This window comes from Marinomonas ushuaiensis DSM 15871, from assembly GCF_000521805.1.
GTDB classification, from domain to species: domain Bacteria; phylum Pseudomonadota; class Gammaproteobacteria; order Pseudomonadales; family Marinomonadaceae; genus Marinomonas; species Marinomonas ushuaiensis.
Genome location: NZ_JAMB01000001.1, coordinates 57,672 through 115,342, shown reverse-complemented (window position 1 = coordinate 115,342; position 57,671 = coordinate 57,672). Strand labels below are relative to the sequence as shown.

Sequence of the window (57,671 nt, the reverse complement as noted above, 5' to 3'; positions counted from 1 at the left end):
TCAACTTTAAACCAACGAGATCAGATTGCTCTAATGGGCCCATAACGGCCAACCGTTTTCCAAAACCATATTTAACAACATCATCTACCGTTTTTGCGTCACAAATTCCAGCGGCTACAATCGCAATTGCCTCACGCTTAAGCGCATGCTGTAGTCTATTTCCAATAAAACCTGGTACATCTTTTCTAACGTGAACCGCATGATGACCTGCGTCAGTTAGCAATGCCATCATATACTCAACAGTGGCGTCAGAGGTTTTTTGGGCTTGAATAATTTCTACCAATTTTACTAAATGTGGTGGGTTCCAGAAATGCGAACCCACTATTCGTTCAGGATTACTGGCTTTTGAGGCTATTTCAGTAATTGGTAGCGCAGATGTGTTAGAGGCAATGATCGTATCTGACGAGACAATTGACTCAAGTTCAGCAACGATGAATTGCTTTATTTCCAGATTTTCAATAGCTGCTTCAATCACAACTTCTGCATTACTCACGGCTTCTGCCATATTATTATGGGAAGAAACCCTTATCACAGCACTACGGTCATGACCAAATAAAGTCGCTAATGCGTCAAGCCGTTCCTCCAAACTTGCCAAACTCTCAGGCGATCTATCAAAAACACTAACTAGATGGCCAGCACGGGCTAGAACATAGGCAATGCCATGCCCCATAAGGCCCGCGCCAATAATTGATATATTTTTTGGATTATCCATTATCCTGCTGTAAAGCCTCCATCAACATACATGATTTGCCCCGTGCAAAAATTAGATGCAGGTGACAACAAATAAAGCGCCATTCCCATTAAATCTTCAGCTTCACCCAAACGCTTAAGAGGAATGCGTGATAGGGAGCGTTCTTTCGTTGCACGTCCTACAGGATCATCACTCCACATCCAAGCAGTAAGCTTTGATCTAAATACTGTTGGCGCAATAGAATTAACAGTAATACCATACTGACCCCATTCGGTCGCAAGAACACGTGTTAGTGCATCCGAACCTCCTTTCGATGTGCAATACGCGGTATAACCAGAAATGTTCCCATGTCTTCCGCGAACAGACGACATCATCAACATTTTGCCTTTGACCTTATTTTTAATCCAATAAGAACCGACAGCTTTTGCCATAAACCAAGCGCCACGAACATTCGCATCCATAACCGCTTGCCAGTCTTCATAATCCATATCTTGAATGAAGCCCGCTTTGTTATAACCTGATGCAATACAGAGCTGATCAATTCGACCATATGTTTCAAGCGCAAATTCGCGAATGGCTTCAGCATCTTCAAGTGAGTCTGGACGGCGCTTCATGATAACCGCTTCCCCTCCTACATCCTCTACTTCAGCAAGAACAGATTGTAGTTCGTCGGATGAGCCAGAAACTAGAACCAATTTAGTGCCCATAGCGCCAAGCGTTAGAGCTGTTGCACGTCCAAAGGCACCAGATGCCCCTGTTATAATTGCTACTTTGTCTTTAACATTGAATAGAGACATCGGGTCACGAAGCGTTGAGGTAATATCACTCATATCAAGCTCCTGTTGGAATGCGGAATTTTTGATCGGGATCTATGACAGCCATTATGCGGACACCACAGCCGTCGCCTTCAGGCCAGCGCCAAGGGAAGGCCATAAATGTACAGCGATGCCCTGTGACAAGATCTAACTCTCCACCCACATTTTCAATAGCAGGAATGCCACCATCAACCATCAAAATTTTGTGAGCTGATTCCCAGTTAGGAAAGTCTTCTTTTACATCTCTCCCTGTATATTCTTTATATTCTTCGATCAGGTGTGGGTGTGTTGGCCCTAAGCCATGATCGACAAGCTTAGTTGCCATAGGATGATCATTGGCTTGGACATCAACACCAACCATTTTTACACCTTTGTCGACGAGCCATTGAGCACCATCAGCATATAAACCTGGTGAGTAAGCAAAGTATTCATCGGTATCCGCCATTTTTTTGTGCATACCAGTATTGATCATTACAATATCGCCACGTTGAATCTTAGGTCTTACGTCTTCTAAGTCTTTTGCAGTGATAACTTCCCATTTTCCCTTAGGAATGGATACGGCGACTCCTGTTCCAAAAAAAGAGCTAAGCGGATAACCCGTAATTGTTGGTGTATTACCTGTCACATGTATCGGCGCATCCATATGAGTTCCTCGATGCATGATGCCTTCAAATTCGTTGACATAAACACCATCCTTAGCATGAAATTTTTTAACGCCAACATTAATACCTGGAGTTGAAGGCCATTCAGGCATACCATGACCCCAGCGGTGACTGAGACTATAATAACGAAGACCGTTTTTTGTATTTAATTCTGCCATAATATTTCCCTCAGCTTATGCTGCTCCGTTTTCAATTCTGTAGTTACCGTCAGGGTTTGTGATCGCAACGAGTCTAACTGGGCAGGCATCGCCTTCTTTCCAGTTCCATGGCAACGCATGAAGCAAGGCTTCTTTACCAAGCATGTCATTTACATCGCCACCAACGTTTTCAATAGTTGGAATACCTGCACCTAATAAAACTTTATGAGCACCATTCCAAACACCATGTTCTTTTTTAGGATCTAATCCTGTTTCATCCTGATATTTGGCTGTCAGACGATTCATAATTGGCCCACCACGATGTGGTCCAAGTGATGTTGCTAGAGGGTGATCAATCTGAGGGGTGTCTATAGCGACAAGAGCCACTTTTTTCGAGACTAACCATTGAGCTGCTTCTATTGAAAGGCCTGGAGCGTCACCGAAGTACTCGAGACTATCTGAGTACTCCTTATGCCAACCAGTGACGAGAACAACAAGATCGCCCTCTTTAATCGATGGTGTTGCCGCTTCAAGATCTGCCACATTTATAAGTTCCCACTTACCTTTTGGAACAGACACAATAACGCCATTACCAAATAGATTTTCCATGGCAATATCACCGACCCCGACACCTCCTTGAATCATATGGATTGGTGCATTCACATGAGTCCCCGAGTGCATCACCATACGCATGCGGTGAGTCATTACTCCATGTTGTGCATGCTTGACGCTTCGATACATAACAACATCATCAAAACCAGGCATAGATGGTGCACCATGCCCCCAGATATGACTTAATTCGTGATAAACAAGGCCGCTTAGAGCCTCAAAATGACTATTCATGGTTTATTCCTACTCCATTTAGAGAAATGTATAGAGGTATATTGCTTCTCAATAGCGAGTTGGGCCAATATAATAAAAAGCTTTTCCCATAACTTTTTGTTATGTTCAAGGAGAAGGGGAGTCTATTTTTAAGTGAAATTATGTTTAAAATAGGAGTTTTGATGGTAAATTCGCTTGTATTATCAAGATAAAATGTAGTGGTATAACTTTTATCTAAAATGAAGAATTCGCTAATCCAATAAGAAGGAGCTATATATTGCAATCACGTTTACTTCAAAGTTTTTTAGTCGTCGCTGAAAAAAAAAGTATTACTGAGGCCTCAAATACTTTGCATGTAAGCCAGCCAGCACTTACAAAAAGCATTCAAAAATTGGAGGATGATTTAGGTGTTAAACTCTTTGAACGCCTTTCTGTAGGCGTTCAATTAACCAAATTCGGGGTGATTTTGCAGAGGCATGCAAAAATAATGGATAATGAATATCGTCATGCTGTTTCAAGTATTGGAGAATTGCGTGATGGCCGTTCAAGAGCATTAAGGATTGGTGCTGGACCTGTATGGCTAGTAAGTATATTGCCACCCGTTATTGCTCAATTTCAACGAGAGCACCCAGATGTGAAAATTTCTCTCATAGGTGGGGTAATAGATACATTATTACCCGCGCTTATCAATGGCGAACTTGACCTGATTTGTGTATCTCTTGATTTCCCAAATCGATCAGAGATCATAAAAGAGCCTCTTTTTGATGTATGCCATGTTTTAATCGCAAGTCCTGAGCATCCTTTAACCAAGCAGCCATTTGCTGAAACCGAGAGTATTCACAAGTATCCTTGGATGGTTTTAAAAAGTGACTACATTGGCACTGAACGCATTTCATCCTTTTTTGCGACTAATGGTTTAAAACCTCCTCAGATAGCACTTGAAACAACATCAATTTATAGCTTGTTAGAAGGGCTAAAGGGGGGGGATTATATTGCTCATATACCAAAACAAATGTTGCCACTTGCTCAATCTATGGGATTACAAGAAATCAAGCTGAAGCAAGTTATTTGGGAAACAGCGGCAGGTTTAGTGCAAAGGTCTTCAAACCGTAATAGCTCTCAAATGAATGAATTAATCTCACTTATACGTAATTTACCATTATAGCTATTTGAAACGAAAAGCATATCACCTCAGACTTGATAGATTATGCAGTGAAAGCAGTAAGAGGCGAACTAACCCCCATTAACCTAGGTGCAATATATTTATTATTTTAAATAATATTACTCGTGATTCATTTTTATATGGATTCTAGCATCAATAGCGCGTTTGGCAGCCATGATAAAACCGACTTAACGATTGCTAAATTGTTTCTGATATTTAAGCGGTGTAATTCCCAATATTTGCGAGAAAACATTGGTCATGGCGCTCTGGCTTGAGAAACCGCACATTTCTGCCACTTGGATAGGTGGAAAGCCGTCTCGAAGTAGATCTTGAGCACGTTCTAAACGCTTGCGCATTAAATATTGATGGGGCGTCATTCCAGTTCTATCTTTAAAGCGTTCATGAAATTGGCTGACGCTTAAAAAGCAAAAATTAGCCAGTTGATCAATATGAACACGGCGAGAAAGATTGAGCTCTATAAACTGATCGAGTTTGTCTATATCCAGATGATTGCCACGACTACGAACGTCTTTGTTGTTCATTTGATGACGAATAGCACTGAGCAGGGTATTACCGCAGGCACGTGCCAGTATAGAGTCGTTTGGGTATTGCTGAAGTTCACCAGATAAGGCTGACGCCAATATCTGTAAACGAGGGTTCAGCTGAAAATAAGCGGCTTGATCAAATAAGCGCGACACCACTTCATATTCTTCATCCGTGATGCTTTTTTGTGGCGGAATCGGCAGGTTTACCACCATGATCTGATTGTCTCCCAAGCCTGCGAAGGCATGACTGTTTGCTGAAGGGAGAATGCACCCTTCACCAATATGAAGCTGCTTGCCTTTGCCTTGAATTTCGAAGTCCGTATTGCCATCAAGCACAACGACCAATTGATGGTAATCGTGATCATGGGCATGAGCTTCTGTTGGCAAGCTGAAAACGTCAGAATCAGGCTGAGTCAAAAAGAGACCTTTTGTACAGATTAAATAGAAAGTATAGCGGGTTATAACATTAGCGATAAAAATAAACACGACGTTTCAAATGAAAGCATCGTGTTTACTGTATTATTGCTTGGAATTAGTGCACTTTAATATCGTATCAGCCGACACGAACGACTAAATTACCCAAAGCGCCTGACTTCAATACGTCTTCATGGGCTTGTGCTAGTTCAGTTAAATCGTAGCAATGACGAATGACTGGTTTCAAGACACCTTTTTCAAAAAGAGGGCGTAACGATTTTGCGATCAAAGCCAGTTCGTTTGGTTTAATGTTCGCAAGCGCAACACCAACGATAGATGCATCGCGAGCCATTAGGTCGCGAGGGTTAATCTCTACTGTGCCACGGTTACCAATGACGGCGACGCAGCCACCAAAAGCCAAGGCTTTTAAATCTTGGTCTAAGTTATGGTTTGCCAACATTTCGATGATCACATCAAAGCCGTTTTCCAAAGATTGGAATGGCGCAAGATGGTCATCTTCGTTATGCATGATGACGGTTTCGACACCTTGTTCACGTAGTAAGTCTGCACCGGCTTGAGTTCCTGCACTGGCAACCACATCCATTCCAGCAGACAAAGCTAACTGAATTGTCGCGATACCAACGGCACCCGTTGCGCCATGAACCAACACTTTATTACCTGTTTTAGCATTCGCACGGCCAAACAAAGCGCGATGCGCTGTGGTGTAAGGAATGCCTAAACATGCGCCTTCTTCAAAAGATAAAGCGTCCGCTAATGGGTAAGTGTGAGTTGTCGCACAAACTGCAAACTCAGCCGATGAACCTGTTAGGTTGCGGCTAAAATACACACGTTGGCCTACTTCGAAGCCAGTCACTTGATCACCTAATTCAACAATGGTTCCTGCACCGTCCAAACCTGGAGTATGAGGGAAAGTCGTCGAGTAGTTGTTTGTGCCTGAACGGAGATAAGTATCCACAGGGTTTACACCAGCAGCGCCAACTTGAACCAGAATTTGATCCGCATTGAAGTTCGGCTTACTTGTTTCTGTCAACGTCAACGCGCTAGCAGGTCCGTAGTCTTTCATTTGCATTGCTTTCATATTCTGATTCTCACTGTAGATATTTATATTTTTTGTATCATGAGCGGTTCAATTTTTTAGTTTGAGTAAACTTGCTCTGGTAACCAAGTTGCCAACTCTGGCCAAATTGCCAACATTAACAATACGAATAATTGGATGATAATAAAAGGTAATACGCCTTTATAAATAGACTGTGTTTTGATTTCTGGTGGCGCAACACCACGAAGATAAAACAAGGCAAAACCAAATGGTGGCGTTAAGAAAGACGTCTGTAAGTTAATTGCCATCATGATGCCAAGCCACACAGGATCTAAGCCCATCGCCAATAAGACTGGTGCAACAATCGGTACCACAACGAAAGTGATTTCAATGAAGTCCAAGATGAAGCCAAGGAAGAACATTAACAACATAACCACAATCATCGCGCCGACGACACCGCCAGGTAGTTGAGAGAAGAAATCATGAATTAACTCTTCACCACCAAAACCACGGAATACTAATGAGAACAAAGAGGCGCCGATCAAAATCATAAACACCATGCAGGTGACTTTGGTCGTTGAGTACATAGCGTCTTTTAATGTAGGAAGGTTTAATTTTCCACTAGCCCAAGCCAATAACGCCGCACCTAACGCACCAACACCTGCTGCTTCCGTTGGTGTCGCAATACCGCTCAAGATAGAACCAAGAACCGCAAAGATAAGTACAAGAGGAGGAATAAGACCTTTTAGTAATAGGATGATTAAAGGTTCTGTTGAGCCATTACGTAATTCTTCACGCGGCACTGCAGGAGCTTTATGTGGCTGTAACCAAGCAACAAGAACAACATAGAGGATATAAAGACTCACAAGGATTAAACCCGGAATCAAGGCGCCAACAAATAAATCACCAACAGAAATGGTTTTAGGCGAAAAGATACCCATATCCAGTTGGGCTTTTTGGAAGGCATTGGACATCACATCGCCCAATAGAACCAAGGCAATCGATGGTGGAATAATTTGTCCTAATGTTCCTGTGGCACAAATTGTCCCAGTCGCTAAAGCAGGGTCGTAGCCACGACGTAACATGGTTGGCAATGAAATCATCCCCATTGTCACAACGGTCGCACCAACAATACCGGTACTTGCCGCCAGTAGCATGCCTACTAAAATAACCGAAATACCTAAACCACCACGCAATGTACCGAATAACATTGCCATGGATTCAAGCAGTTTTTCTGCGAGCTTTGATTTTTCTAAAAGCACACCCATGAGAACAAACAAAGGGACTGCGATCAGGGTTTCATTACGGACGATACCGAATAAGCGATTAGGCAATGCTTCTAAAAATACACTATCAAACGTACCAAAAAGAGAGCCAACACCTGCGAAAATTAACGCGGTGCCACCCAGAGAAAACGCAACAGGGTAACCAAATAACAAGCAAGCGCACACGCCAGCAAAAAGCCATAAGGGGATAAATTCAACCATTAGTTCATTCCTTTCGCGGTTCGAGCTGCGTTAACAACGCCAATGTTTTTTATGATGTCTGCTGAGCCTTGAATAATAAGAGTCACCATCATGAGAGGAATAAGTGTTTTGAGCAGATAGATAAAAGGTAAGCCACCCGGCTCTTGAGACGTTTCTAATACTCTCCAAGATGCGCCTACATACTCTAAACTAAGGTAAGCCGTATAAAGTGTAAAAGGTAACAAAAAGAAGATGCCGCCAATGATATTTACCCACGCTTTTTTAGTCGCTGAAAATTCTCGGTAAAAAACATCGACGCGAACATGCTCATCGTCTTTAAAAGTGTAAGCTGCACCGAGCATGAATACTAAAGCATGAAAATAAAGTATCGATTCTTGTAATGCGATAGAGCCAAAATCAAAGCCATAACGCAACACTACGACGAGACAGGTCAATATCATCATCATTAACGTAAGCCAAGCAACACATCTCCCCGTGTAATGAGAGATCGCCTCAGCCCCACAGACCAATTTGTTAAACATTAAAAATACCCACAGTGTTTTTTCATTATAGTTTTTTTCGGTATTTCTCTTACTGCCGCCTAAACAGACACCTAATTGGTGAAATAAAGAGCAAAAAACCGGAACGCTAGTTTATGGGATATCGACACGCATGTGAATGTTTCAAAGCCGTAGAAACGAGTGGTTGGTGTGTTTTTTAGAAGAAATGATAGAAAAACAGATTTTTCATGGCGCACTTTTTATTATCTCTATCTGAATGAGCTTTTTGTTTAATTGGTATTAAAATTGCTTTGTTAAGTGAATACTTAACAAAAAGTTAAGGTTTTATGGTGTGGTGCTAGGATGATCGATAGTGTGTCTTTTTTACTAAATGGAGAAATGGTGCAAGTAGAGGCAGATACACAAACTCCTCTGCTATACATATTGCGTAATGATTTTCAGCTTAATGGTCCTAAGTTTGGTTGTGGGTTGGGAGAGTGTGGCGCTTGTTCAGTTTTGATTGATGATCGTGTTGCTCGTTGCTGTGCTATTCCTCTAATCGCAGTAGAAGGGAGGAAAGTACAAACCTTGGAAGGACTAGGATCAATTGAATCACCTAGTGTCGTACAGAAGGCTTTTATTGATGAGCAAGCATCACAGTGCGGTTACTGTACAAATGGCATGATAATTACTACGACGGCATTTTTACATAAATGTTCAGCTAAGCCGTCAACACAGCAAATTAAAGAAGCGTTAAGAGCCAATTTGTGTCGGTGTGGTACTCATATAGAAATTATTAAAGCAGTAGAGGTGGCGGCAGAAGCGTTATTTTTTGACGCGTCTAACCCGCTTGAAGAAGGAAAGTAGCATGTTGAATACCTCCAATAGTTTGTCTCAAACAAGAGCAGAATTTTTAGCTAAAAACCAAGGTTTGTTTGTTGTTAAAGAAAGTAACCCACCACTTAGTCCTGCCCAAAAGGCGGATGATATAAAGAAGCCAACTGAGTTGGAAATATATATAGCAATTGAATCGGATGGCAAAGTAACGGCTTTTAATGGTCATGTGGATTTAGGAACAGGGATTAGAACAGCATTGGCGCAAATTGTTGCAGAAGAATTAGACTTAGAAGTGAGTCAGGTAAAAATGGTATTAGGCGATACAGAGCGTGCGCCGAACCAAGGCGCAACGATTGCCAGTGCGACATTACAAATTACCGCCATACCTTTGCGTCATGCAGCCGCTACAGCACGCCAACATTTACTCATTTGTGCTGCTCAACATCTAGAGATAGCGCCAGATAAATTGATCTGTCTTAATGGTGTTATTTTTTCTAAAAAAGACCCTAACATATCGATCTCTTATGGCGATTTAGTTTCTCGTGACAAAGTCGTTTTGCAGATTGATGAACATGCACCTTTAAAGCCCGTAAACGATTATAAAATTGTGGGTAAATCGGCGAGTAGAACGGATATACCAGCCAAGGCGACAGGTGAATTGACATATGTTCATGATGTACGAGTGCCTGGGATGTTGCATGGGCGTGTTATTCGACCTCCTTACTCTGGGCGAGACAGCGGTGATTTTATTGGCCGCTCTTTACTCGAAGTAGAAAGAGATTCGATTGATCACATTCCGGGGATTGTGGCAATTGAGGTCATTGGCGATTTCGTTGGTGTTGTCGCTGAGCGTGAAGAGAACGCTATTCGCGCTATGAAAGAATTAAAAGTTCATTGGAAGCCTCATCCAGATTTACCGGATCTGACTGATTTAGAATTTGCGGTTAAAGCCAACCCTTCTACACAACGAACATTATTAGAAGAGGGCGATGTTGAATTAGCCATCGCTAATGCGGATCAGCGTATGCAGCGGACTTATGTGTGGCCATATCAAATGCATGCCTCTATTGGTCCATCTTGTGGTGTAGCGGATGTCCAATCTAACAAAGTGATGGTTTGGTCGGGTACTCAAAACCCTCATATCTTGCGTACAGATCTGGCTTTTTTATTGAATATTGATGAAAGAATGGTCGAGGTGATTCGCTATGAAGCATCAGGCTGTTATGGACGTAATTGTGCAGATGATGTCTGCGGTGATGCTGTTTTACTATCAAGAGCGGTGAAGCGTCCTGTAAGAGTTCAACTCACACGAGAACAAGAGCATCTTTGGGAGCCTAAAGGGGCCGGACAATTGATGGAAGTTGATGGCGGTATTAATGCTGATGGTAGCCCCGCTGGATATGACTTTACATCGTCTTATCCATCTAATGGCGCTCCAATGATAACGCTCTTATTGACCGGAGTAGTGGAGCCTATTGCTGCGGCACTGGAAATGGGTGATAGAACCATAATACCTCCTTATCATTTTGATCATATTAGAGTGCGCGTAAATGATATGGCTCCTATTGTTCGAGCGGCTTGGCTGCGAGGTGTATCGGCGTTACCAAATACGTTCGCCCATGAATCTTATATTGATGAACTGGCGGAAGCAGCAGGAGAAGATCCTGTGGCATATCGTTTACGTTATTTAAAAGATGAAAGAGCTGCTGAGTTGGTTAAATCTGTTGCGGAACGTGCTGACTGGAAAACAAAAAAAGGACATTGGGAGGAAAAAGATAAGGTCGGCTCTATTGTTAAGGGGCGAGGTTTCGCTTACGCACGTTATGTGCACAGTAAATTCCCCGGTTTTGGGGCGGCGTGGGCGGCGTGGGTGGCGGATGTTGAAGTGGATACTCATTCAGGTGAAGTGAGTGTTACTCGAGTGGTGGTTGGACACGATGCGGGTTTGATGATTAACCCGGATGGCGTCCGACACCAGATCCAAGGGAATGTGCTTCAGTCTACTAGTCGAGCATTAAAAGAAAGCGTATCTTTTAATGAAAGTACTGTGCTGGATAAAGAATGGGGAGCGTACCCTATTTTGACTTTTCCAGAGATACCTGATGTCGAGATTGTGATGGCTGACAAGCCAGAAGAACCTCCGCAAGGCGCTGGTGAATCCGCTTCAGTTCCTAGTGCTGCAGCTATTGCTAACGCTATTTTTGATGCAACAGGTGTGCGTTTAAGACAGCCGCCTTTTACCGCTGAAAAAATGAGAGCTGGCTTGCTAGCTAAAAATGGTGAGTCACAAACACCAGCAAAAAAAAAATATGGTTCCGCTAAATGGTTTGCATTATTCACGACGATAGCAGGTGCTGCTGTCGTTATGTCACCTTGGCGACCTGCTATTACTCCTGTTCAAGTTCCAAGTCTAGCAACATATTCACAAGCTACTATTGCTCGTGGCGAAACCTTATTTGCAGCTGGTGATTGTACGGTTTGCCACACATCTGAAGGTGGTGCGATGAATGCGGGAGGGCGAGCGCTGGATACTCCTTTTGGTAAAATTTACAGTACAAATCTTACACCAGACCCTGAAACTGGGTTAGGTAACTGGTCTTTTTCTGCGTTTGAAAGAGCGATGCGTGAAGGGATAAGCCGAGATGGAAAGCACTTATACCCAGTCTTTCCTTATACGGCGTATCAAAATGTGAATAATGAAGATATGCAGGCATTGTATGCCTACATCATGTCTCGTCCCGCTGTGAAAACAACTCTCCCTAAAAATGACTTGAGCTTTCCATTTAATATCCGACCTTTAATGGCGGGTTGGAATACTCTTTTCAAAAGCCGTACCCAATTTAAAGAAAGCCCTGAAAAGAGCGAAGTGTGGAATCGTGGTGCGTATTTAGTGAACGGTCTAGGGCATTGTAGTGCGTGTCACTCTCCTCGTAATTTAATGGGAGCTGAAAAAGTCGGAAAAAACTTTCTTGCAGGTGGTGAGGTAGATGGCTGGGAAGCACCAGCATTGAACGCATTAAGTAAGGCGCCAACACCTTGGAGTGAGAATGCCTTATTTGATTATTTACGTTCTGGTCATTCTCCGGAACATGGACCTGCTACTGGCCCAATGGGACCAGTAGTTGAAGAGCTTGGTAAGTTACCAGACAGTGATATTCGAGCCATGTCGCATTATTTAGCTAGTATAGGGAGTCAGCAAAAGATGTCCGCTACAGAAGCTATTTTAGCGAACGTCACTGTACCTACACCTGTAACTACAACCTCTGCTGAACTTACTCAAGTAGAGCCAAGTTTGGCAACAGCGTGGAAAAATGGATTGCCTTCTCAGACCTTACCTTCAGATGGTAAAGGGATGTTTGAGGGCGCCTGTTCGGCTTGTCATACGACTAGGGAGCAGGATGATTGGTTTGGTATACGTCCTGAAATGCAGACCAATACCAATGTTCATAGTAATAAACCTAATAATTTGATTAGAACTATTTTATATGGCGTACAGAAACCAGTAGACTCTTCTCTTGGGTATATGCCTAGTTTTGCTGATAGTTTTAATGATAAACAGTTAGAATCATTAGTGACTTATATGCGTGCAGAGTTCGCACCGGATAAGCCTGCTTGGAATAATTTATATCAGACTATTGCTAATATTAGGGCAAATCCCGGTAGTCATTAGCACTTTATCTCAATTTAGACTTATAAGGAACAAATGACTACTCAACCTATATCTGACGATAAAACATTCACTTCCACGGAAGGGAAACGTGCGCAACAAGCGCGTAAAACGAAAAATAAAATTTTAACAGCAGCAACAAAAGTGTTTGCAGAAGATGGTTTCTCAGGTGGTCGTATTGAGCGAATTTCCCGTGAGGCAAACTCGAACGATAGGATGATTTATTATTACTTTGGGAATAAAGAAGCACTATTCTTAAATGTCTTAGAAACGACTTATTTAGAATTTTATAAGGCTGAAAAGGCGTTGGATTTAGATACAGCTTCTCCTATTGAATCATTAAAAAAAGTCATTGCTTTTACTTTTCGATATTATCTAGATCACCCTGAATTTGTTGCTATTTTAAATGATGAAAACCTTCATCGGGCTAAGCATTCTAGTCAGTCAGAAAATATTAAAAATATTTCTGGGAACATTCAGGGAAACTTGGTGCCTTTACTCGAAATGGGTCAACAAAACGGTGTCTTTCGTAAAGAGGTAACAGCAAAAAATCTTTACCTTACGATATCTTCATTAACGTATTTTTATTGTTCGAACCAATATACGCTTACCGTGTTTGTAGGTAAGAATTTTCAAGATACTGCTTTTCAAGATGAATGGCTAAAGCATATTTCAGATGTTGTTATTCGATCTGTTATTGTTGATGCCTAGAGTGTTTTTATATTTAGGTGGTGGGGAGATGATTGCGTCGGTGAAGTATTAATTCCATTTAGATTCTTCACTTTAATTTTGTAGTGTGCACACCATTTGTTGTTGGGTTTAGTGGTCATTATTAATGCTTTATTCTTTTATTTTACAATGTATGCACTGTTTTGGTCGTTTTTATGGAGAGATTAGTGAGTAAGAAAACAATAGAAGGAAGTCATGATAGTGGGCTGCCTGATGAAGTGAATTATGTTTTTACTGAGCAAGTTGGCCATTTACTAAGAAAGGCCCATCAACGGCATATGATGATTTTTCAGGAAATGAGCTGTGAACCAAATTTAACAGCGCCTCAATTTATTGCCTTATGTACAATTCAGAGCATGGTTAGTTGTTCAATTACTGATATTGTTTCTGCTACGACCGTTGATCAAGCAACGATGAGAGGTGTAATAGATCGTTTAAAATCAAAAGGTTGGGTTTATTTATCGGCAGATTTAAAAGACCGTAGAAAGGTAATGATCTCTCTTAGCGATGCTGGATCTAAATTGTTAGACGCGATGATTCCGTGTGCTAAAAGTATCACTGAAGCCACTATGAGCGGTTTAAATCCAGCTGAAAGAGTAGCCCTAATTTTTTTGCTTAAAAAAATGACTGATACAGGTAAGTAGTGAATAAAATCGAAATATTAAAGAGGCCTTAGGCCTCTTTTTTTTGCTTAAAAAACGAGTCAGTATTTTTTTTATGACCTATATCAAATATTGGTCTAATGATTGCAACTGTTCATGAAGTAGGTACTACATGAAATAAATGGTTTAAGGCTTCAATAACTAAAACTTCATTACGTGAGCAGAGGTGATTATGAGTAAAGTTCTATACAAACTATTAATTGGCGGTGTTTTAGCGAGTTCATTTGTAGCGAGTGCAAGCTGGGCAGCGGATACTATTAAAATTGGTGAAGTGAACAGCTATAAAGCCATGTCAGCATTTTTGGGTCCTTATAAGAAAGGCTGGGAAATGGGGCTTGACGAAATAAACTCTCAAGGTGGCGTTCTAGGTAAAAATTTAGAAGTTATTTATCGTGATGATAATGCCAATCCTGGTGATGCGATTCGTGTTGCTGAAGAATTAAGAACGCGTGAAAAAGTGAGCATGATCTTTGGTGGTTTCCTTTCTCATACAGGACTCGCATTAACGGATTATGCTAAGCGCAGAAAAATGATTTATCTCGCCGCAGAACCTTTGACAGATAAGATAGTGTGGGAAAACGGTAATGATTATACCTTCCGTTTAAGACCGTCTACTTATATGCAAGTCGCAATGCTTATTCCTGACGCCGTTAAGTTAAATAAAAAACGTTGGGGTCTGGTTTATCCAAATTATGAATATGGACAGTCTGCTGTTGCAACCTTTATGCAGTTACTTTCTAAAGCGCAGCCAGGTGTTGAGTTTGTCGTTGAGCAAGCGACACCATTAGGAAAAATCGATGCCGGTTCAGTGGTTCAAGCATTAGATGACGCTAAGCCAGATGCTATTTTTAATGTCTTATTTGGTGCTGACTTAGGGAAGTTTGTACGTGAAGGTAATACTCGTGGGTTGTTTGCAGGTAAAGAAGTGTTTTCTTTGCTAACGGGCGAGCCTGAATACCTTGATCCTATGGGAGCTGAAGCGCCAGAAGGTTGGTATGTAACGGGTTATCCATGGAATAAAATTGATACACCTGAGCACAATGCTTTTAAAACAGCCTATGAAGCTAAGTATGGAGAGTACCCACGCGCAGGTTCTATCGTTGGTTATACCTCCATAAAAACAATTGCTGCATTGATTAAGAAAGCAGGTTCAACCGATACAGATGATTTGATTAAAGCCTTTAGTGGTTTATCTCACAATACACCGTTCGGTCCAATCACTTATCGATCTCAAGATAATCAATCTACTTTCGGTGCTTTTGTAGGCCAAACAGCTTTGGTTGATGGAAAAGGCGAAATGGTAAACTTCCGTTATGTTGATGGCGCTGATGTTCAGCCTTCAGATGAAGAAGTAGCTGCAATGCGTCCTGCTAATTAAGCGGATAAAAATACGGTCACGAACAGCTATTTTAGTTTATAGCTGTTCGTAGCTTATTAGATGTTGTTTTCTGAAATATGTATTAAGAAAACAGTAGAAGGAAATATTTATGACCTTATCGGGACTTTTAGTTCAGTTACTAAATGGCTTAGTTGATGCTTCGTCACTGTTTTTAGTAGCATCTGGCTTGTCACTTATTTTTGGTGTGACGCGAATTATGAACTTTGCTCATGGTTCGTTCTATATGTTAGGTGTGTATGTTGCGTACACCTTTGTTAGTCACATGGGCGAGTCCGTTGGTGGATTTTGGGTGGCCATTATTTTGTCCTCCTTGATGGTGGCCTTATTAGGGGCTCTCATCGAAATCGTTATATTGAGACGAGTGTATCGTGCTCCAGAACTATTTCAGTTATTGGCGACTTTCTCCCTTGTTCTGATTTTACAAGATTTAGCGCTTTTTATTTGGGGGCCAGAAGATTTATTTGGACCTCGCGCACCAGGATTAACAGGGTCTATCGAGATACTTGGTAGAAATTTCCCTCAGTATAATCTTGTGATGATTGTTATTGGACCCGCTGTATTAGGTATTTTGTGGTTGTTGTTGAACAAAACACGTTGGGGTGTATTGATTCGTGCGGCGACACAAGATCGTGAAATGGTATCAACACTGGGTGTCAATCAAGCTTGGTTGTTTACCAGTGTATTTGCCTTAGGTTGTTTTCTCGCTGGTTTGGGTGGTGCTCTACAAGAGCCAAGAATTCCCGCTAATTTAGCGTTAGATTTAGAATCTATTGGCACCGCATTTGTGGTTGTGGTTGTTGGTGGTATGGGGTCTATTCCCGGAGCCTTCTTAGCGGCATTACTGATTGCTGAAGTTAAAGCGTTATGTATTGCTCTAGGTACCATACACATTTTTGGCATTGATTTTCCTATGTCTAAAATGACATTGGTTGCCGAGTTTTTAATCATGGCCATTATTTTAGTTATCCGTCCTTGGGGTTTATTAGGTAAGCCACAAGCGACAGCGCGTAATGATCACTCTGCTGAGCCACCATTGCGCCCTTCTTTACCTATCTTTAAATGGTGTACTGCTGCGTTAGTGCTGGCTTTAGTGCTTGTGCCTGTTTTTGAAGAAACCTTCCCTTATGCTCAAATCATCTTAGTAGAAATCTTTATTGCGGTGTTGTTCGCAGCAAGCTTGCACTTTGTAATGGGACCAGGCGGAATGCACTCCTTTGGTCATGCGGCTTACTTTGGCTTGGGTGCTTATGGTGCGGCTATATTAGTTGTGACTTGGAAGTTACCGATGGAGCTAGCTCTGATTGCTGGGCCTTTATTGGCGGTACTAGGTGCATTGGTTTTTGGTTGGTTCTCTGTGCGTTTAAGCGGTGTTTATTTAGCTATGTTGACCTTCGCCTTTGCTCAAATAGTTTGGTCTATTGTGTATCAGTGGGACGATGTAACAGGCGGTAGTAACGGTATCTTTGGTGTTTGGCCATCTGATTGGCTCTCATCTACAACAGCACTTTATTACCTAACCTTATCCATTATGCTTGCGGGTATTTTGATATTACGTCGTATTTTATTCGCACCATTTGGTCTTGCGATACGAGCGGCTCGCGACTCTTCTTTGCGTGCTGATGCTATTGGTGTTGATGTGAAACGTGTCCAATGGGTTGCCTTTGTTGTCGCAGGCCTATTTGGCGGTATTGCGGGTGCGGTATACGTTTTTTCAAAAGGGGGCATTTCACCTGAAGCCATTGGTGTCGGTCGATCTATCGACGGTCTAGTCATGGTGTTATTGGGTGGTGTTCAGACCTTATTTGGCCCTATTGTTGGCGCTAGTATTTTCACTTGGTTGCATGACTCTGTCGCTCGAGAAACAGATTACTGGAAAGCAGTATTGGGTATGATCATTTTATTGATCGTATTGATATTCCCTGCCGGTATTGTGGGAACGCTATCTCACCTTTGGCAATGGATTAAGCACCATAGACCGTTGCAAACTAAGAAAGTGGAGGCGTCCAAATGAGCTTATTAACCATAAATAACATTAATAAAGCGTTTGGTGGCGTGAAAGCGATTAACAATGTGTCCTTTGAGCTGCCTCGCGGGCAACTGTTGGCATTATTAGGACCAAATGGCGCAGGTAAGTCGACTTGTTTTAATATGCTAAATGGCCAGCTTAAGCCAGACTCAGGTTCGATTAAGTTGGAAGGTGTTGAGCTAGTAGGGCGTCATCCTCGCCAAATATGGAACGAGGGTGTGGGTCGTACTTTTCAAATATCCGCCACGTTTGGCTCTTTAACAGTGCTCGAAAATCTACAGATGGTGCTTTTGTCTCGCGATAAAAAATTATTCCGTTTGTGGACGCCTGCGGCGTCTTATTACAAAGAAGAAGCCTTAGTGCTTTTGGATCAAGTCGGTATGGCCGATCAAGCCGATAGAGCGTGTAGTGTGCTTGCCTATGGTGATGTTAAAAGGGTGGAGCTCGCAATGGCGCTGGCTCATGACCCTAAATTATTACTAATGGATGAGCCAACGGCTGGCATGGCGCCAAAAGAAAGAAACCAGTTAGTCATGCTAGTGAAGAAAATGGTGATAGACAGAAACCTTTCTGTGCTGTTTACCGAACACAGCATGGACGTCGTGTTTGAGCACGCAGATCGCATGATTGTATTCGCCCGAGGCGAGTTAATCGCCGATGGTGGAGCAGAAGACATTAGAAACGACCCCAAAGTGCGGGAAGTGTATTTTGGCAGTGGCAAATCATTCGAAGCGGCTTAAAAAGGTGATGTTATGCAAGAAACAATTCTAGAAGTTAATGGGTTGAATGCCTTTTATGGTCGCGCTCATATTTTATTTGATGTTGATCTAAAGGTTCGAAAAGGTGAAGTGGTTGCTTTAATGGGACGAAATGGGGCGGGTAAATCCACCACAATGAAAGCCATTATGGGCATGTTGTCTCGTACACAAGGTGAAGTGAGCTTTATGGGGAACGCCATTGCTAAAAGTCCTCCTCACGTTATCTCTAAAATGGGGATGGGGTTTGTACCAGAAGATCGACGCGTATTTACCGATCTTACCGTGTTAGAAAATTTAGAAGTAGGTTCACAAGCGGAACGAGAGGGTGCACCTTATTGGACGGCAGAGAAGTTATTTGAGTTGTTTCCTAATTTAGGTGAAATGCCGCATCGACCGGGCGGTAATATGAGTGGTGGTGAGCAACAGATGTTAACCGTATCTCGTACTCTGATGGGGAATCCTTACTTGGTACTACTGGATGAACCTTCGGAAGGGGTTGCGCCAGTTATCGTTGAGCAAATGGCCAATATGATCATGGCTCTTAAAAAACAGGGCCTAACCATTTTACTCTCTGAGCAAAACCTACAGTTTGCAGACTTAGTTTGTGACCGTGCTTATGTATTAGAAAATGGACATGTACGCTTTGAAGGAACGATGGAAGAGTTGGACGCCAATGAAGATGTGCGTAGGAATTATCTTTCTGTTTAATCATATGATGTTCGAATCTTATGTTGGCTGATCGATTGCCAGTGGCTGTGATGGCTGCTGGTTCATCGCGTCGCTTTGGATCAGATAAGCGCTCCCATCGCTTACCTGACGGACGAACGATGATCCAATTTACCTTGGATCAACTTGTTAACGCTCACGCCATTGCTGATATTTTGGTTGTGACTTCTGACACGAGCATAACACCTGACCTTTCATCTCCTGTTTCTATTCTTGTCGCTGACAATGCAATTTCTGGGCTAGGCTCGAGCTTAAATGATTTATTTGGGTATGTGACTCGTGAGCCTCATTATTACGATGCGCCTGCGATAGCTATTTATCTAGCCGATATGCCCGCTATTCAAGTGTCGACAATGACTGCGTTAAAAGCAAAAGCGACCGCTTCTCATATTATACGGCCGACTTATAACGGTGTTGCGGGTCATCCTGTTTGGATTGGTCGAGCGTTTTGGTCGAAATTTCTTTCATTATCAGGTGATGATGGCGGTAAACAAATATTGAAGCAGTTTAAATCGAAAACTGAGTTTGTAGAGGTCGATGACCCCGGCGTTGTACTTGATATTGATACGCCATTAGAAGCGAAGGCATGGTGGGAGTCTTCAGTATAAAAAGTTAATGTATAAAAGTGGTGCATAAAAAAACCTAAGTATCTTGTTTCGCTACTTAGGTTTTTTGATTGAGTTGGTTTTCTATTCGCTAGGAGTGTTAGGGAAAACAACTTCTCCGGCGTTAACGACGACAATCTCATCATCCAGCGTGATGGTGCAATTCCTTAAAGGGATGTCCATGTGGCACGGTGTTTTACGCGTGCCACCGACTTCCGTATTTGGCCCTGTAGAGAAGAGGAAGTTACCATTAAATGCTCTGGCATCCATACACATACCATCGTTTTTATCATGCAGTCCCATCGCCGTCCATTGCGCTCTTGGTTGTAAACCCCAGCCTACATGAGAGATGCCGTAGACTTCAGGGTCATTAAAGTAAGCCATGTAATCACGGAGGTATTCTGCTTCAAAGCCACCGGTAATGTCAGTAATAAAGCCGTCTTTGATGGTTAGCGTTATCGACTCGCGGCAATAGGTTTTGAATGGAAGCAAAATGTCACCAATATCAATAACCAGTTTACCGTTCGCACTTTCTTCATTTGGCCAGCTGAATAAGAAACCGCTTGGCCAGTGATCCCAGCGTCCCGGTTCGTCGGCAAAGCCGTATTCTGTGACGGTAGGATAGTCGCCCAATGCCATTGTGAAGTCACTGCCTGCGGCCGAGGTGACTCTCATCTTCTTGGCTGTTTTCAATACTTTTTCAGCGGCGACGACACGGCGTTTGTCTTCTAAGGTTGGCAGAATTCTAGCCAATACTTCAGGAGGTTCGACGGCTAATAGAATTCGAGTTCCTGTTTTAAGGATTTGCTCTTGTTCTGGTGAATGCAGAAGCATCATTGTATCAACAATTAAATCGGCGGCTTCTAGGGCGGTTTGTGCGGCTTTATTTCCTGTTAAAGGCGTGTCGCCGCAATACGCTGTCATGTCGTTACCCATGGCTTTAGGTGGGTTAAGAGCGGGAAGTTCTACACCATATACTTTAGCGCCTAAGCGTTGAGCAGCATTAAAAGCCGCATCGACAATTCTAGGGTTTGAGTAGTGACTTTTAAGAATAGCCACACTTTCTGATGACGTTACCTTAGAGAGGGTTAGGACGTGTTCGAACATTTCTACTAATTGATTATCGCTAACAGGCACTTTGATTCTCCTTTGATTGACGAGTAAGCCCTATAGATGGGCAAGCTTGATTATTGTGCTTTTATATAGTGCATACGTTATTAATTGGTTTGTTTGAAAACACTATCATTTAACGTTATGGCTAATTTATAGCAGTATTTTGTAGTTTTAAAAACATAAGTTTGGCTTTTAATGTAAAAAATTATAGTGTATACATTATAAATGTCTTTTGTATTTTAATTTTGAGGGTATCGAATGAGTAGTAAAAAACGTTTTGCCATTATTGGAGCGGGCCTCGGAGGCGCAGCGGTTGCTGTACTTTTAAAGCAGGCTGGTTTTGACGTTACCGTATATGAAAGGGCGCCTCGATTTTCTCGATTAGGGGCTGGTATTCATATGGGGCCTAATGTAATGAAGATTTTCAGAAAAATGGGAATCGAAGAGAAAGTTAGCCTTATGTCTTCACATCCTGATTACTGGTTTAGTCGTGATGGACTGACTGGAGAGTACATGTCACGTATTCCATTAGGTGAATTTGCCCTTAAAGAATACGGCGCCGCCTATGTCACCGTCCATCGCGGCGACTTACATGATGTGATGTTATCGCCACTTGATGAAAAAGATGTCATTTTCAATAAACACCTAGAGTCAATCGAAGATACAGGCAATGAAGTCTTGATGACATTTGCAGACGGTACAGAAGCGAAAGCGGATTTTGTTATTGGTGCGGATGGTATCAATTCGATGGTACGTGAGAATTTACTGGGTAAAGAAGAGCCAACGTACAGTGGTTGGGTTGCGCACCGAGCGTTGATCACGGGCGAACAGTTGGCTAAATTTGATCATGATTTTGAAGATTGCATTAAATGGTGGACAGAAGATCGCCATATGATGGTGTATTACACAACTGGTCGCCGTGATGAATATTATTATGTAACCGGTGTGCCTGATCCTGATTGGAACAGTAACGCTTCTTTTGTGGACAGTAGCCGCGAAGAAATGCGTGAAGCGTTTGATGGTTACCATGGAACCGTACAAGCGTTAATTGATGCGACAGAGTCTGTTACTAAATGGCCACTGAAAAATCGTAACCCTTTACCGTTATGGCGCAGAAACCGCATGGTACTGCTTGGCGATGCTTGTCACCCAATGAAGCCTCACATGGCACAAGGTGCTGCGATGGCGATTGAAGATGCGGCTATGTTAGTACGCTGTATTGAAGAAGTTGGTTTAACGGATTTTGAAACAGCCTTTGAGCTTTATGAAGCTAACCGAAAAGACCGAGCGACACGTGTTCAAGCCACTTCCAATGCGAATACTTGGTTACGTACACAAGAGGATCCTGCTTGGTGTTTTGGTTATGACTTATATAGCGAACCTTTAAAAAACATAAGTAAGTAGGAGATTATATGAGCTATTACCGATACGGAGCCCATGTTAACGCCAATGGCATCCGCCAGCATTATTTGAGGTATGGTAAGAAAGACACGGCTCAACCTGTGTTGTTACTTATTCCTGGTATTACTAGTCCTGCGATTACTTGGGGATTCGTGGCAGAGGGTTTAGCAGAACACTTTGATACTTATGTGTTGGATGCGCGAGGCAGAGGTTTGTCCTCTACTGGTCCAGAGCTACTTTATGACGCAGACACGTGTGCCGATGACATTGTTGAATTCGCAAAAGCCTTGGATTTTAAAGACTTTGTTGTATTAGGTCATTCTATGGGGGCGCGCTTTATTACGCGTGCATTAGCACGTGGATTAACGGGTGTGAGTAATGCTGTTTTGGTTGATCCGCCAGTATCGGGTCCTAGTCGCAGAGCCTATCCAAGTAAACTTCCATGGTATGTGGATTCAATTAAACAATCTCAGGAAGGTATGAGCGCAGAAGACATGCTGTCTTTTTGTCCTACTTGGACAGAAGAGCAGCGTCAGCTTCGTGCTGAATGGTTGCATACCTGCTATTCGCCCGCGATAGTGAAAGCCTTCAACGATTTTCATGATGATGATTTCCATAAAGATTTACCGGGGATTTCAGTGCCTGTTGTACTGATGGTGGCTGGGAAAGGAGGCGTTATTCAGTCTGAAGATGAAGAAGAAATAGCCAGCTTAATACCTGAGTTATCTATTCATCACGTAATGGACGCAGGTCATATGATTCCGTGGGATGACTTTGATGGTTTCTTTGCTGCGTTAACTGAATCTAACATTATTTAATTCCCTGAGGTCATTATGACGAATTTATATCGTATTGGACAAATCGTTCCTAGTTCAAATACCACAATGGAAACAGAAATACCGGCTATGTTGATGGCCAGACAAGCTATTTTTCCAGAAGATCGTTTTACGTTTCATTCTAGCCGTATGCGAATGAAAAAAGTGGTTAAGGAAGAGCTCGCTGCAATGGATGCTGAATCAGACCGTTGCGCAGTAGAGTTAAGTGATGCTCGTGTTGATGTACTCGGTTACGCTTGTTTAGTCGCCATTATGGCGATGGGAATTGGCTATCATCGTGTATCAGAAAAACGTTTAACATCTCATACTAAAGAAAACGGTGGTAATGCCCCTGTTATTACCAGTGCCGGCGCTTTGGTTGATGCTTTGCATATAATGAAAGCGAAACGAATTGCTTTAGTCGCGCCTTATATGAAACCGCTAACTCAGTTGGTTGTGGATTATATTTCTGAGGAAGGTTTTGAAGTCTCTGATCACATCGCACTTGAGATAGCCGATAACTTAGATGTAGGCCGTCACGATTTTAATAAATTACCAGACATCGTGGCCAAATTAGATTACAGCGACGTAGATGTGATCGTGTTGTCTGCGTGTGTGCAAATGCCATCTTTAGGGGCGATCGCTAAAGTAGAAGCATTAACAGGCAAGCCAGTGGTTACTGCTGCGGTAGCAACGACTTACGCTATGCTGAAATCGCTTAATTTAGAAACGGTTGTTCCGGGTGCTGGTGCCTTGTTGTCTGGTGCTTATTAACGGCAGGTGTTAATACAAGGATTCATTAGATGAGTGATAATTTACAAAATAATTATGAAGGTGTGTGGGATTCACGCATTGGATTTGGTAAAAAGCCGGTCGTAATTTCTATTGATTTTATGAAAGGCTACACAGATACATCATCACCATTGTATGCTGAAGGTGTGGTGTCCGCTGTGAAAGCGTCACCTCAGCTTTTGGAAAAAGCGAGACAGTGTAATGTGCCGGTTATTCATACCAACATTCTTTACCATCCAAGCTTTATTGATGGTGGTGTTTGGTTGAAAAAAGCACCGGTCATGAAGGCGATGGTGGCGGGTAATCCCTTTGCTGAGTTTTGCCCAGAAGTGGCACCTCACGAAAGCGAGTTGGTATTAACCAAGCAATACGCAAGTGCATTTTTTGGTACAAGCCTAGCGGCGACGCTTACAGCAATGGGTGTGGATACGGTTATTTTAATCGGCTGTTCGACCAGTGGTTGTATCCGAGCGTCAGCCGTGGACGCCATGCAACACGGTTTTCGCACCATAGTCGCCCGTGACTGTGTTGGAGACCGACATCCTGACCCCCATGAAGCGAATCTTTTTGATATTGATAGCAAATATGGTGATGTCGTGATGCGTGATGAGGTTATTGATTATTTTACTTCTCTCACGTAATTGAACAGCTACCAAGGTCACAGGCCATGTGTATAAAGGTGTATTTAGATGGTTTGTATTTTGTGTATTGTTACGCAGTGATAAAGCTTGCTAAAGTCCTTAAGGTCTTTAAGTACTTAGGAGGCTTTTAGTGCTGCACCTTGATTTACAAGTGGTTGAACAAGCGTTGAAGTGGCAGCAAGAAGGTCGCTCTGTATGGTTATGTACCGTACTAAGCACTTTCGGGTCTTCTCCTCGAGCACCTGGCGCTATGATGGCGACTTGTGATTCAGGTCTTCATATAGGATCACTGTCCGGTGGTTGTGTAGAAGAAGACTTTCTTGATCGATTACAGAAAGGTGAGTTTAGTGAATCTATACAACAGATTCACTATGGCATGGCGGATGATAATGAAAGATCACAAGTGATCTTGCCTTGCGGTGGCCAGCTTAATGTATTGGTGGAATATTTGCCTTCAAATGAAGACAACATTCAATACATTGAGCAATTACTGACTATTTTAATGGGGCAAACTCCGAATATTAGAATAATCGACTTGGACTCCCAGACTCGTCGTTTTATGAAAGATAATGGAAAGGGTTTAGCTGTTGAACTAGATGAATCAATGAATTGTATTCGTATTCGTGTTGGTCCTACCGCAAGGCTCATTATCGTCGGCAACTCTTCCGTTACGCCATTTTGTGCTCAATATGCACAAATGATGGGCTTTCAGGTCGTCGTTTGTGATCACCGAGAAAACGCGTTCTTGGGCTGGAATGTGCCTCTTGTACAGCTCGAATCTGTTTTCCCCGCCAGTTATATTTCCGACACTAACCACATTCATTTCAACACGGCCATTGTTGCTTTGACTCATGATCCGAGAATCGATGATGTCTCGATGATTGATGCCGTGAAAACATCGGCTTTTTATTTAGGTGTGATGGGTTCTGTTCGTACGTCCCATAAACGAGCCGAGCGATTAAAACGCATCGGTGGTTTGAATGATGAAGAAATAAATAGAATTGTTATGCCGATAGGGTTAAACCTTGGCAGTAAAGCGCCCGCCGAAATTGCACTCGCTATCATGGCTGATATATTAAGAGTGCAAAATGGTGTATCTAAAGATGCAGTTTGAGATTTAGTTTTAAGGTATTGATTGTAAAAAACATTAGAAACCTAAACAAAAATAATAGGTTAATGAAGTCTATTAAAAAACATTTTATGCATACCTGTCATTTTCTCATAAATTGAGTAATTAAGAGTATGCATCTTTCACCTCGCATTAGACTAGGCCCCAAAAAATTATTTGGATATTCTTTCCAAAATATTTCGCTATGTAACAATATTGTCACATCCCTTTTTTATAGTAACCCCATCGAACGAGCTATGAGCATTTGCTCATTAATTTTTGACTATAACCATTGGGGTTTATGTGATGAAAAAACTAGTTGCAAGTTTAGCAGTAGCTGCAGCAATGGGCGTTTCTGTTAACGCTGTTGCAGACGTTGATTCCGGTTTGATTTCTTACACGAAATCAAGTGGCGTTTCTGGAAATATTTCAAGTGTTGGTTCTGATACGTTAGCGAATTTGATGACCTTGTGGGCTGAAGATTTCAAACGTCTATACCCAAATGTAAACATCCAAATACAAGCAGCGGGCTCTTCTACTGCGCCACCAGCGTTGACGGAAGGTACATCTAACTTTGGTCCTATGTCTCGTGCAATGAAAGACAAAGAAATCGCAGCATTTGAAAAAAGATACGGTTATAAGCCTACAGCGGTACCAGTGGCTATTGATGCGCTAGCGGTTTTTGTACATAAAGATAACCCAGTCAAAGGTTTGTCTCTTCCAGAAGTTGATGCGATTTTCTCTTCGACTCGTCGAGGTGGCCATAGTGAAGACATCACAAACTGGGGTAAAGCCGGTTTAACTGGTGCTTGGGCTAACCGTGATGTGCAATTATTTGGCCGTAACTCTGTATCTGGCACTTATGGTTACTTTAAAGACAATGCTCTTTTTAAAGGTGATTTCAAAAACAGTGTAAACGAGCAACCTGGTTCAGCTTCTGTTGTTCAATCTGTTTCTACGTCGCTTAACAGTATTGGTTATTCTGGTATTGGTTACACAACGTCTTCTGTACGTGCTTTACCATTGTCGAAAAAAGAAGGTGACGCATTCGTTGCAGCGACTCCAGAGAACGCAGCTACCGGTAAATACCCACTGTCTCGCTTCCTTTACGTTTACGTAAATAAAGCACCTAACAAGCCACTTGAGCCATTACAGCGTGAATTCGTTAAAATGGTTCTTTCGAAAATGGGTCAAGAGGTTGTTGTAAAAGACGGTTATGTTCCTCTACCAGCTAAAGTTGCTGATAAATACTTGAAAACATTAGGTATTAACTAAGTTAGCTTGGCGATACTGGCGATTTACTTTAAAGCAGGACAGCGTAACGCTCTCCTGCTTTTCACTTCTCTCACAGTGTCATAAAATTGTCACACAACAAAGATGAATTCGGATGACTAAATCGACTGACCATCAGATGCCAGAACTGGATTTCAATACGCCAGCTTTGAAGCGTCATCGCAAAGTTCGCGCCCTGAAAGACCGTATGGCTGGAATGGGCATTGCCATCGGAGGAAGCAGTGTAATCCTTGCTGTACTTCTGATCTGTTTCTATCTCCTTTATGAAGTCGCACCCTTATTTTCTGGTGCTTCTATTGATCCTAGGGCAAGTTATTCTTTGCCTGCACAGAATGAAGGTAAAAGCCTTTATTTAGCAACGGAAGAGCAATCTGAGATAGGTATGCGTGTTGCCAGCAATGGCTCAATCGTATTTTTTTCTATCGAGAGTGGTTCTGTCATTGAGACAATAGAAAATCCCCGTGCAGAGGCAGTAACCAGCTTTACTGTGGAATCTGATACGAGTCGTTTATTGGCATTTGGTTACGCTGACGGTAAAGTTTTGATTAATCAGCATAGCTATCGTATTTCTTATCCTGATGGCAAACGTCAAATTACGCCTTTTGTCGAGTACCCTTATGGCGAAGAGGCGATAAACGTCGCTGATTTTGCTATTGAAAAACTGGCGATTCGCAATAGTGAAGACGGCTTAACGATTGCTGCATCGGGTGATTCTCAAACGTCAGTGTTGAAGGTAACCAGAGACGTTAACTTTATCACCGAAGAAGTAGAATTGACGGAACAGCGTGAAGCGATTCCATTTATTGCTGATACAAAAAGCTTATTGATCAGTGGAAATCAGCGTTCGTTGTACCTGGTGACAAAATCCGGTGAACTGAACGAATTTGATTTACGTGACTTCGATAACATCAGTCTGAAAGATAATATCGCCTTACTTTCTGAGAACAGAAAGCTTGTATCAATGAGCTATTTAGTGGGTAAGTCCTCTGTTATGGTGGCCGATTCTTCGGGTCGTGTGAGCCAGTGGTTTAATGTTCGTGATGAAGAAACGAATGAAGAAAAATTACACTTTATTCGAGACGTAAAACAGCCTGTTGCCTTAGTTGATTTGGCTATGGAACAGCGTCGTAAAGGATTCGCAACACTGGATGAACGTGGTTTGGTTGTTATATACAACGCAACGTCTACTCGAAAAGTCATTGATGAAAGGTTGAGTGATGAAACCGCTCGTTTAATCAGCTTTTCACCTCGTGCTAATGGACTATTATTAGAAGATGGTAAAGGCTTGCATTTTTACCATGTTGATAATGAGCATCCTGAGGTGTCCTGGTCTTCAATATGGGGTAAGGTTTGGTACGAAAACTATCCTGAACCTACTTATACTTGGCAGTCTTCTTCTGCGAGTAATGACTTTGAACCTAAATACAGCTTGATGCCTCTGGTATTTGGTACATTAAAAGCGGCTTTCTACGCCATGTTAATGGCAGTGCCATTAGCGATTTGTGGTGCAATTTATACCGCGTACTTCATGGCACCAGCGCTACGTCGCAAAATCAAACCGGTTATCGAATTAATGGAAGCCTTACCTACGGTTATCTTGGGTTTCTTGGCTGGCTTATTCTTTGCGCCCTTCTTAGAAGAAAACTTAGCGGCAACTTTTAGTATTTTGGTTGTTTTACCGGTTGGAATTCTTCTGTTTGCTTATCTTTGGTCGCGCCTTCCACAGAACATTCGCTGGTTGGTACCAGAAGGTTGGCAGCCTTTGTTACTTATTCCCGTGATCGTTTTCCTTGCTTGGTTTTGTCTAGCGCTGAGTCCGATTATCGAATTGAGCTTCTTTGGCGGCAATATTCGTGGCTATATCACTCATGATTTAGGCATTACTTTTGACCAACGTAACGCGCTAGTGGTTGGTTTTGCTATGGGCTTTGCGGTTATCCCAACCATTTTCTCTATTACCGAAGATGCGATATTCAGTGTGCCAAAAGCGTTAACGCAAGGCTCTTTAGCCTTGGGTGCAACGTACTGGCAAACCATGACTCGTGTGGTATTACCAACCGCGAGCCCAGGTATTTTCTCAGCCGTGATGATTGGTATGGGTCGTGCGGTAGGTGAAACCATGATTGTTCTTATGGCGACAGGTAATACGCCAATTATGGACTTCAATATCTTCGAAGGCATGCGCACCTTGGCGGCTAACTTGGCGGTTGAAGTACCTGAATCCGAAGTAGGAAGTTCACATTATCGAATTCTATTCTTGGCAGCGTTTGTGCTCTTCATTTTCACTTTCATAGTGAATACGATCGCTGAAACTGTGCGTCAGCACCTACGCAAAAAATACGGGTCGCTATAATGAGTAATCAGATGAAAATGCAAAAAAAGACCGTATCTGAATGGGTCAAATCAGGTGATCCATGGGTGTGGCTAAATGCGGGTGCTGTAGCGATTTCGGTCATCATGGTCGTTGGTTTATTGCTGTTGATCGCAGTGCGTGGTCTAGGTCACTTTTGGCCAGCAGATGTTGTTCAAGCTACCTATTCATTACCGGGCGAGAAGCCATATACTATTTCTGCTGAACGAGTTGAAAGTGTCGAGGTGACATCAGCGCAACTACGTGAAGCGGGTATAAATCTTCCTGATGACGGGGATTTGTTATTACAGCGCACACTGTTGAAAATGGGTAATCGTGATGTATATGGCACAGATTTTGGTTGGGTACTGGATAAGTATTTAAGCGATATGCAAACGCCGGAAATGTTGTTCACTGCTGAGCGACATGAATGGGGTAACTTATATGGTTACCTAATGTCTGTAAAAGAAGACGGTCAAGTTGTATCTGAGACAAAGGATGTGACACCGACGAATTCTGCTTTGGCTACATGGGCTATTTTCGAAAAAAGCATAGAGCGTGCCTCAACTATCCATGAAGAAATCAAAGACATTGAAAAATCAGACATTGGTAAGATTAACCACGCGCTTGAACGTATTCGTTTGAAGCAGCGTCGTTTTGAGCTTAATGGTGAGTTAACCGCTGAGGTTGAAGCGGATCTTGCGGCTGAACGCAGCCAGTACGATGAAGAGTATAAAGGTTTACAGGCTAATCTTGCGGCGCTTTATCAACGCATTAACCGTGATACTTTCACTGTGCAAGTCATGGACGGCACTGTTCATGAAATTCAGGTGTCTAAAATCGTCCATGCGTATCGTGCTAATGCGATGAATGTTCCTCAGAAAATGGGATTCTACTTCACTAAAATGTGGGAATTCCTAACGGATGATCCTCGCGAAGCGAATACTGAAGGTGGTGTGTTCCCCGCTATTTTCGGTACTGTGATGATGGTGTTGTTGATGACGGTGTTGGTAACACCATTTGGTGTTGTTGCTGCGGTTTATCTACGCGAATATGCATCACAGGGTTGGGTGACGCGTGTTATCCGTATCGCAGTAAATAACTTAGCAGGTGTTCCATCGATTGTTTATGGTGTGTTTGGTTTGGGTTTCTTTATCTACTTCTTGGGGTCTGGTATTGATCAGGCATTTTTCCCAGAAGCCTTGCCATCGCCTACGTTTGGTACTGGTGGTTTGATGTGGGCATCTATTACGCTTGCCTTACTTACTGTTCCTGTTGTTATTGTGGCGACAGAAGAAGGTTTGTCACGCATTCCTCGAAATGTTCGTGAAGGCAGCTTGGCACTAGGTGCGACAAAAGCCGAAACCTTATGGCGTGTTGTCTTGCCGATGGCAAGCCCAGCGATAATGACGGGTGTTATCTTGGCGGTGGCGCGTGCGGCCGGTGAAGTAGCGCCTTTGATGTTAGTGGGTGTGGTAAAACTGGCACCGTCATTACCTTTGGATGGCAATTACCCTTTCATCCATTTAGATCAAAAATTCATGCACTTAGGTTTCCATATCTATGATGTTGGTTTCCAGAGTCCCAATGTAGAAGCGGCACGACCTCTTGTGTACGCAACAGCCTTATTGCTTGTGATGGTGATTGCTTTATTAAATCTATCTGCTGTCACGATCCGAAATCATCTACGTGAAAAATACAAATCGCTGGAAATGTAAGCGGCTAGGAAAAATTATTATGAGCGACGCAAAAACACATTCTATTGATATTTCTGCAATGCAGCGCGGCCAAGAAGCGCTGCGCATTGAAGATGAAAAAGTTTGCCTTTCAGTAAACGACTTGCACCTTTACTACGGTGAGAAAGAAGCATTGAAGGGAATAAACATGGTTATTCCTGAGAAAAAGGTGACGGCATTTATCGGGCCTTCTGGTTGTGGTAAATCGACTTTACTACGCTGCTTTAATCGTATGAATGATTTGGTTGATAGCTGCCGTATTACGGGTGAAATTAATCTTCATGACGAAAATATTTATGCGAAAGGCACAGACGTAGCCGAGCTACGTCGTCGTGTTGGCATGGTGTTTCAGAAGCCAAATCCATTTCCGAAAAGTATTTATGAAAACGTGGCTTACGGCCTTCGTATTCAAGGTATTAATAAAAAGCGTGTGCTGGATGAAACCATTGAGTGGGCGCTGCGCTCTGCGGCTTTGTGGGACGAAGTAAAAGATCGTCTACATGAAAGTGCGCTTGGCATGTCTGGTGGTCAGCAGCAGCGATTGGTTATTGCTCGTACTGTCGCGGTTAAGCCTGAAGTCTTGCTATTAGATGAACCTGCTTCTGCATTGGATCCTATTTCAACACTTAAAATTGAAGAGCTGATTCACGAATTGAAAAAAGATTTCACCATCGCCATTGTGACGCACAACATGCAGCAAGCGGCGCGTGTGTCGGATTACACTGCGTTCATGTACATAGGGGATTTGATTGAGTTTGGTGATACAAATACCTTGTTCACGAACCCAAACAAGCAACAAACTGAAGACTACATCACAGGCCGCTACGGCTAGGCGGAGGACGCATTATGAAAGAATTAACAACGGATCATATTTCTCAGCAGTTTAATAACGAGCTGGAGATGTTACGCCAACACTTTCTAACCATGGGTGGTGTGGTTGAAACGCAAGTACAAGATGCAGTGCAAGCCTTGCTAGACAGCAATGGTTCTTTGGCGGAAGAGGTTAAAGAAAAAGACGCAACGGTAAACCAGCTAGATGGTCTTATTGATGAAGAATGCACGCGTATTTTGGCAAAGCGCCAACCTGCGGCTTCCGATCTTCGAATGATTTTATCCATCAGCAAAGCCGTTAGTGAGCTTGAACGTATTGGTGATGAAGCGAAGAAAATCGCTAGCCTGACGTTGAATTTGATTCATGAAGGTGAGTCGCCACGTGGTTATGTTGAAATAAACCGTATCGGACAAATGGTTGCACGCATGATTCATGATGCCTTGGATGCTTACGCTCGATTAGACATTGATGCCGCAATTAAAGTGGCTAAGCAAGACCGTGAAGTGGATCGTGAATACGAGGCCGCTTTGCGCTCTCTGGTGACTTATATGATGGAAGATCCACGCAGTATTTCGAGTGTGATTAATGTGATTTGGGTGCTACGTTCACTTGAACGTATTGGAGATCATGCTCGTCATACTTGTCAGCATTTGATCTTCATGGTGAAAGGCGTCGATGTTCGTCACGTACATGTGAACGACCTTGCTGGCGAAGTAAAAGACATATAAAAAATGCTTTAATATAAGTGTTCTGTTAATGGCCTCTTTGTTTAGTAAAGGGGCCATTTTTGTTTTTACGCTGTTTTGCTTTCCTCTTTTATAGACTTTGCTATCATCGTTTTTTTGATTCGGTGTGACACATCATGTTTACGATAGACATTGACCCTACGGCTTCTCTTGAAGATAGCTACCAAGAATTGAATGCTCAACTGGCTGCTTTATTAAGTGGAGAGCGTGACTTGATTTGTAATGCAGCTCAGTTTTCTGCTTTTGTAATGCAAACGATTCCAGATTTGAATTGGTCTGGCTTTTACTTCGCTCATAATGAGGAATTGGTACTTGGGCCTTATATGGGAAAAGTGGCTTGTACGCGCATTCCTTTTGGTCGAGGTGTTTGTGGTGAAACGGCGAAAACACAACACACTCAACGTATCGAAGATGTTCATGCTTTTTCAGGTCATATTGCATGTGATGCAGATTCGGCGTCAGAACTGGTTATGCCAGTTGTGTCTGAAGGTAAACTTATTGGTGTTTTTGATATTGATAGCCCAAAAGTTGGGCGTTTTTCTGAAGTGGATCAAGAAGGATTAGAAGCTTTTGTTGAAACCTTTGTTAAGGCTACGGACTTTACTTGGTCGCTTTGATGGTTGTGCCTTTGCTCAGTAGGTCAATCATGCTTGTTTTTTTCGGTGTCTTGGTTACTGCCGAACAGTGTCGAAATAATAGGATCCAACTGATTTTGCAGTAAAGGAAAATGCAAAGGAATAATAGGGCTATTGATGCTGTCTATTGATTGGAAGTGATAGCTCAAAATAGGGCTTCCTTTCATTCTCCATTGCAGAAAAGCTTCGTTTTTATCAAATTCAAACTGATTAGAATCTCCTAATATCACAAGATCATAGTGATGGTTTTCGTCGTCAAAACTGTTTTCTTTGAAAGGAGTAACATCAATATTAAATAAGGCGAGTTGTAAGCCAATAATGGTTGCAAGATGGGCATCTTTTTCGATTAACAAGGCTTGTTTTTTGTCTGTGCATTTGAAATTAGACTGTTGAGGGATCGCGTTGTTATCAGGCACATTAAAAGGTATATCTATCCAAAACTCACTACCTTGTTGTGTCGATGAAAAGTCTATTTCGCCTTTCATTAAATACACTAATTTATGGCAGAGGGTTAGACTCAAGTCCATCATGTTAGGAATAGATTCTTTTTGCTTTATAGGCAAAGAAGGGTTTGCTCGCAAATGCTGCTGTAATTGGCTTGGCATACCAATTCCGGTGTCTCGAATTGCGATTTGTAACATTCTTGCTTCTTGGGTGCCGGTAGGTAGTGTCGTTGATGGCGCTGATAAGGAAGATGCTCTGACTTGCACGCTGATGCTGCCAGACGGTGTGTATGTAATGGCATTTTGCAGCAAGGCGATGATGATTTCTTTTATTCGTACGAAGTCGACACTAATGTATTCAGGCAAGGCTGGATCAATATAAACAACACACTTTAAATCTTTTCGAGACAGTTGTGGGGTAACAATAGCTAGGATATTTTCAATGGATTCTTGGAGGTTTTCTACCGTAGAAGTGAGCGTCATTTTTTGTGTATCAATCAAGGTTAGATCAGAAAGTATTTCAATGGTTTGAATTAGTTGGCGTCCTGATTCTTTAATGTGTTTCGAAAGCTCTTGAGATGATTCTGTTGGTTGCTCATTTTTTAAGGTATTAGCGATGCTTAAAATAGAGTTAATAGGCGAGCGTATTTCTTGGTTAATTAAAGCAACCAAGTTGGCTTTGTCTTCACTGGTTGATTGTATGCCTGAGCGCAGTTCTTTGTTCGATTTTGTTGTCTTTTTAAACTCAGATAGACCTTTTATTGTTATAAAGCATAAAACACATAGGCAGCCAAAAAGCACTAATGATAGGAGCTGAATATAGCTCAAATTCTTTTGTAACTCTTGGTGTTGGTTGGAAATAAATGCATTGCTGCCTTTATTGACTAAGGATATGAACTCATTCATTTGGCCTTCTATTTTTTGGATTCGATCAATCAAGTCAGGAAGGTAAGAAGGGTCGCCTGCTTCAATTTTAGACAAATTGAAACTCAGTAATTCTAATTCGCCATTGATGATGTTGAGTAGTCGCGTTGTACGACCACCTTCGAATTTTTTGATCAGAGACCCTACATCGCTTTCTCTTAGCAAATCGACTCGACTCATCAACAAATCATATTCAAAAAAGGCAGTGCCATTAAGAGGGTAGTCGCTGCTGTCTAATGCTACGAGATAGTTTTGAAAGCGATAAGATTGAATTTGTAACTGTAACGCGTTCCATAAGGCGCTTTCGAAAACGCGACGACTGTTGTTCTTTTTGGCATTGTCACTGGTGTAAGTGATAATGCCAAAAACAGCGATAGACACTGAAATTATGATAAAAATGAAAATATAAAGCATCCATTGCTTTAGTGGTAATAACCACGATCTACCTTCCAATAAACGCACGCGATTACTCCATTGAGCCAATTAATTTAATTTCGGCTACTTGCCAAATAGATCGGCCATAATATATTTCCGACTTCAATTCTTCTAACTCGTCAAAGGGATAAATCACCATAATCGGGCCAAGCTTTCTTATTGTCATTGGTTGACCGTCTTGCTTAATCGCAAAAATAGCGCCTTTTTCCACAAAATCGTTTAGCGGTATTTCTGTCATATAACCATTGAAAGCGAATACCTGTAATCGTACGCTTTCGCTGCTTAGAATTTTTACTAGGTCTACCGCAGAAAACCCTTGATATGTGTGAGAGCCTCGAATCCAAGGGTTATTTGTTGTGACAGAATACTGAGGAAAGTCTTGCAGCATCGCAAAATCGAATTCGGCACTTTGATCTAAGTTGGATCCGTTGATTGCTCCTGTAACCGTTAAAATAACCTTACCTTCAGGCTTGTCTAATGCGTGAGAAAAAGAAGAAAAACTGATTAAGAGTACTAACACTGATACTAAACGCATAACCGAATCGCTCCGCAGCTGTAACATTAAGAAGTCATTCTCAATGTGGTAAAGTCTTGTTTTAAGACCGTATAAAATAACATTATTCTGAATAGGCCAATAGACTGCTTTAACGCTAAATCAAGTGTTTATAAATTCTGAGCTTCCCAATATTACTAGAACACATTTTACCCATTCACTTTTTTAATGGTGGATATAGGAATAAACACCGTAAACTAAAGTATCGCAAAGAGGTTTATGGAGACCTGAAAGTCTCCGTGATATTCTGTATTTTTATATAAATGAAAGAAAAGGCCATACAGATTTTGATTACACAACCCTTTAAAGTGGCAGGTGCTTTTTTAAAAGCCATGTCTTTAGTGCTATCGAAAGAATTGAGATTGTTTATATTGGTTCCATTATTGGCCAATTTTGTTCTAATGGGGCTGATTTACATAGTCGCATTTAGCTATTTTCAGAGCTTATTAGATTCTGCTATGGGTTATGTGCCTGAATGGGTCGCTTTTTTGAACTGGCTGTTTTATCTGATTTTTGGCGCCATTATTAGTGTGCTTTTATTTTATAGCTTTTCGGTTGGCATTAATGTTTTAGCCGCACCATTTATGGCTTTTTTGGCTGAAAAAGTAGAAGAAAAAGAAACAGGTAAGATCTTTTATGAAGAATTAACGACGAAAGTTATTTTGTCAATTATTGGAAGGTCTTTGCAAAGAGAGTTACAAAAAATAGTGTATTTTCTGCCTCGCTTTATCTTGCTGCTTTTATTGTCTTTTATACCAATAGTGAATGTTATTGCTCCGGTTTTGCTTCTATTGTTTTCATTTTGGATGCTATCCATTCAATATATGGACTATGCATTTGATAATAATAAAGTGAAATTTCATGACATGAGAATGGCATTACGCTCTAAGCCTTTGTTATGTTGGACATTCGGTGGAATCGTTATGGTGGGTTTAACCATACCTTTATTTAATTTATTCGTTATGCCTATTGCTGTTGTTGCGGCGACTTTGTTATGGGTGTCAGTTTTTAGGTCACAACATGGGGATTTTTCAGCCCTGTTAGATCGCTCTAATGGAATACAGTGATGTCATTGAAAATTTTAGTGGTGGATGATGCGTCTTTTACGCGGGATTTAATTCGACGAACATTGAGAAAGCAATTTCCTGCTATTGAAATTGAAGACGCAGTGAATGGACGCAAAGCACAGCAATTAATGACCAAAACTCAGTTTGATATAGTGCTGTGTGATTGGGAAATGCCTGAAATGACAGGCGTTGAATTGTTGAAATGGTGCCGAGAGCAGCCCAAGTATAAAAAGGAAGACATTCCTTTTGTTATGATCACCAGCCGTGGCGATAAATACCATGTAATTGAAGCGGTTAAGTCTGGCGTTACGGATTATCTTGGTAAACCATTCTCTAGTGAGCAGTTGATAAGTAAGGTACTTTCAGCCGCTAAAAAACATAACATGGATGGCCGTTTAACCTCTCAGAAACCACGAAACTCATCAACGCCTGGTGGAGTAAGTTCTGCATCATTGGATGTATTAATGGGCTCAGCTGGTTCGTCCAAGCCTGTGGAAACGACTAAGTTCACTAATCCAACTACACCAGCTATTACAGTGAAAGATGTAAAAGTGCCGACAATTGTGCGCTTTAAAGGTAAACAATTCCGTTGCATGGTGATTCAATTTAGCAAGCAATCCGCGACTATGCTTATTAAAAGTGATGATGTTGTACCACACGTCCTAGGGCAATCGGTATTGGATCTGGAGTTTGATGGTGTTGTAAATCGTTTGAATTATTACGTTCAATCAGTAGCTACTACAGAGAAGAAGCATGATTCGACATTTTTGACGGTAACGCTAAGTTTAATTGACCAAGATAAGGAAAAAGAAGACTTTATTTGTCGTTTGTTTGATAGTTTGTAGCCTTGTATTTTAGTGCCTGAAAACAGATTCCAAAAAAGGGAAGCCGGTGTATCGCCATCTTCCCTTTTTTAATATTCAAGCAGTTGATTCGCGGTCATTATTGGATTATAGGTCGGGGATACTGTCAGTTCGAATTCGACTTGCTGGGAAATGGCAAGAAAAGGTGCTGCCATTACCTGGCTGACTGCGAATTTGTAGCTTTGCATCATGGTGCAACAGAACATGTTTTACTATGGCTAACCCAAGACCTGTTCCTCCTGTTTTTGAGCCCCGACCTTTGTCGACTCTGAAAAAACGTTCTGTGAGTCGAGGTATATGTCTCGGGTCGATACCAAGGCCTGTATCTTTTACTGAAAATACACCGTTTAAATCACTGGATTCCCACGTTACATAAATACTACCGCCATCTGGAGAGTATTTGATGGCATTGACAATAAGGTTAGAAAAAGCGCTGTAGAGCTCTTTATAAGAGCCATAAAGGCGTGCTTCTTCTGGTATGTCGACAGAAAGAAAATGTTGTTTGCTCAGCATTGGCGTTGTTATGTTTTGGATAGACTCAACGAGATTTGAGACTTTGTGCCATTGATTTTCCTCACGTTTGTCATCGCTTTCTAAGCGAGATAAAAGTAAAAGGTCTTCAATGAGTTGTTCCATTCGCTCGGATTGTTCCGACATATTTACAATGCCTTTCTGCATACTTTTCGGCAGGCTATCTTTGAACATTTCGAGCGTTTCTAAATACCCTTTGATCACTGTTAACGGTGTTTTTAATTCGTGGGACGCATTAGCGACAAAATCTTTCCGCATTTTCTCTAACAGGTGTAAACGCGTGACATCACGAACAAAAATTAGGTGATCATTTTTGTCATACAGCGTGGTTTGTATTTCTAAATAGATACCGTCTTTTGCGGGTGACTTAATAATTAAAGGCTCGCCAAAACGCTTCTGAGAAAAGTATTTGAAAAACTCTGGGCTGCGGACAATATTAGTAATAGCTTGACCACGATCAACGGGGCGCATTAAGCCAAAAAAGTGAGCCGCAGAATTATTCCACCACTCTAAATTACCTTGATTGTCAGCCATGATTACGCCTTCTTTCAAGGCGGTGGTAGAACTTTCTACTCGGGTAAGAGCCTGGCGCATACGGCGTTTTGATTTACGTTGCTTTTTCTGCAAACGGTAAACCGCATCAAATACTTGTCCCCAAATACCGCTGGCTTCAGGAGGGGCTGCTTTTCCAGAGTAGCGTAACCAATTGTGAAATTGGTAGAGCTGATACAGTTGCCAATACAAAGACCCAAGGACATAAAGCAGCAAAACACCGAGTAGTTGCCCAATAATAAGACCGATGACCACACAGGCGGTTAATCCTATAAGCCAACTAATAATAGTGTTTCGCCAAATGCTTTTCATGCGGACCTTTTTGCTGAAAATCGGTAGCCTGTTCCTCGTACCGTTTGTATCAAGAAATCATGTGAGCTGCCAATCGCTTTACGTAAACGGCGTATATGAACATCAACCGTACGTTCTTCTACGTAGACGTTTCCACCCCATACTTGATCTAACAGTTGCGCTCTCGAATAAGCACGTTCTTGGTGGGTCATAAGGAACTTGAGCAGACGATATTCGGTAGGGCCCATATCTAAAGGGCGGCTGCCTATCGTTACTCGTTGACTGATTGGATCGAGAACTAAACCTTCGACCTCAATTGGTTCATCAACACCTTGAGGTGTCGCTCGACGTAATACAGCTTTGAGCCTTGCTACTAATTCGCGAGGCGAAAAAGGTTTGGTGATGTAGTCATCCGCACCCACTTCCAGTCCTTGTATTTTGTTGTCTTCTTCGCTTTTCGCGGTCAACATAATGACAGGGATTTCAGCCGTTGTGTTGTCTTTTTTCAGGCGACGAGTTAACTCAATGCCGCTACCGCCAGGCATCATCCAGTCGACAAGAATAAGATCAGGTCTATGGTCCACGATGATCTCGTGGCCTTGTTGAATATTTTCTGCTTCCAAGTATTCGTAGCCCGCCATTTCGAGTGCTATGGCGATCATTTCGCGTATGGAAGATTCGTCGTCAATAATTAATACTTTTTTACCGGTCACAGGATTTATCCTCATTTCAGGAATAGTCTATTAAAGCGACCATATGTGACAGTTTGGTTAAAATGTCACAACTTTGCCATATATTACATTAAATAACTGATTACTAAGCCCAAGAAGACACAATAGCCAATGCGGTTATTATTTAAAAATGAGCGGAAGCAAGCATCTCTGTCGCGATTTTTCGCCTGTTTAAACTGTTGATAAAAAAGGCCGACACAGAGTATTAGAGAAACAAAATAAGGCCAGTGTAGTTCCGCGAGTACCCCTACCCAAGTTAAAAGCGATAAGGTTAAACCCTGTAAACAAACGATAACGAACAAATCTTGTTTTCCGAATAAAATCGCTGTTGATTTGATACCTATTTTTAAATCATCAGGGCGATCCGTTATTGCGTAATAAGTGTCGTAGGCAATCGTCCAGAAGCAATTCGCGACAAATAACATCCAGAGTATTGGATCTCTTAAATCGCCACCTTGAGCACTGTAAGCCATTGGAATGGCCCAAGAGAAAGCCAAACCAAGAAAGAGTTGTGGTAAATGCGTATATCGCTTCATGAATGGATAAAGTGCAGCAAGACCCAGTCCGACAAAAGACAATAAAATGGTTCTCATATCCGTGAAGAGGACTAATACAAAACTGAGTACACAGAGTCCAGCGAACAGAACCAAAGCCTCTTTTTCTGAAACACGACCTGACGGCAAAGGGCGATCCTTTGTCCGTTCAACACTGCCATCTACTTTTCGGTCTGCGTAATCATTAATGACGCAGCCAGCGGATCTCATGCTAAATACGCCTAACCCAAAAATAACAACCAAATGCCATTGCGGCATACCGCCAGAAGCAAGCCATAAAGCCCACAATGTTGGCCACATAAGAAGGAGAGAGCCAATAGGGCGGTTAAATCGAGTCAGTTCTAAATAATTTTGAAATTTTGTCATAATAATCCAAACGGTGATTTCAAATGGTTGATTTCGTCAAAAAATGCTTCGTTCACTAATATGCCAGGGCCAAATTGGTGAAATACAGAACGTCGTGCCCACAACCCCGTTTTTTGATTGGGAAATAGGCTTTTTGGTAATTGCGTTACTTCAATGCTGCTTCTTACCAAAGCTCTATGCTGGAATAAATAGCCGCCCAATGGTTTATTCTTGAGGTGCTTCACTTGTCGCCAATGACCTCGTAATGATTTTGCAGGAATAATAGAGCGAGCATAAATAACGGTAATGTCATCGACTTTCAGTAAAACAGTACGGATTCTTGCTGCTTCGCGAGGACGTAGTTTAAGACGACTTCTTTCTCGTGCTGTTGGCGTCCCCCAAGCATCTTCTATAACTTCAACGGTTAATGTACCAAGTCCTTGCAATTTCGCTGTCATAGACGCGTCAGATGTTAACCAAGGCCATAAATTCTTAGGAACTTTCATTTTGTTCATTCGATGTGCTGGCACCCAGCTGTAGTCGAATTGTTGTGTGGCAGAGGGGTTCATTAACGTCATGATTGATTAGCTATTCATCTTATTAATTAAATCGACCATTTTATGTATTTCAGGCGATTTCTTATAAATGTGAGCAAGGCAGGATTCCGCTTTTTCGAGGGTTAAGCCAATTTCTAATAATATGGATGGCTCAATGTCTTCGTCATGACGTAGTTGAGCTGAAACATAGAGCAATTTTGCTAATAAAGCGTGTTCGCCATAATAATGTGGTTTTTTGCTGTATCGAATTGCTGTCCAGATGCTATCAGGCAAGCTCCAGTAACGTAATAGCCATGAGCCTAGTTGTTCTTTTGTAAAGCGCAATGTTTGCATTTCAATAATTTCAGAAGGCAAATGAGAGTTCGCTTCCTGATATCGGGATAAAATCGAAAAATGCGGTGGTAGAACCATACTGATCGCTAAATAGCCAAAGTTATGAAGTAAGCCAGCAAGGTAAGCATGACCAATTTTGGGACGACTATGTTTTGGCATGGCTTTTACTAGGGCTTCCATTAATACTGCGTTTGAAACCGAATCTAACCAGAAGTCTTCATAATGACGGGGGCCTTCTTCGGGTGTCTGAAATGCATTTCGCATGGACAACCCGAGAGCCAAGTTCATCACCATATCAAAGCCTAAAACGCGAATAATGGCATCCTCTACAGATTTTATTGAGCCCGGCGCACCGTAATAAGGAGAAGAAGCCCAACTAACAACTTGAGCCGCTAAGGCAGGGTCTAAGGCGATGACTTGGGACAGTTCATCCGTGCCAGCTGCCTTATCGGATGAAAGGCGAATAATTCGGTGAGAAGAGGCGGGTAGTGGCGGGATTTCAAGCGTTTCTTCTAGACGTTGTTTAAGTCGAATGGATTGAAATTTACCTAATGCCTGAAGAATCTGTTCTTCATCATCTTCATGGTTTTCGACTGGCTTTAGAATCAAAGGCGTTTCGATGGAGATATGCTCAAAACGATTTAATGGGCCGGAAAACATGTCTTGTAATTCAGCGGTATTAATATCTCGATACGCGCTGTTTGCTTTTGTTCGAATTGAAAAAGAAGACCCTTCTAAAATACTCGATTCTAATATTGTCGTCACACTGTTAGGTTTTATGAGAGGGTCGCCGGAAGTATTGAAATTAGTAATGGATTCAAAACGGCGTTTAGTGATACGAGATACAGCAGAGATATCGAGCATGTTGTTCTCAGGAAAAATAACCTGCAAACGACCTGTATGATCCGCTAAATGAACAACTCTTAGCTTTTTTCTAGATTGGAGGTTAGGTGACGATTCCATAAAATTCTCTGCTAAAACATGTACTAACAACAGGTATAAAAAAGCCCCTAGTTGGGGCTTTTGTCAATATAACAGATTTTAAAACTAAGTTTCGAGTTTCGAGTTTCGAATTAGTGATTTAGAATTTGGCTAAGGAAATTTTGAGTACGATCATGTTGAGGATTATTAAAGAAAGAATTTGGCTCATTGGCCTCAACAATTTCTCCTGCATCCATAAATACAACACGGTCTGCAACGGTTTTTGCAAAGCCCATTTCGTGTGTTACACACACCATGGTCATGCCCTCTTCCGCTAGTTGAACCATTACGTCCAATACTTCTTTGATCATTTCCGGATCAAGTGCAGACGTCGGCTCATCAAAAAGCATGATACGAGGTTGCATACATAAGCCACGAGCAATTGCCACACGTTGTTGCTGACCACCAGAAAGTTGACCTGGAAATTTCAATGCTTGGTTGGCGATTTTTACGCGCTCCAAGTAATGCATTGCCATTTCTTCCGCTTCCTTCTTAGGCATTTTACGTACCCAGATAGGCGCTAACGTTAGGTTTTCTAAAATGGTTAGGTGAGGGAATAAGTTGAAGTGCTGGAAAACCATTCCCACATCCTTACGGATTGCTTCGATGTTCTTCAAGTTATTATTCATCTCAACGCCATCAACAATGATATCGCCTTTTTGATGCTCTTCAAGGCGGTTGATGCAGCGTATCATCGTGGACTTACCAGAACCGGAAGGACCACAAACAACAATACGTTCGCCTTTCTTGATACTGAAATTGATGTTTTTTAGTACGTGAAAGTCACCATACCATTTGTTTACATCGTTAAATTCGATGATTGATTTCTCACCCGGCGCAAGTTGGGCACGAGCCATATTTATATCTGACATTATAAATCCCTCAAATTCTTAACTAATTTCGCTTGTGCCCAGTTTCTAATTTACGCTCGATTCTCATACTGTAGCGAGACATACCAAAACATGCTGCCCAATAAACAAAACCTGCAAAGGCATAACCTTCAATCGTCGTTCCTAGCCAATTTGCATCATGGGTTGCCGCTTGAATTCGACCTAGTAAATCAAACATACCGACAATGTAAACCAGCGTTGTGTCTTTAAATAGACCAATGAAAGTGTTTACGATTCCTGGAATAACCAACTTTAATGCTTGTGGCAAAATAACCAGAATCATCGACTGCCAGTAAGACAACCCCATTGCATCAGCCGCTTCATATTGGCCTTTCGGAATAGCTTGTAAGCCACCTCGAATAACTTCCGCCATGTAAGCTGCAGAGAATAGAGTGATACCGATCAGAACACGCAATAACTTGTTAAAGTTCATACCTTCAGGCAAGAACAGAGGGATCATTACTGATGCCATAAACAAAATGGTGATCAAAGGAACAGCACGAATAGTCTCAATGAAGACGATACAAATAGATTTTGCTATCGGCATATTAGATTGACGGCCAAGAGCGAGTAAAACACCCAAAGGAAGCGAAGCTACAATACCAATAACACCCAAAAGAGTCGTTAGGAATAGACCGCCCCATAAAGAAGTCTCAACGACCTCTAGTCCGAAGATGCCGCCAGCGAACAGGAAGTACGCGACAACAGGGTAAACAGCGATAATTCCAATGGATAAATACAGTTTATTGACTGTTTTCACCGCAAAAGTAGCGACCAGAATCACCAGTAGAATCAAGGCTAAATTAATACGCCACGTTTCTTCAGATGGATACAGACCATACATAAACTGATCAAAATAAACAGCAATGAAAGCCCAGCATGCACCGCCGCCAGTACAAGCTGCTTTAGATGCACCACTAAATGTCGCAGTAAGAAACCCCCACTCAACGACTGGTGGGAGCAGTAGGTATAAAACATAAAAGCTGAACAAAGTTAAAAATATATTTAAAGGGGACGACAATAAATTTTGACGAACCCATGCCACGGCACCAACAGAATTCACTGGTGGTGGAAGGCTTGGTGATGGTTTAAATTCAATAGCCATGTTTTCCTCCTAGCGTTCCATTAATGACATTTTTTTGTTGTACCAGTTCATGAATATTGAAATCGTAAGACTCAATGTTCCGTAAACCAACATACAAAGACCAATATTTTCTATCGCTTGACCTGTTTGGTTTAGCGTCGTCCCCATAACAACAGCAACTAACTCTGGGTACGCAATGGCGGCACCAAGTGATGAGTTTTTCGCTAAGTTTAGGAATTGGCTAGTAAGCGGTGGAATGATAACTCGTAATGCCTGAGGCAAAACGATCAAACGTTGAGTCAAACTGTCTTTCAGACCCAAAGAGCGTGCTGCTTCAGTTTGTCCCCAATTTACAGACAAAATACCAGCACGAACGATTTCGGCGATGAAGGCGCCTGTATAAGTAGAAAGTGCGACAAGTACGGCGACAAACTCTGGAGGAAGAACCATCCCGCCAGTAACGTTAAAACGACTCTTTTGTGGAAGGTCAAACTCAATAGGGAAGCCTGATACTGCCAACGCTAGAAAGGTAATAACTGCGATCACACCAAGAGAAGCCCAATAAGCAGGAAACCAAACACCCGTTCTGGTTTGACGCTTTTTCGCCCAAACAATTAAAGCAATGGACGCAATAATCGATAGAATAAAGCCAGCGATTACAACGCCAAAGCCTTCTTGAAAAATAGGATTTGGAGAATAAATTCCGCGTTTATTTAAGAAAAAGTCTGCAAATATGATGCTGTTTCTAGGGTGCGGTAAGGTTGCTAATACAGCGAAGTACCAGAAGAACATTTGTAACAAGAGAGGAATGTTGCGCAAAGTTTCAACGTATACCGTTGCTAGACGTGCAACCAACCAATTATTGGAAAGTCGGGCTAAGCCCATCACAACACCAATAACAGTGGCTAAAACAATACCCATTAAAGAAATAACGACGGTATTAATTAGGGCAACAATAAACGCTCGTCCGTAGGTGTCTGCCTCTGTGTAATCAATTAGGTGAATAAGAACGGGAAATCCAGCAGGTTGGTTTAAAAACCCAAAACCAGTAGAAATACCTTGATCAGCTAGATTGGCTTGCAAGTTACTAAATAAATAATAGCCTACGAATACAACCACTGCTAGAAGCACAATTTGAAAGATTAGGGCGCGAGTACCAGCGTCATTCAAAGGGCTTTTATTACTTGGAATAGTTTTATCGCTCATCTTAATTCAGGCAAATGAAATGCTCGTCAGATGTGGTAAGGAAGGGGGGAGAAACTCAGCGGCGGTTTGCCGCTGAGTAAATTACCCTAAGCTAGTGCTTTTAGGTATTAATATTAACGTACTGGTGGCGCGTACATAACACCGCCTTCAGTCCATAGATTGTTAATACCACGTGGAAGACCTACTGGAGTAGATGGACCCACGTTACGTTCAAATACTTCGCCGTAGTTGCCTACTTGAGCAATTACGTTGTAAGCCCAATCAGCTGGAAGACCTAGTTGAGCACCCATATCGCCTTCTTTACCTAACAGACGAGCAATACCTGGATCATTTGTTTCACTTTTGATTTTAGAAACATTGTCAGAAGTGATGCCCATTTCTTCAGCGTTAACCTGAACGAACATAGCCCAAGTTACAATGTCTTTCCATTGGTTGTCACCGTGACGAACTACAGGGCCTAGAGGCTCTTTAGAAATCGTTTCAGGAAGGATCATGTGATCTGCAGGGTTAGCAAGTTTAGAGCGGTGAGCTGCAAGACCGGATTTATCCGTAGTGAACACATCACAACGACCAGAAGCGTATGCTGCTAGAGCTTCATCTGCTTTTTGAACGACAACAGGAACGTAAGATAGTTTGTGCTTACGGAAGAAGTCAGCCATGTTTAATTCGGTTGTTGTACCTTGCTCGGTACAAACTGTTGCACCGTCAAGATCCAATGCAGATTCAACGCCTAGGTCTTTACGAGCCATGAAGCCTTGACCGTCATAGAAGTTAACCGCTGTGAAATCTAAACCTAGAGATGAATCACGAGTGTAAGTCCAAGTTGTGTTACGAGCTAGAACATCGATTTCGCCAGACTGTAGAGCAGTGAAACGCTCTTTAGCAGAAAGAGGTGTGAATTTTACTTTCTGAGCATCACCGAAAACGGCAGCAGCGGCAGCACGACAAGCATCAACATCAATACCAGTCCAGTTACCTTCAGAGTCAGCATTTGAAAACCCTGGAACGCCTTGGCTAACACCACATTGGATAAAGCCTTTTGACTTGACGTCATCTAGAGTGGCTGCATTAGCGGCAGTGCTTAGAGTCGCTGCGATTGCTGCAGTAGATAGTAGTTTACCAACATTAGATTTCATTATATTGAGCCTCCCGGGCATTTTTATATATGTTGTTATTTCACTTAACCTTTCAATATTAGACCTGAAGATCTATGTATTGATACTTAGCAAGGTTGGTGCCAACATTTAATTATTCTTGTGGTTTAGTATATGTAGACGATTCATCTAAAAGACCATCACATACCCCTATAGAATTACTCTTTTAGAGCGTAGTCAAGAATAAAATATTAAAAGCAGCGTACTTTATACTTATTTTTTACACCTTTTTGGCAATAATCGCACTAAATTTTAATACGATACATTATTACTCTTTATTTTCTAAAGTCTCGGTATGAAAGGCTTTTGGCTTGTTCTGAAGTTGTTTTTTGCACAACATTAGGGCGCTTTGTTGGCTTTGATGTTCTATTTTGTATCGGATATGTATTTTTCGTCGTTTTGATGATTTTTTATACAGAGTAAAATGAAATCATATGCAATATATTGAATAAAGCACTTTCCATAGATTGTTATCTACATGGTAGACTTAAACCTTAATAGAAGTCATGTAAGGAGATCCACGTTAGATGGATAACTCAGCAAAGCCACTTGATCGTTTAGACAAAAAAATTCTTCGAGAGCTACAGATAAATGGTCGTTTATCTAATGTCGAATTGGCTAGTCGTGTCGGATTGAGTGCTACACCCTGCTTGGAGCGAGTGCGTCGTTTAGAACGTAATGGTTACATTACTGGCTATTGTGCATTGGTAAATCCGAAGAAAGTAGATGCGGGTTTGCTGGTATTTGTCGAAATTCGTCTTAAAACAACATCTCCAGAAGGCTTTAATGAATTCAAAACGGCCGTGTCTGAAATCCCCGAGATTTTAGAGTGCCATTTAATCGCAGGTGATTTTGAATACCTTCTTAAAGCGCGTGTATCGAATATGGATACATATCGATTGCTACTTGGTGAAACCTTGTTAACGCTTCCTCATGTTCGTGAGTCGCGCACTTATGTTGCAATGGAAGAAGTTAAAAGCACCACTGTTGTTAACATTCCTTAGCTCTTCATATTAGAGACGAGAGCATTTGAACTTGTCTCAATCCATCATTTAAAAATAGTTTGATTTAGTCGGTTAATTTCGTCAGTAATTTTTTTAGCATTACTGGCCCCATTCCTTTTACACTGAGAATGGCTTTTTCTGATTGGAATGGGCGTTCTGCAATAAGCCTTTCAAGCACCTTCATGGGAACCCCATTAACACTGAGTAATTTTTTTGCTCTCATGGTATTTATGATGAGATGCTGCTTTGTAATATCCATGGTCACTTTTGGTGCTTTGGCTTGTTTCTTTGCTTCAGAATGATTCGTTGGCTGAATAGATAAAGATAGGTCAGTTTCGATATTAGAAACGCTTTCAGTCGTTTTTCCATTCTCTGATGTTGTAAGGACTTGGTAAGGTGAGTCGAAATATACAGTATCGCATAATGCGTAATTCACTCCATCCCATTCGCTAAGTTGTAGAGCTAGCAGCCATGAGCCCGTTAATGGCGGTTGGAACACTAAATCATAGTGACAATTTGGAATAAAATGTTGGCCCTGAATCTCACCAATGATTGTAGAGGCTAATACTTGGTTATCAAAAGTATTATCGTTGGAGGAAAACGCACACAATTGAAGGCGTAAAGTACCACTAATATTGCCTTCAAATCTGTTACTTCCAACACGTTCAATACCAATCATGACACGATCATTTTCGATTCGATAGCCACAACCTTGTATGAATAACTCATCACTTTGATTAGCTTGATTTAGAGAGGACATATCTACTCCTTCAAATGAATCGATTTAATAAAGAATACATAGAAGCTATTTAGTTAGAAGTGTTTTTGATCATATTTTTACACTGACGAACTGATCCTTCTATATTTAGGTGTAAGCAAATATAAAGCCAAAGAGGCGTTGATGTGTTGATATGGAAAAGACTACTAGAAACGACAATTAAACGTTTAAGTATTGGTCGTGATTCGGCAGCCATCTAGATAAAAGAGGTGACACATGCTCGGGGTGATTGGCATGTAACAGAGTCGCGGCTTTTTGTACGTCATCCAATAAGCCTTTATCTCGTTGTAAATCAGCGACTTTAAATTCCCAAAGTCCGGTTTGGCGAGTGCCTAGCAATTCACCTGGTCCGCGCAGTTCTAAATCTTTTTCTGCGATTTTGAAGCCATCACTGGTTTCGCGCATCGTTGATAGGCGCTCTTTTCCGTTCTGGCCTAAAGGTGACTTGTAAAGTAATACACAATGGCTTGCTGCCTGGCCTCGGCCAACACGACCTCTAAGCTGGTGAAGCTGTGCAAGCCCTAGTCGCTCAGGGTTTTCTATTACCATGAGACTGGCATTTGGTACATCGACGCCAACTTCAATCACGGTTGTCGCAACCAATAGCTGAATCTCGCCCGCTTTAAATTTTGCCATAATGTCGGCTTTTTCTTGAGCTTTTAATCGACCATGAATTAAGCCGATGGACAATCCGCTCAGTTGTTCTTGTAATAGTATTGCTGTGTCTTCTGCTGCTTGGCATTGCAGTACTTCTGATTCTTCGATAAGTGTACATACCCAATAAGCTTGTTTGCCTTCTTCACAAGCACTCTTAACGCGATCAATAACCTCTTGGCGACGTTGGTCAGATACCACAATAGTATTCACTGGCGTACGGCCTGGTGGAAGCTCGTCAATGATTGAGCAATCCAAATCTGCATAAGCAGACATGGCCAATGTGCGAGGGATAGGAGTTGCTGTCATAATTAACTGATGAGGTTGAAAGCCATGCTTCATGCCTTTCTCTCGCAACGCCATACGCTGATGAACACCAAAACGATGTTGTTCATCAATAATCGCCAACGCTAAACGATCGAAATCAACCGTTTCTTGAAAGAGAGCATGAGTTCCAACCACAATTTGCGCCGCGCCTGAAGCAATGTCGGCCAGTTCTTTTTCACGTACTTTGCTTTTCAATTTCCCCGTCATCCAAGCAACTTGAAGTCCTAGCGGCTTAAACCACTGGGTGAAGTTAATGTAATGTTGCTCAGCGAGAATTTCTGTTGGCGCCATAATCGCCACTTGATAGCCAGCTTGTACAACAGAAGCCGCTGCAAAAGCCGCGACTAATGTTTTCCCTGAACCAACATCACCTTGCACCAAACGAAGCATCGGATGACCTGTGTTTAAATCTGTCAGGATTTCTTGGAAAACACGCTGCTGTGCATTGGTCGGTGAAAATGGCAACTGATTCAAGAGTGCTTGGCTTAATTCGCCAGCGGTTGGGACTTTTATGGAAACATCTTGTTTCGCTTTAATACGTTTACCAATCAACGAAAGCTGGTGCGCCATTAACTCTTCAAATGACAAGCGGTACTGAGCAGGGTGACAGCCAGATCTGAGTTGTTCTAAGTCAGCTTCACGTGAGGGATGATGTAAAAACAGAATCGCATCGCTTAATGGCGGCAAACTGAATTGTGAGCGTATTTCTTCGGGTAACCATTCTTGCAAGTTGTAAGGCGTTAAGCGTTCTAAGGCTTGCTCACAAAGTTGACGTATTTTGGTTTGGGTCAAGCCTTCAGTAAGGGGGTAGATTGGCGTAAGTTGTGCGGTTTCTTCTTGAGTCTCATCGTCACCTATCACCTTGTATTCAGGGTGATAGATTTCAAAGCCAGTACTGCCACGTCGAATCTCACCAAAACAGCGAACGCGTTTCCCTGATTCTAGTTGTTTTTTCTGAGCGGCAGAAAAGTGAAAGAAACGCAGGCACAATGTACCAGTATGGTCTTTGATGCGACAAAGCAAACTGCGACGTTTGCCCATTTTGATTTCACACCCAGTGACTTGGCCTTCAATAACGGCTTCATCACCAAAACGCAGCTGACCAATAGGCACAACTCGCGTTCTGTCTTGATAACGGATAGGGAGATGAAACAGTAAATCCTGTACTGTATTTAGATGCAGTTTGGCTAATTTTTCAGCCATTGCATCGCCTACTCCTTTTAATTCGCGCACATCCTGTGTGTCTAATCCATCGATCATCTTGTGTCTCTACAAATTTAATTGCTTGCAAGCATCACGAATGGATTGGCTAACGGCTTCAATCGCTTTCGGACGAGGAAAGCTAGCGCGCCACGCTAATGCCACAGTACGCTTTGGTACAGGTTCAGAGAAAGGGCGGACTTCCAGCATATCGTGATTGATATTGGTGACAGCCGATTTTGGTAATACGGTAACGCCCAAACCAGAGGCAACCATATAACGAATGGTTTCTAGAGAACTTCCATTCACCACGGTTCTGCCATCATCAAATTCACTGTCTGTTACCAAAGGGCAAGCTTCTAATACTTGCTCGCTAAAACAATGACCTTTACCAAGGAGTAACAGATTATCAGTAGATAGTTGGTCTGTTTCTATGGTTTCTAATTTTGTCCATGCATGGTCTTTAGGCATGAGGACGACAAACTCTTCTTCGTAAATCGGCTGTGTTACTACATCCGGTTCACGGAAAGGAAGTGCTACTATAATGGCGTCTAATTCACCATTGCGAAGTTTCGGACGTAAATTTTCAGTTAAGTCTTCTTCAATGATTAGCGGCATGCCAGAAACAATCTTATGCAGAGCTGGAATCATAAAAGGAAACAGATACGGCGCAATCGTAAAAATAGCTCCGATTTTTAATGGTCCTTTTAATTGATTTTTTCCAGATGCGGCAAGCTCTTTGATCATGCCCGCTTGATCTAAAACACGTTTGGCTTGAGTAATGATTTGCTCACCAAGTGGGGTGATGTACACCGAACTTTTGCTGCGTTCGAAAATAGCGGTGCCGAGCTCTTCTTCAAGTTTTTTCACAGCGACACTGAGCGTTGGTTGTGAAACATAACAGCGCTCAGCCGCGCGACCAAAATGCTTTTCGTCTGCGAGCATTACAATGTATTTCAATTCCGTTAATGTCATAACGCACCTTATGTAGCTTGATGTATCACTGAATGGATGTATGGGCTGATTCATTGTTATTAGCTATGATAATACATCATTTGATAAAGTATACTCGCTCATTTTTTTTACAGATTATTTCTTTATTATTCCTCGTTCTTAAAAACGGCATAGATAAAGTCATTATAAAACCTTGTATTGGAGACGTTTGATGGCACATGTATTAATTGCGGGCTGTGGTGATTTAGGTTCAGGATTGGCTACAGAGCTGATTAAACAAGGTCATCAAGTCTCGGGAATACGTCGTACGAAATTAGATTTCCCTCATGGTGTACAAGGAATAACAGGCAATCTTGTTGAAATGAGCGATGATGTTTTACCTGATGTTGATGTTGTTTTTTTAATCATGACGCCAAATGGGCGAAACGAACATGCTTATCGAGCCGCTTATTTTGATACCGCTCAAGTGATTATTCGTCGATATCAAACGATGGCAAAACCACCGCGAGTATTTTTCGTCTCAAGCACGAGTGTTTATGGGCAAAGCCAAGGTGAGTGGATAGATGAAAGTACGCCAGCTCAGCCTCAATCGGCTACAGCTAATATTCTATTAGAAACGGAATCGTCGTTGGCTGCTGTGTTTCAAAGTGTCGCAGTGCGTTGCTCTGGCATTTATGGCGCAGGGCGATTTAGGTTATTAGAAAAAGTAGAAAGTGAAGAGGGCTGGGGGCCAAACAGTTGGACAAACCGCATTCATCGTGACGATGTTGTATCCGCACTGGTTACATTAACTGGACATGCCCTAGAAGAAAGGTCATTGCCTAAACAGGTTATTGTTACGGATCAAACGCCCGTTTCTATGTGGGAGGTGAAGCTTTGGCTCGCAACTTGTCTTGGTGTGAAAGTGGCGGTGAGCAATATTCATGATTTCACTCCGAATTCGGGTAAGCGCATACAAGGTCAATATCTTTTATCTCAAGGCTGGAAACCTCGTTATCCAAGTTATGTTTCGGGTTATCAGGCGCTATTACGTGAATATAAAAGCTAAGATTCTCAGTGTAAAAAACAGACAATAAAAAAGAGGCCAAGCCTCTTTTTTGTTTATGTTTCTTAGAGCTAATCTGAAGTAATTAGTCTTCTAGAACCATGATTCCTTCGATTTCTACTTGCACGCCTTTAGGCAAAGCACGAACGCCCATTGCTGCACGAGCAGGGTAAGGCTGTTTAACAAATTCCGCCATGACTTCATTTACAGTGGCAAAGTTACCTAGATCTGTCATGAAGATGTTGAATTTAACAACCTTGTCTAAAGAGCCGCCAGCCGCTTCACAAACTGCTTGTAGGTTTTTAAATACTTGAGTGGTTTGTTCTTTTACATCTTCGCTGATGATTTCCATTGTTTCTGGAACCAAAGGGATCTGACCAGAAAGATACACTGTGTTGCCAGCGCGAATTGCTTGAGAGTATGGACCGATTGCCGCTGGTGCATTGTCTGTATGAATCACTTGTTTTGACATGATGAATATCCTATTTAAAAAAGGTGTTTAATGGAGACGATCATTAACTTCTTTATAAAGTATTAGCGTCCGACAATAGTTTCCCGTGATACTTTCTCGACGCAACGAACCGCTTTAATGCGACGCATTACATCCGCCAAGCCAACTCGGCTGGAAATAGTAATGCTCAAGCGTAAACGGCTTACACGACCACGTTCAATAATATCTAGGTTCGACACTTGGAAATCAGTATCGCTAATAGAGCTTGCGATTTTGGCAACCGCACCGCGCTCGTTTATATAAGAGACGATCAAACTTATGTGTAATTCTTCTTCAATTTCTTTGCCCCACGCCATATGAATAAAGCGTTCTGGGCTGGCCAAATGGTCTTGGACATTTGGGCAGTTAAGGTGATGAATCACTATGCCTTTATCTACTTGTACGTAGCCAACAATTGGGTCGCCTGGGATAGGTGCACAACATTTCGCGTAGGAAATGAGCAGGCCTTCGGAACCATTTACTTTAAATGATTTTGGCGTAACCAGTGTGTCTTCATCAAAATTCGGGAATAACTCACGAGCCACCAAGTAACCTACATGACGACCTTTACCAATGGATTCTAATAAATCATCCATAGACGTCAGCTGATGGTTATCCAATACTTGCGATATTTGTTCTGTTGTTAATTCGTCTGTGTTGGTTTTAAACGCATTTAAAGAGCGTGTTAGCAGACGTTGGCCGATGGAAATGGCATTTTCACGCTGTTTGTCTTTTAGGTAATGGCGAATATTTGTGCGGGCTTTGCCAGTAATCGCAAAGCTCAACCAAGCAACATTAGGTTGAGCGTTTTTAGCCGTAATGATTTCTACCGTTTGCCCACTTTCAAGTTGGGTACTGAGTGGAGCAAGACGACGATTGATTCGACAAGAAATACAGGTATTACCGATTTCAGTATGGACCCCGTAGGCAAAATCAACCGGAGTCGCACCAGAAGGTAATTCAATGATTTGGCCATTTGGAGTAAAAACATACACTTCATCAGGGAATAAATCGCTTTTTACGTTATCAACAAATTCGACTGGGTTACGGGCTTTTTGCTGAATTTCTAAAAGGCTTTTGACCCACTTCGTTGCGCGGTCATGGTTGCTTGGTGTGTTGGCAGTACCGTTGGCTTTATAGGCCCAATGAGCAGCAATACCATTATTGGCAACCAGATCCATTTCTTCTGTGCGTATTTGCACTTCCATTGGAATACCGTTTGTTCCTAACACTGTCGTGTGAAGGGACTGGTAACCATTGGATTTTGGTACAGCGATGTAATCTTTGAAACGACCTTCAATTGGTTTGAAAAGCGAGTGAATAACGCCCAAGATCCGGTAACAGCTATCGTGGCGATCGGTGACGATTCGCACACCTGTTACGTCCATAATTTCATCTAATGAACGGCGCTTTTTATCCATCTTCTGATAAATGCTGAAGATGTGTTTTTCTCGAACACTGATGCTGGCTTCAATGTAGTCAGCAGCAAGTTCAGAATGAATGGTGTCTTCCAGTTTTTTTGTATCTTGTATACGCTGTTGACCATATTTTTTATGAATGGCCCGTTGCAACATACGTGCACGCATTGGGTAATAAGCTTGGAAGGCAAGAGACTCTAACTCAACGCGAACATTGTACATGCCTAGACGATTCGCAATGGGCGCGTAAATGTCTAGCGTCTCGCGAGCGATGCGGCGCTTTTTATTAGCCGGCATAGCGTCCAATGTACGCATGTTGTGTAAGCGGTCAGCCAATTTCACCAAAATAACGCGAATATCATCCGCCATGGCCATGGCCATTTTTTGGAAGTTGTGGGCTTGTTTCTCGACTTGGCTGTTGAATTCAAGGTGGGTTAATTTACTAACACCATCAACAAGACCGGCGACACCTTCTCCGAATTGTTCCGTGAGCGCTTCGCGGCTTATACCTGTGTCTTCAATTACGTCGTGCAGAAGTGCCGCAGTCAGTCCATCACAATCCATCCGAAGCTCTGAGAGAATTTCGGCGACAGCGAGAGGATGAGTGACATAGGGCTCGCCACTTTTACGTCGTTGCCCATCGTGAGCTTGTTCGGCGTAATAGTAGGCGCGTTTTACCTTGGCGACTTGATCGTAAGGTAAATAATGACTTAACGTCAGTGCTAAATCTTCAACGGTGTACATCGCTCACCTCACAAAGGCGAAACAGAGATGTGGCAGCTGTGTAATGAGCGACACCATAGAAATTAAAACTCGTGAATTGGGCGTTTTTGTAGATCAACATTACTTGCGTTGATCAGGTTTTCTGCTATTTCACGTAGTGCAATAACGGTTACTTTGTCACCTTCTAGAGGGACTTTAGCTTCTTCACCACCTGTTGCTAGTTGGCGTGCACGTTTTGATGACACCATGACTAATTCAAAGCGGTTATCAACATTTTCTAAACAATCTTCTACGGTAACTCGAGCCATTTTGACCTCTGTATTCAGTTATCTATTTTTCCAAGGGTAATTCTACTTAACGCGTTCTTACAATGACAAGAGATCATTTATAAGATTGCTATTTTTTTGCTCTATAACGGTGGTTTTTGCTCGCATTGCCATAAAAATCGACGACATTTGAGAAAGTGCGCTATCAAAGTCGTCATTTATGATGACAAAGTCGTATTCATCATAATGAGACATCTCATTAACAGCCTTCGCCATTCGACGTTGAATGACGTCCTCTGTGTCCGTTGCTCTTTTCTTTAAACGTTCTTCTAAAGATGCCAATGAGGGCGGTAAAATGAATATGCCAATAGCGTTAGGGTAAAGTTGACGTACTTGGCGAGCACCCTGCCAGTCGATTTCTAAAATGACATCTATGCCTTGTTCTAGCATTTCAAAAACAGACGCTTTCGATGTGCCGTAATAATTATCGAATACTTGAGCGTGTTCGAAAAACGCGTCTTCTGCAATCATGTCTAAGAAGGATTCTACGTCGGTAAAGTAATATTCACGACCATCTTCTTCGCCTGCTCTTGCTGCTCTTGTCGTATGTGAAACGGAGATGCGTACGTTTTCATCTTGCTTCAATAATGCTTTGTACAAGGTCGACTTACCCGCACCAGATGGCGCCGATAAAATGAATAAGTTGCCTTTATGTTTGTCCATGAGGTTTTTTAATCCGCCAGCCATAATTTTTTATACCAGCCCTACACTATAGCACAAAGAAAATGCTCAGATGAGTGAGATTATTCCTAGCGATAGGCTGAGTTCTTTCTTATTGAAAAAAATAGACTTTTAATGTGATTTTGACGTGGTAAAAAGTTGCTTTAGGGGCTACTTTTATTTTATGTGTGTTAATTTTTTGATGAATTAAAAGCAACAATATATAGATAAGGGAATAGTATGGGGCTACCGGATAATAATACTGAGTCATTTAAAACATTTTCTAAGACACGCAATAATTGTAAGGTTTTATCAGTAGAGGATGATCCTGATTATCAAGCTGCGTTAATAAATGGGCTAAGCTCATTAAGTTACGATGGAAAAGACGTTGAATTTTTAACGGCTTCTTCTGCCAGTGAGGCAGCGACTGTTATCGCTGCAAACCCTGATATTGCGGTCATTTTTCTTGATGTCGTAATGGAAACCGACAAAGCTGGGCTACGCTTAATTCGTACAATTCGTGAAGTGATTGGCAATGATTTGGTTCGTATCGTCTTGTTAACCGGACAACCAGGTATGGCGCCAATTAATAACGTTATTAGTCATTATGATATTGATGACTATTGGTGCAAATCGGATTTAACTCAGGGTCATTTACAAACCATTGTACTTAGCAACCTTCGCACGTGGGAAAACCTTTCTGATATGAAAGAAGCGCGGCATGGTATGCAGTTATTGCTCGCTTCAAGTCAGCGAATCGCATCAAAAAATGACATTACAGAATACACTCGCTCCATTTTAGAAGAAATTTGTACTCTTCTGAAAATGCAAAAAGGCGGTATTGTTTGTTTTTATCATCCAGAAGAAGAAAAAATAGACAAAGCCTTAATTGTTGCTGCTTGCGGAGAATATACGCCTTTTATTCATCGATATGCGTCATCCATCATTCAAGAAAGTGTTTTAGATGAAGCCATCCAACTGGCAAACACCGAAAAGCACCACGTATTTCTAGATGGCTTTTCCGTATTGTATTTTTCAAATAAAGAATTAGATGGTCGAGAATATATCGTGCTGGTTAAACTGGAGCGACAGCTTGAATCAAACGAGATCAATCTATTACAAGTTTTCTGTGAAAATATTTGTGCGGGTTTTCGTAACGTCGCACTGCACAATAAGTTAACCGAGCTTGCTTATATTGAGCCAACTTCGGGCATTCATAATAAAAACTGGATGGTTCGAGAAATTCGTAACATGTTTTCTTGGGAGCGAAATCGAGCGAAGTTACTGATGATTTATGTCGAGGATTTGGCTTATACAGAATCTGTTTTAGGGGCAAAATACTGTGATCAGCTTACATTGTCTTTATACGATCATTTGCGTTCGTTTTTTCACAACACAGTCGATATTGCGTTACTTGAACGTGATACTTTAGTTTTGGTTGTTTATGATGAGATTG

At 41.9% G+C, this 57,671-nt stretch carries 53 protein-coding genes (2 of these 53 cut by a window edge); 26 read left to right on the top strand and 27 right to left on the bottom strand.

Features of this window, described 5'->3' with window-relative positions:
* The 4 genes in view from MUS1_RS00485 to MUS1_RS00470 are tightly spaced (at most 15 nt apart) and all read right to left on the bottom strand, a layout consistent with a single transcriptional unit that may run on beyond the window.
* On the bottom strand, positions 1-712 hold the 5' portion of the coding sequence (locus MUS1_RS00485) for a 3-hydroxyacyl-CoA dehydrogenase family protein (protein ID WP_036157580.1). 194 nt of this gene lie to the left of the window's left edge; 712 of the gene's 906 nt are visible here — the first part of the coding sequence; its start codon is at positions 710-712; the stop codon falls past the left edge of the window.
* Positions 712-1,521, bottom strand: a complete 810-nt coding sequence (locus MUS1_RS00480; RefSeq protein WP_051436015.1) for an SDR family NAD(P)-dependent oxidoreductase — start codon at positions 1,519-1,521, stop codon at positions 712-714. Before MUS1_RS00480 ends, MUS1_RS00485 begins: the two co-directional genes overlap by 1 nt.
* 1 nt (position 1,522) lies before the next feature.
* Positions 1,523-2,326: a cyclase family protein gene (locus MUS1_RS00475; RefSeq protein WP_036157577.1), complete on the bottom strand. Its 804-nt coding sequence runs from the start codon at positions 2,324-2,326 to the stop codon at positions 1,523-1,525.
* Between the two features lie 15 nt (positions 2,327-2,341).
* Complete coding sequence (locus tag MUS1_RS00470) at positions 2,342-3,148, bottom strand: cyclase family protein (protein WP_036157574.1); 807 nt, start codon at positions 3,146-3,148, stop codon at positions 2,342-2,344.
* Between the two features lie 256 nt (positions 3,149-3,404).
* Between MUS1_RS00470 and MUS1_RS00465 the strand changes: the two genes are divergently transcribed.
* A complete protein-coding gene (locus MUS1_RS00465) occupies positions 3,405-4,292 on the top strand; it encodes a LysR family transcriptional regulator (protein ID WP_036157570.1) in 888 nt (295 codons plus the stop codon).
* A 185-nt stretch (positions 4,293-4,477) separates the two neighbouring features.
* Here MUS1_RS00465 and MUS1_RS00460 read toward each other — a convergent pair whose 3' ends face one another.
* The 4 genes from MUS1_RS00460 to MUS1_RS00445 all read right to left on the bottom strand — a co-directional run bounded on the left by MUS1_RS00460 (position 4,478) and on the right by MUS1_RS00445 (position 8,313).
* Positions 4,478-5,251: a helix-turn-helix domain-containing protein gene (locus tag MUS1_RS00460; RefSeq protein WP_036157568.1), complete on the bottom strand. Its 774-nt coding sequence runs from the start codon at positions 5,249-5,251 to the stop codon at positions 4,478-4,480.
* 136 nt (positions 5,252-5,387) lie between these two features.
* Positions 5,388-6,347 carry an NADPH:quinone reductase gene (locus tag MUS1_RS00455; protein ID WP_036157565.1) on the bottom strand — a complete coding sequence of 320 codons (960 nt, stop codon included), beginning with the start codon at positions 6,345-6,347 and terminating at the stop codon, positions 5,388-5,390.
* A gap of 56 nt (positions 6,348-6,403) precedes the next feature.
* On the bottom strand, positions 6,404-7,792 hold the full coding sequence (locus MUS1_RS00450) for a TRAP transporter large permease (protein ID WP_036157564.1): 1,389 nt from the start codon (positions 7,790-7,792) through the stop codon (positions 6,404-6,406).
* Complete coding sequence (locus tag MUS1_RS00445) at positions 7,792-8,313, bottom strand: TRAP transporter small permease subunit (protein WP_036157554.1); 522 nt, start codon at positions 8,311-8,313, stop codon at positions 7,792-7,794. Before MUS1_RS00445 ends, MUS1_RS00450 begins: the two co-directional genes overlap by 1 nt.
* 321 nt (positions 8,314-8,634) lie before the next feature.
* Between MUS1_RS00445 and MUS1_RS00440 the strand changes: the two genes are divergently transcribed.
* The 9 genes from MUS1_RS00440 to MUS1_RS00400 all read left to right on the top strand — a co-directional run bounded on the left by MUS1_RS00440 (position 8,635) and on the right by MUS1_RS00400 (position 19,683).
* Positions 8,635-9,138, top strand: coding sequence for a (2Fe-2S)-binding protein (locus MUS1_RS00440; protein ID WP_051436014.1), 504 nt, complete (start codon positions 8,635-8,637; stop codon positions 9,136-9,138).
* Position 9,139: 1 nt separating this feature from the next.
* On the top strand, positions 9,140-12,778 hold the full coding sequence (locus MUS1_RS00435) for a molybdopterin cofactor-binding domain-containing protein (RefSeq protein ID WP_036157544.1): 3,639 nt from the start codon (positions 9,140-9,142) through the stop codon (positions 12,776-12,778).
* 33 nt (positions 12,779-12,811) lie between these two features.
* Positions 12,812-13,486, top strand: a complete 675-nt coding sequence (locus tag MUS1_RS00430; protein ID WP_051436013.1) for a TetR/AcrR family transcriptional regulator — start codon at positions 12,812-12,814, stop codon at positions 13,484-13,486.
* Positions 13,487-13,671: 185 nt separating this feature from the next.
* Positions 13,672-14,148 (top strand): MarR family winged helix-turn-helix transcriptional regulator, encoded by a 477-nt coding sequence (locus MUS1_RS00425; RefSeq protein ID WP_036157542.1) that lies wholly within the window; start codon positions 13,672-13,674, stop codon positions 14,146-14,148.
* 190 nt (positions 14,149-14,338) lie between these two features.
* On the top strand, positions 14,339-15,544 hold the full coding sequence (locus tag MUS1_RS00420; RefSeq protein ID WP_051436012.1) for an ABC transporter substrate-binding protein: 1,206 nt from the start codon (positions 14,339-14,341) through the stop codon (positions 15,542-15,544).
* Between the two features lie 109 nt (positions 15,545-15,653).
* Complete coding sequence (locus tag MUS1_RS00415) at positions 15,654-17,576, top strand: ABC transporter permease (RefSeq protein WP_084035503.1); 1,923 nt, start codon at positions 15,654-15,656, stop codon at positions 17,574-17,576.
* Complete coding sequence (locus tag MUS1_RS00410; RefSeq protein WP_036157540.1) at positions 17,573-18,331, top strand: ABC transporter ATP-binding protein; 759 nt, start codon at positions 17,573-17,575, stop codon at positions 18,329-18,331. The genes MUS1_RS00415 and MUS1_RS00410 overlap by 4 nt, the downstream gene beginning before the upstream one ends.
* A 12-nt stretch (positions 18,332-18,343) precedes the next feature.
* Positions 18,344-19,057 (top strand): ABC transporter ATP-binding protein, encoded by a 714-nt coding sequence (locus MUS1_RS00405; protein WP_036157538.1) that lies wholly within the window; start codon positions 18,344-18,346, stop codon positions 19,055-19,057.
* 20 nt (positions 19,058-19,077) lie between these two features.
* The gene (locus tag MUS1_RS00400) at positions 19,078-19,683 is read left to right on the top strand and encodes a nucleotidyltransferase family protein (protein ID WP_051436011.1); all 606 of its coding nucleotides are present in this window, start codon (positions 19,078-19,080) and stop codon (positions 19,681-19,683) included.
* Between the two features lie 81 nt (positions 19,684-19,764).
* Here MUS1_RS00400 and MUS1_RS00395 read toward each other — a convergent pair whose 3' ends face one another.
* Entirely contained in the window at positions 19,765-20,817 is a 1,053-nt protein-coding gene (locus MUS1_RS00395; protein ID WP_036157536.1) for a 2,5-dihydroxypyridine 5,6-dioxygenase NicX family protein, read from the bottom strand.
* A gap of 234 nt (positions 20,818-21,051) precedes the next feature.
* On the opposite strand from MUS1_RS00395, the gene MUS1_RS00390 reads away from it, so the two are divergent.
* From MUS1_RS00390 to MUS1_RS00340, 11 genes are all read left to right on the top strand, one after another.
* Positions 21,052-22,197 carry an FAD-dependent monooxygenase gene (locus MUS1_RS00390; protein ID WP_036157535.1) on the top strand — a complete coding sequence of 382 codons (1,146 nt, stop codon included), beginning with the start codon at positions 21,052-21,054 and terminating at the stop codon, positions 22,195-22,197.
* Between the two features lie 8 nt (positions 22,198-22,205).
* Positions 22,206-23,012 (top strand): alpha/beta fold hydrolase, encoded by an 807-nt coding sequence (locus MUS1_RS00385; RefSeq protein WP_036157532.1) that lies wholly within the window; start codon positions 22,206-22,208, stop codon positions 23,010-23,012.
* Between the two features lie 15 nt (positions 23,013-23,027).
* Positions 23,028-23,783, top strand: coding sequence for a maleate cis-trans isomerase family protein (locus tag MUS1_RS00380; RefSeq protein ID WP_036157530.1), 756 nt, complete (start codon positions 23,028-23,030; stop codon positions 23,781-23,783).
* Between the two features lie 29 nt (positions 23,784-23,812).
* Entirely contained in the window at positions 23,813-24,442 is a 630-nt protein-coding gene (locus MUS1_RS00375; protein ID WP_036157527.1) for an N-carbamoylsarcosine amidohydrolase, read from the top strand.
* 130 nt (positions 24,443-24,572) lie between these two features.
* Entirely contained in the window at positions 24,573-25,556 is a 984-nt protein-coding gene (locus tag MUS1_RS00370; protein WP_036157524.1) for an XdhC family protein, read from the top strand.
* Between the two features lie 300 nt (positions 25,557-25,856).
* Complete coding sequence (locus tag MUS1_RS00365) at positions 25,857-26,825, top strand: PstS family phosphate ABC transporter substrate-binding protein (protein ID WP_036157521.1); 969 nt, start codon at positions 25,857-25,859, stop codon at positions 26,823-26,825.
* Between the two features lie 112 nt (positions 26,826-26,937).
* Entirely contained in the window at positions 26,938-29,196 is a 2,259-nt protein-coding gene (locus tag MUS1_RS00360) for an ABC transporter permease subunit (protein WP_036157518.1), read from the top strand.
* Positions 29,197-29,207: 11 nt separating this feature from the next.
* On the top strand, positions 29,208-30,911 hold the full coding sequence (pstA, locus tag MUS1_RS00355) for a phosphate ABC transporter permease PstA (RefSeq protein WP_036157515.1): 1,704 nt from the start codon (positions 29,208-29,210) through the stop codon (positions 30,909-30,911).
* 19 nt (positions 30,912-30,930) lie between these two features.
* A complete protein-coding gene (gene pstB / locus MUS1_RS00350; RefSeq protein WP_036157512.1) occupies positions 30,931-31,761 on the top strand; it encodes a phosphate ABC transporter ATP-binding protein PstB in 831 nt (276 codons plus the stop codon).
* A gap of 14 nt (positions 31,762-31,775) precedes the next feature.
* The gene (gene phoU / locus MUS1_RS00345; protein ID WP_036157509.1) at positions 31,776-32,489 is read left to right on the top strand and encodes a phosphate signaling complex protein PhoU; all 714 of its coding nucleotides are present in this window, start codon (positions 31,776-31,778) and stop codon (positions 32,487-32,489) included.
* A gap of 134 nt (positions 32,490-32,623) precedes the next feature.
* The gene (locus MUS1_RS00340; RefSeq protein ID WP_036157506.1) at positions 32,624-33,124 is read left to right on the top strand and encodes a GAF domain-containing protein; all 501 of its coding nucleotides are present in this window, start codon (positions 32,624-32,626) and stop codon (positions 33,122-33,124) included.
* A 23-nt stretch (positions 33,125-33,147) separates the two neighbouring features.
* Here MUS1_RS00340 and MUS1_RS00335 read toward each other — a convergent pair whose 3' ends face one another.
* Together MUS1_RS00335 and MUS1_RS00330 are read right to left on the bottom strand one after the other, a co-directional pair.
* Positions 33,148-34,971: a sensor histidine kinase gene (locus MUS1_RS00335; protein ID WP_036157503.1), complete on the bottom strand. Its 1,824-nt coding sequence runs from the start codon at positions 34,969-34,971 to the stop codon at positions 33,148-33,150.
* A 4-nt stretch (positions 34,972-34,975) separates the two neighbouring features.
* Entirely contained in the window at positions 34,976-35,479 is a 504-nt protein-coding gene (locus MUS1_RS00330) for a putative pterin-binding protein (protein ID WP_036157500.1), read from the bottom strand.
* 305 nt (positions 35,480-35,784) lie between these two features.
* On the opposite strand from MUS1_RS00330, the gene cysZ reads away from it, so the two are divergent.
* Together cysZ and MUS1_RS00320 are read left to right on the top strand one after the other, a co-directional pair.
* Positions 35,785-36,564, top strand: a complete 780-nt coding sequence (gene cysZ / locus MUS1_RS00325) for a sulfate transporter CysZ (protein ID WP_036158999.1) — start codon at positions 35,785-35,787, stop codon at positions 36,562-36,564.
* Entirely contained in the window at positions 36,564-37,409 is an 846-nt protein-coding gene (locus MUS1_RS00320; protein WP_036157497.1) for a response regulator, read from the top strand. The genes cysZ and MUS1_RS00320 overlap by 1 nt, the downstream gene beginning before the upstream one ends.
* 105 nt (positions 37,410-37,514) lie before the next feature.
* Here MUS1_RS00320 and phoR read toward each other — a convergent pair whose 3' ends face one another.
* The 9 genes from phoR to MUS1_RS00275 all read right to left on the bottom strand — a co-directional run bounded on the left by phoR (position 37,515) and on the right by MUS1_RS00275 (position 46,618).
* Positions 37,515-38,822: a phosphate regulon sensor histidine kinase PhoR gene (gene phoR, locus MUS1_RS00315; protein WP_036157494.1), complete on the bottom strand. Its 1,308-nt coding sequence runs from the start codon at positions 38,820-38,822 to the stop codon at positions 37,515-37,517.
* Positions 38,819-39,514: a phosphate regulon transcriptional regulator PhoB gene (gene phoB / locus MUS1_RS00310; RefSeq protein ID WP_036157492.1), complete on the bottom strand. Its 696-nt coding sequence runs from the start codon at positions 39,512-39,514 to the stop codon at positions 38,819-38,821. The genes phoR and phoB overlap by 4 nt, the downstream gene beginning before the upstream one ends.
* A gap of 83 nt (positions 39,515-39,597) precedes the next feature.
* Positions 39,598-40,452, bottom strand: coding sequence for a 4-hydroxybenzoate octaprenyltransferase (gene ubiA, locus MUS1_RS00305; protein WP_036157489.1), 855 nt, complete (start codon positions 40,450-40,452; stop codon positions 39,598-39,600).
* Positions 40,449-41,009, bottom strand: coding sequence for a chorismate--pyruvate lyase family protein (locus MUS1_RS00300; protein ID WP_036157487.1), 561 nt, complete (start codon positions 41,007-41,009; stop codon positions 40,449-40,451). Before MUS1_RS00300 ends, ubiA begins: the two co-directional genes overlap by 4 nt.
* A 6-nt stretch (positions 41,010-41,015) precedes the next feature.
* On the bottom strand, positions 41,016-42,284 hold the full coding sequence (locus MUS1_RS00295) for an HDOD domain-containing protein (RefSeq protein ID WP_036157484.1): 1,269 nt from the start codon (positions 42,282-42,284) through the stop codon (positions 41,016-41,018).
* A gap of 110 nt (positions 42,285-42,394) precedes the next feature.
* A complete protein-coding gene (locus MUS1_RS00290; protein ID WP_036157481.1) occupies positions 42,395-43,174 on the bottom strand; it encodes an amino acid ABC transporter ATP-binding protein in 780 nt (259 codons plus the stop codon).
* A 22-nt stretch (positions 43,175-43,196) separates the two neighbouring features.
* The gene (locus MUS1_RS00285; RefSeq protein ID WP_036157478.1) at positions 43,197-44,297 is read right to left on the bottom strand and encodes an amino acid ABC transporter permease; all 1,101 of its coding nucleotides are present in this window, start codon (positions 44,295-44,297) and stop codon (positions 43,197-43,199) included.
* A 9-nt stretch (positions 44,298-44,306) separates the two neighbouring features.
* Positions 44,307-45,482, bottom strand: a complete 1,176-nt coding sequence (locus tag MUS1_RS00280) for an amino acid ABC transporter permease (protein ID WP_036157475.1) — start codon at positions 45,480-45,482, stop codon at positions 44,307-44,309.
* 113 nt (positions 45,483-45,595) lie between these two features.
* Complete coding sequence (locus MUS1_RS00275; protein WP_036157472.1) at positions 45,596-46,618, bottom strand: amino acid ABC transporter substrate-binding protein; 1,023 nt, start codon at positions 46,616-46,618, stop codon at positions 45,596-45,598.
* A 545-nt stretch (positions 46,619-47,163) separates the two neighbouring features.
* Between MUS1_RS00275 and lrp the strand changes: the two genes are divergently transcribed.
* Positions 47,164-47,640 carry a leucine-responsive transcriptional regulator Lrp gene (gene lrp, locus MUS1_RS00270; RefSeq protein ID WP_036157469.1) on the top strand — a complete coding sequence of 159 codons (477 nt, stop codon included), beginning with the start codon at positions 47,164-47,166 and terminating at the stop codon, positions 47,638-47,640.
* A gap of 64 nt (positions 47,641-47,704) precedes the next feature.
* On the opposite strand, the gene MUS1_RS00265 is transcribed toward lrp, so the two are convergent.
* From MUS1_RS00265 to MUS1_RS00255, 3 genes are all read right to left on the bottom strand, one after another.
* On the bottom strand, positions 47,705-48,400 hold the full coding sequence (locus MUS1_RS00265; protein ID WP_036157467.1) for a ComEA family DNA-binding protein: 696 nt from the start codon (positions 48,398-48,400) through the stop codon (positions 47,705-47,707).
* Between the two features lie 177 nt (positions 48,401-48,577).
* Positions 48,578-50,659, bottom strand: coding sequence for an ATP-dependent DNA helicase RecG (recG, locus tag MUS1_RS00260; protein ID WP_051436010.1), 2,082 nt, complete (start codon positions 50,657-50,659; stop codon positions 48,578-48,580).
* A gap of 9 nt (positions 50,660-50,668) precedes the next feature.
* On the bottom strand, positions 50,669-51,574 hold the full coding sequence (locus MUS1_RS00255; RefSeq protein ID WP_036157464.1) for a hydrogen peroxide-inducible genes activator: 906 nt from the start codon (positions 51,572-51,574) through the stop codon (positions 50,669-50,671).
* A 190-nt stretch (positions 51,575-51,764) separates the two neighbouring features.
* On the opposite strand from MUS1_RS00255, the gene MUS1_RS00250 reads away from it, so the two are divergent.
* The gene (locus tag MUS1_RS00250) at positions 51,765-52,601 is read left to right on the top strand and encodes an NAD-dependent epimerase/dehydratase family protein (RefSeq protein WP_036157461.1); all 837 of its coding nucleotides are present in this window, start codon (positions 51,765-51,767) and stop codon (positions 52,599-52,601) included.
* Between the two features lie 82 nt (positions 52,602-52,683).
* On the opposite strand, the gene MUS1_RS00245 is transcribed toward MUS1_RS00250, so the two are convergent.
* The 4 genes from MUS1_RS00245 to gmk all read right to left on the bottom strand — a co-directional run bounded on the left by MUS1_RS00245 (position 52,684) and on the right by gmk (position 56,218).
* The gene (locus MUS1_RS00245; protein ID WP_036157458.1) at positions 52,684-53,070 is read right to left on the bottom strand and encodes a RidA family protein; all 387 of its coding nucleotides are present in this window, start codon (positions 53,068-53,070) and stop codon (positions 52,684-52,686) included.
* 62 nt (positions 53,071-53,132) lie between these two features.
* Positions 53,133-55,250 carry a RelA/SpoT family protein gene (locus MUS1_RS00240; RefSeq protein ID WP_036157455.1) on the bottom strand — a complete coding sequence of 706 codons (2,118 nt, stop codon included), beginning with the start codon at positions 55,248-55,250 and terminating at the stop codon, positions 53,133-53,135.
* Between the two features lie 62 nt (positions 55,251-55,312).
* Positions 55,313-55,537 (bottom strand): DNA-directed RNA polymerase subunit omega, encoded by a 225-nt coding sequence (gene rpoZ, locus MUS1_RS00235; protein ID WP_036157451.1) that lies wholly within the window; start codon positions 55,535-55,537, stop codon positions 55,313-55,315.
* A 57-nt stretch (positions 55,538-55,594) separates the two neighbouring features.
* Positions 55,595-56,218: a guanylate kinase gene (gene gmk, locus MUS1_RS00230; protein ID WP_036158995.1), complete on the bottom strand. Its 624-nt coding sequence runs from the start codon at positions 56,216-56,218 to the stop codon at positions 55,595-55,597.
* Between the two features lie 237 nt (positions 56,219-56,455).
* Between gmk and MUS1_RS00225 the strand changes: the two genes are divergently transcribed.
* On the top strand, positions 56,456-57,671 hold the 5' portion of the coding sequence (locus MUS1_RS00225) for a bifunctional diguanylate cyclase/phosphodiesterase (protein WP_036157449.1). It continues 989 nt past the right edge of the window; only the first 1,216 of its 2,205 coding nucleotides appear in the window; the start codon lies at positions 56,456-56,458; its stop codon lies off the right edge, out of view.

What these genes read in the sequence shown, in the direction of transcription:
- recG (WP_051436010.1), bottom strand. Translation starts at nt 50,659, where the DNA reads ATGATCGATGGATTAGACACACAGGATGTGCGCGAATTAAAAGGAGTA.
- MUS1_RS00470 (WP_036157574.1), bottom strand. Translation starts at nt 3,148, where the DNA reads ATGAATAGTCATTTTGAGGCTCTAAGCGGCCTTGTTTATCACGAATTA.
- MUS1_RS00400 (WP_051436011.1), top strand. Translation starts at nt 19,078, where the DNA reads ATGTTGGCTGATCGATTGCCAGTGGCTGTGATGGCTGCTGGTTCATCG.
- MUS1_RS00280 (WP_036157475.1), bottom strand. Translation starts at nt 45,482, where the DNA reads ATGAGCGATAAAACTATTCCAAGTAATAAAAGCCCTTTGAATGACGCT.
- MUS1_RS00435 (WP_036157544.1), top strand. Translation starts at nt 9,140, where the DNA reads ATGTTGAATACCTCCAATAGTTTGTCTCAAACAAGAGCAGAATTTTTA.
- MUS1_RS00295 (WP_036157484.1), bottom strand. Translation starts at nt 42,284, where the DNA reads ATGGAATCGTCACCTAACCTCCAATCTAGAAAAAAGCTAAGAGTTGTT.
- MUS1_RS00255 (WP_036157464.1), bottom strand. Translation starts at nt 51,574, where the DNA reads ATGACATTAACGGAATTGAAATACATTGTAATGCTCGCAGACGAAAAG.
- MUS1_RS00455 (WP_036157565.1), bottom strand. Translation starts at nt 6,347, where the DNA reads ATGAAAGCAATGCAAATGAAAGACTACGGACCTGCTAGCGCGTTGACG.
- MUS1_RS00475 (WP_036157577.1), bottom strand. Translation starts at nt 2,326, where the DNA reads ATGGCAGAATTAAATACAAAAAACGGTCTTCGTTATTATAGTCTCAGT.
- MUS1_RS00320 (WP_036157497.1), top strand. Translation starts at nt 36,564, where the DNA reads ATGTCATTGAAAATTTTAGTGGTGGATGATGCGTCTTTTACGCGGGAT.
- rpoZ (WP_036157451.1), bottom strand. Translation starts at nt 55,537, where the DNA reads ATGGCTCGAGTTACCGTAGAAGATTGTTTAGAAAATGTTGATAACCGC.
- MUS1_RS00410 (WP_036157540.1), top strand. Translation starts at nt 17,573, where the DNA reads ATGAGCTTATTAACCATAAATAACATTAATAAAGCGTTTGGTGGCGTG.
- MUS1_RS00290 (WP_036157481.1), bottom strand. Translation starts at nt 43,174, where the DNA reads ATGTCAGATATAAATATGGCTCGTGCCCAACTTGCGCCGGGTGAGAAA.
- MUS1_RS00375 (WP_036157527.1), top strand. Translation starts at nt 23,813, where the DNA reads ATGAGTGATAATTTACAAAATAATTATGAAGGTGTGTGGGATTCACGC.
- MUS1_RS00440 (WP_051436014.1), top strand. Translation starts at nt 8,635, where the DNA reads ATGATCGATAGTGTGTCTTTTTTACTAAATGGAGAAATGGTGCAAGTA.
- MUS1_RS00300 (WP_036157487.1), bottom strand. Translation starts at nt 41,009, where the DNA reads ATGACGTTAATGAACCCCTCTGCCACACAACAATTCGACTACAGCTGG.
- MUS1_RS00415 (WP_084035503.1), top strand. Translation starts at nt 15,654, where the DNA reads ATGACCTTATCGGGACTTTTAGTTCAGTTACTAAATGGCTTAGTTGAT.
- MUS1_RS00390 (WP_036157535.1), top strand. Translation starts at nt 21,052, where the DNA reads ATGAGTAGTAAAAAACGTTTTGCCATTATTGGAGCGGGCCTCGGAGGC.
- MUS1_RS00450 (WP_036157564.1), bottom strand. Translation starts at nt 7,792, where the DNA reads ATGGTTGAATTTATCCCCTTATGGCTTTTTGCTGGCGTGTGCGCTTGC.
- lrp (WP_036157469.1), top strand. Translation starts at nt 47,164, where the DNA reads ATGGATAACTCAGCAAAGCCACTTGATCGTTTAGACAAAAAAATTCTT.
- MUS1_RS00365 (WP_036157521.1), top strand. Translation starts at nt 25,857, where the DNA reads ATGAAAAAACTAGTTGCAAGTTTAGCAGTAGCTGCAGCAATGGGCGTT.
- MUS1_RS00385 (WP_036157532.1), top strand. Translation starts at nt 22,206, where the DNA reads ATGAGCTATTACCGATACGGAGCCCATGTTAACGCCAATGGCATCCGC.
- MUS1_RS00265 (WP_036157467.1), bottom strand. Translation starts at nt 48,400, where the DNA reads ATGTCCTCTCTAAATCAAGCTAATCAAAGTGATGAGTTATTCATACAA.
- MUS1_RS00250 (WP_036157461.1), top strand. Translation starts at nt 51,765, where the DNA reads ATGGCACATGTATTAATTGCGGGCTGTGGTGATTTAGGTTCAGGATTG.
- ubiA (WP_036157489.1), bottom strand. Translation starts at nt 40,452, where the DNA reads ATGACAAAATTTCAAAATTATTTAGAACTGACTCGATTTAACCGCCCT.
- MUS1_RS00330 (WP_036157500.1), bottom strand. Translation starts at nt 35,479, where the DNA reads ATGCGTTTAGTATCAGTGTTAGTACTCTTAATCAGTTTTTCTTCTTTT.
- MUS1_RS00245 (WP_036157458.1), bottom strand. Translation starts at nt 53,070, where the DNA reads ATGTCAAAACAAGTGATTCATACAGACAATGCACCAGCGGCAATCGGT.
- pstA (WP_036157515.1), top strand. Translation starts at nt 29,208, where the DNA reads ATGAAAATGCAAAAAAAGACCGTATCTGAATGGGTCAAATCAGGTGAT.
- MUS1_RS00285 (WP_036157478.1), bottom strand. Translation starts at nt 44,297, where the DNA reads ATGGCTATTGAATTTAAACCATCACCAAGCCTTCCACCACCAGTGAAT.
- pstB (WP_036157512.1), top strand. Translation starts at nt 30,931, where the DNA reads ATGAGCGACGCAAAAACACATTCTATTGATATTTCTGCAATGCAGCGC.
- MUS1_RS00430 (WP_051436013.1), top strand. Translation starts at nt 12,812, where the DNA reads ATGACTACTCAACCTATATCTGACGATAAAACATTCACTTCCACGGAA.
- phoR (WP_036157494.1), bottom strand. Translation starts at nt 38,822, where the DNA reads ATGAAAAGCATTTGGCGAAACACTATTATTAGTTGGCTTATAGGATTA.
- MUS1_RS00240 (WP_036157455.1), bottom strand. Translation starts at nt 55,250, where the DNA reads ATGTACACCGTTGAAGATTTAGCACTGACGTTAAGTCATTATTTACCT.
- MUS1_RS00420 (WP_051436012.1), top strand. Translation starts at nt 14,339, where the DNA reads ATGAGTAAAGTTCTATACAAACTATTAATTGGCGGTGTTTTAGCGAGT.
- MUS1_RS00275 (WP_036157472.1), bottom strand. Translation starts at nt 46,618, where the DNA reads ATGAAATCTAATGTTGGTAAACTACTATCTACTGCAGCAATCGCAGCG.
- MUS1_RS00405 (WP_036157538.1), top strand. Translation starts at nt 18,344, where the DNA reads ATGCAAGAAACAATTCTAGAAGTTAATGGGTTGAATGCCTTTTATGGT.
- MUS1_RS00380 (WP_036157530.1), top strand. Translation starts at nt 23,028, where the DNA reads ATGACGAATTTATATCGTATTGGACAAATCGTTCCTAGTTCAAATACC.
- phoU (WP_036157509.1), top strand. Translation starts at nt 31,776, where the DNA reads ATGAAAGAATTAACAACGGATCATATTTCTCAGCAGTTTAATAACGAG.
- MUS1_RS00480 (WP_051436015.1), bottom strand. Translation starts at nt 1,521, where the DNA reads ATGAGTGATATTACCTCAACGCTTCGTGACCCGATGTCTCTATTCAAT.
- MUS1_RS00340 (WP_036157506.1), top strand. Translation starts at nt 32,624, where the DNA reads ATGTTTACGATAGACATTGACCCTACGGCTTCTCTTGAAGATAGCTAC.
- gmk (WP_036158995.1), bottom strand. Translation starts at nt 56,218, where the DNA reads ATGGACAAACATAAAGGCAACTTATTCATTTTATCGGCGCCATCTGGT.
- MUS1_RS00445 (WP_036157554.1), bottom strand. Translation starts at nt 8,313, where the DNA reads ATGTTTAACAAATTGGTCTGTGGGGCTGAGGCGATCTCTCATTACACG.
- MUS1_RS00360 (WP_036157518.1), top strand. Translation starts at nt 26,938, where the DNA reads ATGACTAAATCGACTGACCATCAGATGCCAGAACTGGATTTCAATACG.